We start from the raw sequence: 50,173 nt of genomic DNA, 5'->3' as shown, positions 1-50,173 counted from the left end.
CAGCCACTGGCGGGTGTCGGCATCGAGCGGCAGGTTGTCGACGCGCTCCTGCGCGTCGAGCAGGCGCCCGGCCTCGTTGTACGACAGCGTGACGAACTCGGGCCAGGCGCGCGACGGGTCTTCATCGTCGATGCGCCACATCACGAACCACACCGGCCCGCCGGAACTGAGGTTGAGGTAGTAGCCCTCGGCCTCGTCGGCGTGCAGGGTGACCTCGAAGCCCGGGTGCAGCGTGCGGGCGATGCGGCCGTCGTCGCGCAGCACCCGCGGCTCGGTGCCGAAGCTGCCGTCGTCGGGCACGATCTCGGCCAGCGCAAAGCGCCAGTCTTCCCAGGCGTTGGGTTGGCGCTGGCGCTCGAGCAGCACGGCGACGCGGATGGCGGGGCGGGGGTCCATGGAACCGGGGAGTCTAGCGAGCCGGGGCTGGCCACGTCGCCGTCAGGCCACCGCCAGCGGCCCGACCAGGGAAAGCCCTGAGGGCCGCGGACGCTACTCGCACTGCAGCACCACCGTCATCAGCGCCCCGCCGCCGCGCTGGTTGCCGGCGCGGATGTCGCCGCCGTAGCGCTCGACGATGCTGCGGCTGATCCACAGGCCCAGGCCGGTGCCGTCCTTCTTGCGGGTGACGAAGGGCTTGAACAGCTGGTCCATCAGTTCCTCGGGCAGGCCGGGGCCGGTGTCGGCCACGCTGATCTCGACGCTGCGCTCGCCCACGTCGCGGGTGCTGAGCGAGAGCACGCCGCCGTCGGGCATCGCGTGGATGGCGTTGACGATCAGGTTCACCAGCACCTGCTGCAGCTCGTTGCGATTGATCGACGGCCGGCGCCGCGCGGCGTACTCGCGCAGCACGCCGATGCGCGTCTTGGCCAGCAGGTGGCCGACGAGCACGCCGCAGTCGTCGATGACTCGGGCAGTGTCCACCTCCTCCACGTAGCCGGCAAAGTCGCTGGGTCGGGCAAACTGCAGCAACTGCGTCACGATCAGCCGCATGCGCTCGATCTGCTGGTCGACCAGCTTCAGCTCGGGCGCCACGCGGGCGGCGTCGGCGCCCAGCAGTTCGCGCACCAGGTCGAGGTTGCCCTGGATCACCGCGATCGGGTTGTTCACCTCGTGCGCGATGCTGGCGGTGAGCTGGCCCACCGCCGCCATCTTCTCGGTGCGCACCAGTTGCTGCTGCGCGGTCTCGAGCGCGCGGGTGCGCTCGGCCACCTTGGCGTCGAGCTCGGCATTCCCGCGCTGCAGCGCGCCGGTCTTGTCGTCGATGGCGTCGAGCAACTGGTCGAGGTGGCCGGCCAGTGCGCCGATCTCGTCGCCGCTGTCGACCGGGCCCACCCGGGCCTCGAGGTCGCCGTGTTCCACCTGCTGCATGGTCAGCGCCATGCGCTCCAGCGGTTGCGAGATGCCGCGCGCCCAGCGCGCCGAGGCCATGGCGGCCAGGATCATCACGCCGAAGAACGCCACACCGATGCCGGCCAGCACGCCGTATTTCATCCAGGTGAAGGGCTGTTCGAGGTAGCCGACGTAGAGCATGCCCACCCGGCGGCCGGCGCCATCGGCAATCGGCTCGTATCCCGACACATACCAGTCGCTGACGACGAAGGCGCGATCGAGCCAGGTGCGCCCGTCGCTGAGCACCGCATGGCGCACCGCCTGCGACACCCGCGTGCCGATGGCGCGCGCCTCGCCCGAGGCGCTGGCATCCGACGCGCGGCGCAGCCCGGACGGATCGGTGCCGAACAGCCGCACGTTGGTGGAGATGCGCACGTCGTCGAGGAACAGCGTGGCCGTGCCGCGGCTGCCGAAGGGCAGGCTGCCCTCGGGGTAGACGATCTCGTTGATGTGGTCGATGAAGCCGAGGTTGCGATTCAGCAGCATGCCGGCCTGCACGCGGGCGACGAGGGTGCCGTCGGCCGTGCGCACCGGCGCGTCGGCCACCACCACCATGGCGCGGTCCTCGTGGGTGCGCTCGGTGGGCAGGGCGTTGCGGGTGGGCACCAGCGGCACGGGCACCCGTTCGCGCAGCGCGGGCGACAGCAGGGCCTGCCCCGACGGCGCCAGCACCTCGACGGTGGCGCGCACACGGTCGCCGGGCCGGGGCGCCGGCAGCAGCGGCAGGGGGCCGGGCGCGGTGCTGAAGTCGCTGGCGATGGCCTGGCCGTCGACCGCGCGCAGGTGCACGAAATCCAGGCGCTCGCGCTGGCGAAAGGAGTCCAGCAGCGCCTGCAGCGCCTCGGGCGAGGCCCGGGCGGTCAGCGCCTCGTGCAGCGCATGCGAATCGGCCACGGCACTGGTGCCCGCGGCCACCTCGCCGAGCACCCGGTCGAAGTAGCCGTGGGCGATGGCCAGGTCGGCGCGCACCTTGGTGATGAGCAGCCGGTCGAGCGCCGCGTTGCCCCAGATGGCCAGCACCAGGCCGAGCAGCGGCAGCACCACCACCAGCGGCATCAGCACCATCGCCAGCAGCTTGGTGCGGATGGGCTGCCGCGCCAGCGCCTGGGGAAAGTTCAAGTTTGATTCCACTCGAGCACGCGGCGCTCCAGCGTGCGACGCGAGATGCCCAGCAGTTGCGCGGCGCGGGTCTTGTCGCCGCCCACGCTGTCGAGCACGGCCTGGATGTGCTGCTTCTCCATCGCGTGCAGGTCGGTGGGCGCCGGCGGCGGCGCGGGCCGGCCGTTGCCGCCGCTGCCCACCGCCATCCGGGCCAAGCCCTGGTACAGCGCCGACACGTTGAGCGCGCCGAGGATCAGCGAGCGCTCGATCAGGTTGCGCAGCTCGCGCACGTTGCCGGGCCAGTCGTACTGCTGCAGGTAGACCAGCTCGTCGGCATCGACCTCGATCGGCGGCACGCCCAGCTGCGGCGCCAGCGTGGCAACGAAGTGCTCCACCAGCTCGGCGATGTCTTCCTTGTGCGAACGCAGCGGGGGCAGGTTGATCTCGACCACCTGCAGCCGGTAGTACAGGTCCTTGCGGAAGCGGTCCGCCGCCACCTCGTCGGCCAGCCTGCGGTTGGTGGCGGCGACGATGCGCACGTCCACCGGGATCTGCTGCTCGCTGCCCACCGGGCGGATGCGGCGGTCTTCCAGCACGCGCAGCAGGGTGGCCTGCTGGGCCAGCGGCAGTTCGCCGATCTCGTCGAGGAACAGCGTGCCCCCCTGGGCATAGACGAACAGGCCGTCGCGCAGCTTGCGCGGACCGCTGTCGCCGGTGCCGGCCTGGGCCTGGCCGAACAGCTCGCTCTCGATCATCTCGGGCGACATCGTGGCGCAGTTCACCGGCACGAAGGGCCCGGCGGCGCGCGGGCTGTTGCGGTGCAGCGCGAGCGCGGCCAGTTCCTTGCCGGTGCCGGATTCGCCGCACAGCAGCACGGTGGAGCCGACACTGGCGACTCGCTGGATGGCCGCCTGCAGGCCCCTGATGGCGATGGACCGCCCGACCAACCCATCGGCCGGCGGCGTGCGCTGCGACAGCGTGCGCTTGAGCACCCAGTTCTCGCGCTTGAGCAGGGCACGCTCCAGGCCGTGCTGGATGGCGCTGAGGATCTGCGTGACGCGGAAGGGCTTGAGGATGAAGTCGCTGGCGCCGGCGCGCAGTGCCTCGATCGCGGTGTCCAGGTCGGCGAAGGCGGTGATCAGCACCACCTCGAAGCTGTTGCCGCGCTCGCGCAGTTCCTTCAGCCAGGCGATGCCGCTCTTGCCCGGCAGCGCGATGTCCAGCACCACCAGGTCGAAGCGGTGGCGGCGCACCAGTTCGTCGGCGTCCTCGGCCGATTCGGCGGCGAACACCTGCCCCACCCGCGGCTGCAGCGTCTTCTCGAGGAAGTTGCGCATGCCCGGCTCGTCGTCGACCACCAGCACCGACGCGAGCGGCCAGCGCTCGGACAGTTGGGCAGCGGTCACGGCATCGAGGGTCATGGCTCGGCCGATTGTAGGAACGCGGTCTCGACAGCACCGCGGCGACAACTTGTCACCCCGGCAGCGACAACTTGTCGCGCCAACCCCCGGATCCACCCGGATGGATTTCGGGTTTACTCTCACGCCCAATCAGGGGGTGACCTATGCATCCGAGTGCATGGGTCCTCACGCCAGGAGCCTTCGATGAGCACACCCAAGACGCCCCAACTTTCGCGCCGCCGCATGTTCGCCGGCGCCGGCACCGCCGGCGCGCTGGCCGCGGCAGCCGTGGCCTTGCCGATGGCGCGCCAGGCCGAACCGGAGGCCGCCGCCGAACCCCGGCCGGCGCCCGAACAGGGCGGCGGCTACCAGGTGACCGAGCACGTGCTGCAGTACTACCGCACCACCACGATCTGACCGCCCCCGGGGCCGCGCGTCGCCGCGCCGCCCCTGGGCAGCCCAGCCGTCGCCACGCGGCCTCCAGGCCCACGAACCCGATCCGCCACCACGCGCGCCGCGCCTGCGCTGGCCCATGACAGACAGGAGACCTCCCATGCTGCTCACCCGCAAATCCACCAAGCCCGGGGCCACGTCGTCCAGCCTCGTCGCCAGCCTGGCGCGCGGCGTCGCGCGGGCCGTGCCCACGATGGACCGCCGCGCCTTCCTGCGCCGCTCGGGCCTTGGCGTCGGTGCCGGCATCGCCACCTCGCAGCTGATGCTGGTGCGCAAGGCGCAGGCCGCCGACCCCGCCAAGGCGGCCGACGGCGCGCGCAAGGTCGAGGTCAAGCGCACGGTGTGCGGCCACTGCTCGGTGGGCTGCGCCATCGATGCGGTGGTCGAGAACGGCGTGTGGGTGCGCCAGGAGCCGGTGTTCGACTCCCCCATCAACCTGGGCGCCCACTGCGCCAAGGGCGCCGCGGTGCGCGAGAACGGCCACGGCGAGTTCCGCCTGAAGTACCCGATGAAGCTGGTCGACGGCAAGTACCAGCGCATCTCGTGGGACACGGCGCTGGACGAGATCAGCGCCCGCATGCTCGAGCTGCGCAAGCAGAGCGGCCCCGACTCGCTGTTCTTCGTCGGATCGAGCAAGCACAACAACGAGCAGGCCTACCTGATGCGCAAGTGGGTGTCGCTCTGGGGCACCAACAACACCGACCACCAGGCCCGCATCTGCCACTCCACCACCGTGGCCGGCGTGGCCAACACGTGGGGGTATGGCGCGATGACCAACTCCTACAACGACATGCAGAACGCCAAGGCGGCGATCTACATCGGCAGCAATGCCGCCGAGGCGCACCCGGTGTCGATGCTGCACATGCTGCACGCCAAGGAGAGCGGCTGCAAGATGATCGTGGTCGACCCGCGCTTCACCCGCACCGCGGCCAAGGCCGACGAGTACGTGCGCATCCGCTCGGGCACCGACATCCCCTTCCTGTTCGGCGTGATGCACCACATCTTCAAGAACGGCTGGGAAGACAAGAAGTACATCGAGGACCGCGTCTACGGCATGGACAAGGTGCGCGAGGAGTGCCTGTCCAAGTGGACACCCGACAAGGTGCAGGAGGCCTGCGGCGTCGATGAAGCCACCACCTTCAAGGTGGCCAAGATCCTGGCCGAGAACCGCCCCGGCACCATCGTCTGGTGCATGGGCCAGACCCAGCACACCATCGGCAACGCCATCGTGCGCGCCTCGTGCCTGCTGCAGCTGGCGCTGGGCAACGTCGGCAAGAGCGGCGGCGGCACCAACATCTTCCGCGGCCACGACAACGTGCAGGGCGCCACCGACGTGGGCCCGAACCCCGATTCGCTGCCCGGCTACTACGGCCTGGCCGAGGGCTCCTGGAAGCACTTCGCCAAGACCTGGGACGTCGACTTCGAGTGGATCAAGAAGCAGTACGCGCCCGGCATGATGACCAAGCCCGGCATGACCGTGTCGCGCTGGGTTGACGGGGTGCTCGAGAAGAACGACCTGATCGACCAGGAGAGCAACCTGCGCGGCCTGTTCTTCTGGGGCCACGCGCCCAACTCGCAGACCCGCGGTCTCGAGATGAAGAAGGCGATGGACAAGCTCGACCTGCTGGTCGTGATCGATCCCTTCCCGTCGGCCACCGCGGCGATGGCGGCCATGCCAGGCAAGGCCGAAGATCGCAACCCCAATCGTGCGGTCTACCTGCTGCCGGCCACCACGCAGTTCGAGACCACTGGCTCGTGCACCGCGTCGAACCGCTCGATCCAGTGGCGCGAGAAGGTCATGGAGCCGCTGTGGGAAAGCCGCACCGACCACATGATCATGTACCAGCTGGCACAGAAGCTGGGCTTCGACAAGGAACTGGTCAAGAACTACAAGATGGTGCAGGGCAAGGGCGGCATGGAGCCCGAGACCGAGTCCATCCTCCGCGAGATCAACAAGAGCGTCTGGACCATCGGCTACACCGGCCAGAGCCCCGAGCGGCTGAAGGCGCACATGCGCAACATGAACGTCTTCGACGTGAAGACGCTCAAGGCCAAGGGCGGCATCGACAAGGAAACCGGCTACAAGCTCGACGGCGACTACTTCGGCCTGCCCTGGCCGTGCTACGGCACGCCCGAGCTCAAGCACCCGGGCTCGCCCAACCTCTACGACACCTCCAAGCACGTGATGGACGGCGGCGGCAACTTCCGCGCCAATTTCGGTGTCGAGCGCGACGGCGTGTCGCTGCTGGCCGGCGATGGCTCGCACTCGGTGGGCGCCGACCTGACCATGGGCTACCCCGAGTTCGACCACCTGCTGCTGAAGAAGCTGGGCTGGTGGGACGACCTCACCGAGGCCGAGAAGAAGGCCGCCGAGGGCAAGAACTGGAAGACCGATCCGTCGGGCGGCATCATCCGCGTGACGATGAAGGAGCATGGCTGCCACCCCTTCGGCAATGCCAAGGCCCGGGCCGTGGTGTGGAACTTCCCCGACCCCGTGCCGCAGCACCGCGAGCCGCTGTACAGCACGCGGGCCGACATGGTCGCCAAGTACCCGACGCACGACGACAAGAAGGCCTTCTGGCGCCTGCCCACGCTCTACAAGAGCGTCCAGCAGCAGAACAAGGACATCGGCAAGACCTTCCCGCTGATCATGTCCAGCGGCCGGCTGGTCGAGTACGAAGGCGGCGGCGAGGAAACCCGCTCGAACCCCTGGCTGGCCGAACTGCAGCAGGAGATGTTCGTCGAGATCAACCCCAAGGCTGCCAACGACCGCGGCATCCGCAACGGCGACTACGTCTGGGTCAAGACCCCGCCGATGGCTGCGGTGCCCGACTTCAAGGGCCTGCGCGTCAAGGCGATGGTCACCGAGCGGGTGGACGCCGAGACGGTGTGGCTGCCCTTCCACTTCTCGGGCCGATGGGGCGGCGTCGACCTGGCGCCCTACTACCCGGACGGCGCCAAGCCGGTGGTCCGCGGCGAGGCCATCAACACCGCCACGACCTACGGCTACGACAGTGTCACGATGATGCAAGAGACCAAGACCACGGTCTGCCAGATCGAACGCGCCACGGCTTAAGGAGACACCGCAATGGCCCGAATGAAATTCATCTGCGACTCCGAGCGCTGCATCGAGTGCAACGGCTGCGTCACCGCCTGCAAGGCCGAACACGACGTGCCCTGGGGCGTGAACCGCCGCCGCGTCGTCACGCTGAACGATGGCGTGCCCGGCGAGAAGAGCATCTCGGTGGCGTGCATGCATTGCAGCGACGCCCCCTGCATGGCCGTGTGCCCGGTCGACTGCTTCTACCGCACCGACGAAGGCGTGGTGCTGCACGACAAGGACGTGTGCATCGGCTGCGGCTACTGCAGCTACGCCTGCCCCTTCGGCGCACCGCAGTTCCCCACCAACGGCACCTTCGGCCTGCGCGGCAAGATGGACAAGTGCACCTTCTGCGCCGGCGGCCCCGAGGCCAACGGCACCGAGGCCGAGTACGAGAAGTACGGCCGCAACCGCCTGGCGGAAGGCAAGCTGCCGGCTTGCGCCGAGATGTGCTCGACCAAGGCCTTGCTGGGCGGCGACGGCGACGTGGTGGCCGACATCTTCCGCACCCGGGTGCTCACCCGCGGCAAGGGCAGCGAGGTCTGGGGCTGGGGCACGGCCTACGGCAAGCCCGCCTCGGGCGGCGCGCAACCGAAGACGGAAGGCACCAAGTCATGAGAACCCCCCTCACCCTGTCGCTGCTGGCCCTGGGCCTGGCCCTGTCGGCCTGCGGCGAGAAGGCCCAGACCACCAGCGCGCGCAAGTCCGACGGCAAGGCCTGGGAAATGGCCCCCAACGGCTACGTGGCCGGCGGCTGGAAGGCCGGTGACCAGGCCAGCTGGGAACAGCAGATGCGCCAGCGTGCGCAGGCCCAGAACGAGTACACGCGCTCGGCCGCCCAGCCGAAGTGACCGCGCTGCCGCAGGAGCATGGCATGTCCCAGCTGATCTCGAGAATGCTGCGCCCGCTGGGCCTGGCCGCGGTGCTGTGGCTCGCGGCCGTGGCTGCGCAGGCCCAGTCGTCACCGCCGGCCGACGCCGCGGTGGCCGCACCCAACGGCCCGCCCGCGGGCTTCGTCGCACCGACCGATCCCAAGCCGGACGAGTCCAACGCCCAGCGCAGCAAGACCCAGCCCGGCAACAACGCGCCGTTCTGGCGCTCGGTGCGCGAGTCGGGCAACCGCGAAGGCGTCACCAACCTGCCGGGCGCTGAGAAGGGCACGCTGATCCAGCCCTTCCTGCAGTACCCCGGCTCGCGCTTCACCACCGCCGGCGAGGCCTGGCGCCAGGTGCGCAACCAGTGGATCCTGCCGTACGGCGGCGCCTTGCTGTTCATCACCGTGCTGGCGCTGGCCTTGTTCTACTGGCGCAAGGGCCCGCTGGGCCGCGACCACGCCGACACCGGCCGCATGATCGAGCGCTTCACCCCGCTCGAACGCGCCGCGCACTGGTCCAACGCGTCGGCCTTCGTCGTGCTGGCCGTCTCGGGCATCGTGATGGCCTTCGGCAAGTTCCTGCTGCTGCCTGTCATGGGCAGCACCTTGTTCGGCTGGCTCACCTACGCGTTGAAGACCGCGCACAACTTCGTCGGCCCGCTGTTCGCGGTGTCGCTGATCATCGTGGTCGTCACCTTCGTCAAGGACAACATCGCCAGCGCGTCCGATTTCGTCTGGCTGAGCAAGGGCGGCGGCATGCTGGGCGATGAAGAGATCCCCTCGCACCGCTTCAACGCGGCCGAGAAGGGCATCTTCTGGTGGGGCATGTGCATCCCCGGCCTGGTGTCCATCGGTTCGGGCCTGGTGTTGAACAACCTGATCCCGGGCGTCGGCGACCTTCGAGGCGACATGCAGATCGCCCACATGATCCACTCGGTGAGCGCCATCCTGCTGATCACCGCGCTGCTGGGCCACATCTACATGGGCACCATCGGCACACGCGGCGCCTACAAGGGCATGCGCACCGGCTATGTCAACGAAGGCTGGGCCAAAGAGCACCATGCGCTCTGGTACCAGGATGTCCAGGCCGGCAAGATCCCCGCCAAGCGCTCGGCCGAACCAGCGCCCGCGCTGGGCCCGGCCACACCGCAAGCCTGACGATCCACGAGGGACCCCTTCCATGAAACAAACCGCCCTGCTCGCCGCCCTGGCGCTGGCCGCCACCGGCGCCTTCGCCAAGCTCCCGCCGCCGTCCGATGAGGCCAAGGCCAAGGCCGCCGAGGCCGCCGCCAAGACAGCCCACGGCGGCAAGGTCGAGGCCTACAAGCTGTGCCTGAGCATGGACCGCGTGGCCGCCGGCTATGTGGCCCAGGCGAAGAAGTCCGGCAAGGAGCCGAAGCCCGCCACCGCGACACCGCCCTGTGCCGACCCTGGCGCCTTCGTCTACCCGCCGCCGGCCTCGGCGCCCACCGTCACCGCCGCCGCGACGCCGACGGCACCGGCCGCGGCGCCCGCACCGACGAAGAAGTAGGTCGGTCATCGCCACCCGCATCGACGCCAGCGCCCGCTCGACCCCCTCTGCCATGCCCGCCGACTCCACTGCCCCACAGGCCTTTGGCGTACCGCGCGAATGGGTGCCGGTGGTCGGCGCGCCGCGACTGACGCAGGCGTCGGTGTCGCTGCTGCGAGAAATCGCCATCGTCGACGAGTGCGGCGACCGCCGCAGCATCCACATCCCCGCCGAGCGCCCGCTCACGGTCTTCATCGACAAGCGCGAACTCGTCACCTTGATGACCCTGGGGGCCTCACCCGAACTGCTGGTGCTGGGCTACCTGTGCAACCAGCGGCTGATCTCGCGCGTCGGCGAGGTCGAGTCGATCACGGTGGACTGGGACGTCGGCGCCGCCGCGGTGCGCACGCACCAGGGAGTGACCGACCTCGAGGCCCGAACGGCCCGCCGCGTGGTCACCACCGGCTGCGGCCAGGGCACGGTGTTCGGCGACGTGATGGCCGACCTCGACACCCTGCGCCTGCCCGGCCCCGAGGTGGCCCGCATCCGCCAGGGCACGCTGCACGGCATGCTCGAGGTCATGCGCCAGCGCAACAGCATCCACCGCAAGGCGGGCTCGGTGCACGGCTGCGCCCTCTTCCGCGGCGCCGAGATGCTGATGTTTGTCGAGGACGTGGGCCGCCACAACGCCATCGACACCATCGCCGGCTGGATGGCGCTGCACGGCGTCGAGGGTGGCGACAAGACCTTCTACACCACCGGCCGGCTGACCAGCGAGATGGTCATGAAGTCGGCGCAGATGGGCGTGCCGATCATCGTCTCGCGCAATGGCGTCACGGCCATGGGCCACGAACTGGCCACGAAGCTGGGCATGACCCTCTTCGGCCGCGCCGCCAACCGGCACTTCCTCTGCTACACCGGCTTCGAGCGCTTCGACTCCGAACCCGAGCCGCAGCGCGCGCCGGTGCGCGTCGTCTCGGGCTGACGGCCGCCCGGCCAGGGGCCCTGCGCCGCGCCACGCGCGTCTCGCTCAGCCTGCCGGCAGCGGCGGTGACCATGGGACGCGCCCGCAGGGGCACGCCTAGAATCCCGGGTCCATTCCCCCGAAACGGTCGGCCATGACCCGCAAGCTCTTCGTCACCACCGCGCTGCCCTACGCCAACGGCCCGTTCCACATCGGCCACATCATGGAGTACATCCAGGCCGACACCTGGGTGCGGGCGCATCGCATGCGGGGTTCGGAGGTGCGTTTCGTCTGTGCCGACGACGCCCACGGCGCGGCGATCATGATCGCCGCCGAGAAGGCCGGCAAGACGCCGCAGCAGTTCGTCGCCGACATCGCCGCGGCGCGGCCGGCCTACCTGAACGGCTTCCACATCGCCTTCGACAACTGGCACTCGACCGACGGCGCCGAGAACCACGAACTGGCGCGCGACATCTACCTGGGTCTGCGCCGCAACGAGCTCATCGACGTGCGCTCGGTCGAGCAGTTCTTCGACCCGGTGAAGGGCATGTTCCTGGCCGACCGCTTCATCAAGGGCGAGTGCCCCAAGTGCGGCGCCAAGGACCAGTTCGGCGACTCGTGCGAGGTGTGCGGCGCGGTCTACTCGCCCACCGAGCTGAAGAACCCGTATTCGGCCCTGTCGGGCGCCACCCCCGAACTGCGCAGCAGCGAGCACTACTTCTTCCGCCTGTCCGACCCGCGCTGCGTGGCCTTCCTCGAGCAGTGGACGCAGGACGGCAAGCTGCAGCCCGAGGTGGCCAACAAGGTGCGCGAATGGTTCACGCAGGCCGCCGATGCCGACGGCGTGATGACCGGTGGCCTGGGCGACTGGGACATCAGCCGCGACGCGCCCTACTTCGGCATCGAGATCCCGGACGCGCCGGGCAAATACTTCTACGTCTGGCTCGACGCGCCCGTGGGCTACCTGGCGTCGCTGAAGAACCTGGCCGGCAAGCAGGGCTGGGACTACGACGCCTACATGGCCGACCCGGCGGTGGAGCAGGTGCACTTCATCGGCAAGGACATCATCTACTTCCACACGCTGTTCTGGCCGGCCATGCTGCATTTCAGCGGCCGCAAGGTGCCCAACAACGTGTTCGTGCACGGCTTCATCACCGTCAGCGGCGAGAAGATGAGCAAGAGCCGCGGCACCGGCATCAGCCCGATGAAGTACCTCGAGCTCGGCCTCGACCCCGAATGGCTGCGCTACTACATCGCTGCCAAGCTCAACGCCCGCGTCGAGGACATCGACTTCAACCCCGACGATTTCATCGCCCGCGTCAATTCAGACCTGGTGGGCAAGTACATCAACATCGCCAGCCGCGCGGCGGGCTTCCTCAGCAAGCGCTTCGGTGGCCACCTGTCGTCCGACCTGGGCGTGGAGGGCCGCGTGCTGCTCGATGGCCTGCGCGCCCATGGCGCCGCGGTGGAACAGCTGTACGAGGAGCGCGAGTTCGGCAAGGCGGTGCGAGAGATCATGCTGCTGGCCGACCGGGTGAACGAGTACGTCGACCAGCACAAGCCCTGGGAACTGGCCAAGGGCGCGGGCGACGACGCCGCCAAGTCGGCGGCGCTGCACGACGTGTGCTCGGTGTGCATCGAGGCCTTCCGCCTGCTCACCATCTACCTCAAGCCCATCCTGCCGGCGCTGGCCGCCAAGGTGGAGGGCTTCCTGCGCGTCGAGCCGATGCAGTTCGCCGACGCCGCGCGCGCGCTGGGCCACCACGTCATCGGCGACTACAAGCACCTGATGCAGCGCGTGGACGCGGCCAAGGTCGACGCGCTGTTCGAGCCGCCCGCCGAGGTGCGCGTGGTGCCCGGCGGCGAAGACCTGGCCCCCGAGATCGGCATCGACGACTTCACCAAGGTCGACCTGCGCATCGCGCTGATCGTCGACGCGGCCCATGTCGACGGCAGCGACAAGCTGCTGCGCCTGACGCTCGACGTCGGCGAAGGCCGGCTGCGCAACGTGTTCTCCGGCATCAAGAGCGCCTACGAGCCGGCCAGCCTGGTCGGAAAGCACACGGTGATGGTGGCCAACCTGGCGCCGCGCAAGATGAAGTTCGGCGTCAGCGAGGGCATGGTGCTCGCCGCCAGCCACGCCGACGGCAAGGCGAACCCCGGCATCTTCGTGCTCGAGCCGTGGCCGGGTGCGACGCCCGGCATGCGCGTGCGTTGAAGCGCCGAACGCTGCTGGGCGCCGCGGCGCCATGGGGCTTGGGCACGTCGATGCCGTGGGCCTTGGGCACCGCGGCGGCACAGCCCGCCCCGCCCGCTGCGATGCACTTCGTGGCGCTGGGCGACATGCCTTACGGCCTGGACGGCCGCGCGGGCCCGGCCTTCCGCCACCTGATCGACCTGGTCAACGCCGAGCGGCCGCCCTTCTCGATCCACGTCGGTGACTTCAAGGACGGGCTGACCGAGTGCACCGATGCGCTCTTCGACCGGGTGCACGCGTACTTCCAGCGCTTCGATGCCGCCCTCGTGCTGACCCCCGGCGACAACGACTGGACCGACTGCCAGCGCCATGGCGCCGACCCGCTGGAACGCCTGCAGGCCCTGCGGCAGCGCTTCTATGCCACGGCCCAGTCGATGGGCCGGCGGCCGATCGCGCTGCAGCGCCAGCCCGACACCATGCCGGCCTACGCGCCCTACCGCGAGAACCAGCGCTGGCGCCACGGCAGCGTGCTGTTCGCCACCTGCCACGTGATCGGCCCGCGCGACAACACCGAGGCCGCGTCGGGCGCCCTGCGGATGGAGCAGCGCCGACGTGAAGCGGCCAACGCCCAGTGGGTGCGGGACGCCTTCGTGCGCGCGGCGGCCGAGGGCGCCACCGCGCTGGTGCTGGCGATGCAGGCCGATGTGTTCCGCCCGCAGCGCCACCGCGACGAGCCGCGGGAGGTGCGCAAGGCCTTCCGCCCGCTGATCAGCGACACGCTGCTGCCGCTGGTGCAGGCCGCAAGGCTGCCGGTGCTGCTGGTCCATGGCGACAGCCACCACCTGATCGCCGACCGCCCCTTCCGCGACCGACAGGGCACGCCGATCGACCGCCTGTGGCGCCTGCAGGTGCCGGGGGATGGCCGCATGCACGCGGTGCGCGTGACCGTGGACGGGCGGGCCGCCGAGCCGTTCAGCTTCCAGCAGATCTGGAACCCGATGGCCCCCGACCCACGCTGACCGGCCCGCGCCGCGGCGCGCTGCCGGGCCACGACCCGCCGGGGCCGAGCGGGCGCTTCATGCGCTCGGCCGTGCGGCGCGTGGTCTGGAACGGCGGGACGCCGCGATCTGCCGAACGGCGACGCGCCCCCATGCGGGCGCCATTGACGCGTCAGGGTGGTGTCGGTCGGCAATGGCATCATGCGCTGCATGCGAGCTTGCATGCTGGCCGATCCTCGTGTGGCGCACATGTCGCGGCGCCGGCGCTTCATCGTCCGCATGCGCCACGGTGGACCACCGGGCAGTCCCGTCTGCCCCGACCGTCCCACCCCACGGAGCCCGCATGCCACTGCCCTTTCGAGTCCAACCCTTCCGGCCCAGACTGCTCGATGCCCTGAAGGGCTATGACAAGCGACGGCTCGGCGCCGACATCGGCGCCGGCATCACGGTCGGCATCGTGGCGCTGCCGCTGGCCATGGCCTTCGCCATCGCCTCGGGCGTCAAGCCCGAGCAGGGACTGTTCACCGCCATCATCGCCGGGCTGATCATCTCGGCGCTGGGCGGCTCGCACGTGCAGATCGGCGGGCCAGCGGGGGCGTTCATCGTCATCGTCTACGGCATCGTCGAGCGCTACGGCCTGGCCAACCTGCTGATCGCCACCTCGCTGGCCGGCGTGCTGCTGTTCCTGATGGGCTGGCTGCGGCTGGGCGCGCTGGTGCGCTACATCCCGGTGTCCATCGTCATCGGTTTCACCAACGGCATCGCGGTGCTGATCGGCCTGTCGCAGCTGAAGGACCTGCTCGGCCTGAAGGTCGACAAGATGCCGGCCGACTTCTTCAGCCAGATCGCGGTCATCGGCAATCACATCGCCACCACCAACCTCACCGCGCTGGGCATGGGGCTGGCCTGCCTGGCCATCGTGGTGCTGTGGCCCAAGTCGTACACCATGCCGCAGGGCCCTGTGGGCGTGCGCGGCCACCTGCGCCGCTGGGCGGCGCACCTGCCGGGCACCATCGTCGCGCTGGTGGCCGCCACGCTGGCCACGGTGGCGATGGGGCTGCCGGTGGAAACCATCGGCTCGCGCTTCGGCGGCATCCCGCAGTCGCTGCCGGGCTTTGCGCTGCCCGACTTCAGCTGGCAGAGCGCCAAGCTGCTGGTCATACCCACCATCACCATCGCGCTGCTCGGCGCCATCGAATCGCTGCTGTGCGCCCGGGTGGCCGACAACATGGCGCCCGACCTGCCACGCCACGACCCCAACCAGGAGCTGATGGCGCAGGGCGTGGCGAATGTCATCGCGCCACTGTTCGGCGGCATCCCGGCCACCGGCACCATCGCCCGCACCGTGACCAACGTGCGCGCCGGCGGCACCTCGCCCATCGCCGGCATCGTGCACGCGCTCACGCTGCTGGTCATCGTGCTGGTGGCCGCGCCGCTGGCCCTGCACGTGCCGCTGGCGGCGCTGGCCGGCATCCTGCTGTTCGTGGCCTGGAACATGGGCGAGTGGCGCGAGTTCGCCCGCCTCAAGCACTTCCTGCTGCCCTACCGCACGGTGCTGGTGGGCACATTCCTGCTCACCGTGATCTTCGACCTCACCGTGGCGGTCGAGGTGGGCCTGCTGCTGGCCTGCGGCTTCTTCATCTACCGGATGAGCCAGCTGTTCACCGTGCACCCGCACCAGGGCTCGCCGCTGCCCGAGGGCGTGGCGGCGTTCGAGCTGTTCGGCTCGCTGTTCTTCGGCGCCGTCGGCAAGATCGAGGCCTTGCCGGCCCAGTTGCCGGCCGGCACCCGCGCGGTGGTGCTCGAAATGCACCGGCTGATCTCGATCGACACGTCGGGCATCGACGCGATGCAGCAGCTCCACCGAACCCTCAAGCGCCAGGGCATCGCGCTGGTGCTGGCCAACGTGAACCCGCAGCCGATGGGCCTGATCCGCCGCTCGGGCTTCGAGTACGAACTCGGTGCCGAGCAGATCGTGCCGTCCGTGGGCGACGCGTTCCCGGCCACCGGCGGCGACGCGTCGGCAGAGGCCAGCGCGTCATCAGCGGCCCCCTGAACCCACCCGTCCGTGCGATCGACCCGGCCCTGTCAGGCTGCCGACACCCTGAAGGCGCCTAAAATGCGCGGTCGACCCTGATCCCCCCTGGAAACCCGCCATGCCGTTCTTCTGGAAGCCCTACACGTCGGACGTGACGTCCTTCATCGAAGAGCTCAAGGCCAAGAAGCCCACGCTCGAGGCCGAACAGCAGGCCGGCCGAGCCCTGCTCTGGGACAAGGCCATCGACCGCGACGCGCAGGCCGAGTACCGCGCCGCGAACGTGCCGCAGAAGCCCTACGTCTACTTCGGCCCGAGCAGCAAGTAAGGCCCGGGTCGTGTCGGAGTCGATCGCCAGCAACGGCGCGACCCTGCCCCCCGGTGGCCCCGACACCGACGCCCTGCCGGTCGACGGCATCGCCGTGGCACGCCTGTATGGCGAGCCGCTGTTCAAGATGCCGCAGGACCTGTACATCCCGCCGGATGCGCTGGAGGTCTTCCTCGAAGCCTTCGAAGGCCCTCTCGACCTGCTGCTGTACCTGATCCGTCGGCAGAACTTCAACATCCTCGACATCCCGCTGGCCGACGTGACGCGCCAGTACCTGGCCTACGTCGACCAGATCCGCAACCACAACCTCGAGCTGGCCAGCGAATACCTGCTGATGGCCGCGATGCTCATCGAGATCAAGTCGCGGATGCTGCTGCCGGCGCGAAAGGCCGACGACGGCGCCGAGCCCGAAGACCCGCGTGCCGAACTGGTGCGCCGCCTGCTCGAGTACGAGCAATTCAAGCTGGCCGCCGCGCGGCTCGATGCCCTGCCGGTGATCGGACGCGACTTCCTGCGGGCCGAGGTTACGATCGAGCAGAGCCTGCAGCCGCGCTTTCCCGATGTGGCGGTGGTCGACCTGCGCGACGCCTGGCTCGACATCCTCAAGCGCGCCAAGCTCAACCAGCACCACCGCATCAGCCGCGAGCAACTTTCGGTGCGCGAGCACATGAGCATCGTGCTGCGCCGGCTGCAGGGCCAGCGCTTCGTCGAGTTCCACGACCTGTTCGAGCCCACCCGCGGCCCGGCGGTGATGGTGGTCACCTTCATCGCGATGCTCGAACTGGCGCGCGAGCGCCTGCTCGAGGTGACGCAGGCCGAGGCCTTCGCGCCGATCTACGTGCGGCTGTCCTACCAGCCGTCCTGAGCGACCTTCGAGCCGGGCTGCGTCAGCCGGCCAGCGGCGCCACGGCGTCCACCACCACCAGCCCGACGCCACCGCGCAGGCGCTGCGCCCAGCGCCACACCGGGGCGTCGTTGGCCCGCGCGCCCGGGCCGGCGTCCAGCCGCTCCTGCAGCGCGCAGGGGCGCCAGGCCACCTGGCCCGGCGGCAGGTCGGGCGGCGACAGCGCACCCCACACCACCCGCAGGCGCAAGGGCGCGACGGGGGTCTCGACGCAGTCCAGCCGGTCGATGGTGAGCCAGCGTCGCCGACGGCGCACCACCGGCAGCACCCAGCCTACCGAGCCCAAGGGCTTGCCGCCGGCCACATCCGCCTGCAGGGCCGCCGCGTCGAGCTGCAGCCCGATCAGCGCCGCCGGCCCGGCCAGCCCGGGGCCGTACCAGGCGGCCCACTCGTCGGCAAAGCGCCGGGCCAGCGCAGCCGGTGTCAGCGGCTCGGCCTGGCGCCACACCACCGGCGGCGCATCGGTCGGGTCGTCGCGACCGCGCTCGAGGTCGAAGGCCAGCGTCGCGGGCATCAGGCGGGCCCTTGCGCCGCGCGCTCCTCAGGCGCCGCCGTGTCCGCCTGCGCGGGCGCGGCCGGCAGCGTCAGGCTGAACACCGACCCATGGCCCGGCACCGACCGAAGCACGAGCCCGGCACCCGACAGCGCGGCCAGGCGGCGCACGATCGCCAGGCCCAGTCCCAGCCCCTGGCGGCGCGGTGCCGAGGCGGTGCCCGGGCCCTCGGCCACCTGCACGAATTCGTCGAAGATGCGCGCCTGGTCGGCCGGCGCGATGCCGATGCCGCTGTCCCACACCTGCAGCAGCACCTGGTCGCCGCGCGGCCGTGCCGCCACCAGCACGCCGCCGTCGTGCGTGCAGCGCAGCGCATTGGCCATCAGGTTGCGCAGGATGCGCTCCACCAGCAGCGGGTCGGCATGCACGCGGCGGTGCCCGCCGCGCAGCACCAGCAGCAGGCCCTTCTCGAAGGCCACCGGCTCCATGTGCGGCCGCAGGCGCTGGTAGACCTCGTCCAGCGCAAAGTCGCACGGCCGCGGGTCGACGCCTCCGGCGTCGATGCGGGTGATGTCCAGCAGTTCGGTGAACAAGCGGTCGAGCGCCTCGACCGACTCGCCGACGCGCGCGACCAGCGGTGCCAGCGGCGCATCCCGGTTGGCCGTGCGCAGCGCCCCGGCGAACAGCGCCAGGGCATGCAGCGGCTGGCGCAGGTCGTGGCTGGCCGCGGCGAAGAAGCGGGTCTTGGCCTGGTTGGCCGCCTCGGCCTCCGCACGGGCGCGGTCGGCCTCGATGCGTGCGCCTTCGGCCTCGACGCGTGCGCCTTCGGCGGTGGCGCGGGCGCGGTCGGCAGCAGCGGTCTCGTCACGCAGCTCGGCGATCAGCTGGCGGGTGCGCGAGCGCAGCTGCAGCAGGTGGCGGAACGCGGTGTGGAAGTTGCGGCCCAGCAGCGCCGCAGTGACGAGGATCAGCGCCATCACCGTGGCCAGCCACAGGCCATTGGGATCGCCCTCGGCCAGCACCCGCGCGATCGCCGGCACGATGGCCAGCGCCAGGTAGGCCAGGTACACCCGCCCCTGTGTGGCCAGCGACGGGATCGAACCGACGCACAGGCCATTGACCACCAGCAGCAGCGCGGCGCGCTGTACCGCGTCGCCCGCGCCATAGAACTGCCACGCCGCGAAGCCCCACAAGGTGCCCGAAGCCAGGGCGCCGGCATTCCAGCGGCGGCGCCAGCGCTGGCTGGCCTGGTCGCCCAGTGGCGAGACCGCATCCGCGCGGCGGTGGGCCAGCGCCAGGCCGAGCCGCGCCAGCCACACCAGCGCGAAGGCCCCCAGCCAGCCGGTCACCTGGCCGGCGGCGGCCGTACCGGCGAACAGCCAGCCGACGATGCCGGCGCCCAGGCCATTGCCCAGCAGCGACGAGCCGGTATAGGCGTACAGGCCGCGCACCTGCTCGGCCCGCATCCCATCAGGCAAGGCGGGTCGGGCCGCCGCGCTGCGGAAGCCGCCGGGCGCGTCGACGCCGTCGGGGTCATCACGGCCGTCGAACGCGTCGCCCCGGCTCGCGACGGTGTCGCGCCCGCGCATCGATCCGTTGGCGCCGCGGGCCAGGACCATGGCCGTCAGGGCCGCGGCGGGGTAGGTGTCGGGGCCGCGCCGCCAGACTGGTTCATCTGGCTCACCGCCAGCACCGCCTGCGTGCGCGACGACACGCCCAGCGCGCGCAGCACCGCGGCCACGTGGTCCTTCACCGTCTCGACCGACAGCTTCAGCTCGCGGGCGATCAGCTTGTTGGGCAGGCCCTTGAGCAGCAGCGCCATCACGTCGGACTGGCGCGGCGTGAGGCCCAGCGATTCGACGCTGGCCGGGCGCTGGTGCACCTCGGCGCTGGCCAGTTCGGCGATCGAGGGCGTGGCGCCCGCGCCGGCCCGCAGTTCGCTGGCGGCGACAGGCCGCGACAGCATGCCCAGCATCGCGGGCGGAAGGTAGACACCGCCGGTCGTCACCATGGCCAGCGCGTCGACCAGCTCGCGGTTGGACGTGCGCTTGGGCACGAAGCCCATCGCGCCCATGTCGATGGCGCGGATCATGTCGCTGTGGCGCTCGGTGGCCGACACCACCACCACCGGCAGCAGCGGGTAGCGGCTGCGCAGGTCGGCCAGCACCTCGAAGCCGTCGGTGTCGCCCAGCGACAGGTCGAGCAGCACCAGGTCGAAGTCGTCCGCGGCCGCCAGCTCGGCGTTGGCGCGCCCGGCGTCGAGCACGCCAACCACCTCGATGCCGCGGTCCAGGCCGTGGATCACGGCGGTGAGCGCCGAAAGGATCAGGGGGTGGTCGTCGACCAGCAACACCTTCATCGCCATGCCTCGTTTGCCGCAACGGCTGACATGCTACCTGCGCGCACGGCCGGCCCGGGCCGGCGGCGCGGGCGCCATCGTCAGGTGAAGCGACGCGCCACGGTCTCGGCCACGCACACCGGCTTGTCGACGCCCTCGCGCTCGATCGTGACCTCGGTGATCAGCTGCGCACCGCCGTCGATCGGCTCGAAGGCCTTCAGGCGCAGGTGGCCGCGCAGGCGGCTGCCCGAGGGCACCGGGCCGGTGAAGCGCACGCGGTTCAGGCCGTAGTTGACGCTCATGCGCACGTCGTCGACGACCATCGCCGACTGCGCGAACTCGGGCACCAGCGACAACGTGAGGAAGCCGTGCGCGATGGTGGTGCCGAAAGGCCCAGCCGCGGCGCGTTCGGGGTCGACGTGGATCCACTGGTGATCGCCGGTGGCGCGGGCGAACAGGTCGATGCGCTCCTGGTCGACGGTGATCCAGTCGCTGGTGGCGAGGTGCTCGCCGACCTTGCCGCGCAGCGACTCGAGGGTGGCGAAGTGGGTGGTGGCGTGTGCAACGGGAGAGGGGGTCATTGGCCGAGCCATTCGAGGAGGGGTTGCCACTGCTGCAGGTCGCGCGCGACGCGGCCGGGGGCCACGTCCCACAGCGTCAGGCCGCGGGCGGCGAGGTGGACGTAGTTCTGCGTGTCGCGCAGGTCGGCCAGCCACGGCAGCGACAGCGTGGCGACGAATTCGTGCAGGTGGCCGGTGGCATGGGTGTGGTCCTTCACGCGCATGCCCACCAGGCCCATGGCCACCTTGTCGGCGCGCGCATGCGATCGCAGCGCCTGCACGAAGGCGTGGGTGGCCTGGATGTCGAACAGGCTGGGCTGCAGCGGCACCACCAGGCGGTCGGCGATCTTCAACGCGGCCTCGAAGGGCTTGCCGGTCAGGCCGGCCGGGGTGTCCAGCACCACGTGCGTGGTGCCCCTGGGCGGGCGCAGCACGCGCTCGTCCTCGATGTCCCAGCCACGGATGGCCGGCAACTGCGGCGGCCGCAGCGCCAGCCATTGGCGCGACGACTGCTGGCGGTCGATGTCGCCCAGCATGACCGCGTGGCCCTGCCGCGCCAGCCAGCCGGCCAGGTTGGTGGCCAACGTGCTCTTGCCGACACCGCCCTTGGGATTGGCGACCACGATGACCGGCATCTGCAGGCTCCGTCGAAAGAGGTGGATTTGCTGCGATATTACGAGAGCCGCCCGGCGCCCCGTCACCGGGCAAACCCACTGGACGGCCGCACCCCACCACCCACCCTTTGCCATGGCCCGCGTCCTCGTCCTCGTCGCCCACCCCGAGCTGGAGCATTCGCGCGTCGGCCGCGCACTGATGCAGGCCGCCGCCACCCTGCCCCCGGCCGACGTGGAGGTGCGCGACCTGTACGCCCGCTACCCCGACTACCTGGTCGACGTGGCGGCCGAGCAGGCCGCGCTCGAGGCGGCCCGGCTGGTGGTGTGGCTGCACCCGGTCCACTGGTACGGCATGCCGCCGCTGATGAAGCTGTGGCTCGACGAGGTGTTCCGCTTCGGCTGGGCCTACGGGCCCGGCGGCGACCGCCTGCGCGGGCGCGACCTGTGGCTGGTCACCTCCACCGGCGGGGCCGAGTCGTCCTACCGACCCGACGGCCACAACCGCTACTTCTTCGACGCCTTCCTGCCGCCCTACGAGCAGACGGCCGTGCTGGCCGGCCTGCGCTTCCTGCCGCCGCTGGTGATGCACGGTGCGCAGCGGGTGGACGACGCCGCGCTGGCCGCGCATGCGCAGGTGTTCGCCGACCGCCTGCGCACCTGGCCCGACTGGCCGGAGATGGCCGACCTCGCACCCTGCCCGACCTGCGAGGTGCCTGCGGATGCCCGCCCGGTCGACGACCCGGGCCCCCTGGCTGGAGGCACCTGAAATGAAACGACCCCAAGCTCACTGCGTTCGCGGCCCCCGAGGGGCGCGTCAGTCCCTTCGGGCGGCCGGGCGGAACTGACATGGAGCACACCGACTGGCTCGGCACCAGCCTGGTCTACCTGGCCGCCGCGGTGCTGGCCGTGCCGCTGGCGCGGCTGCTGGGCCTGGGCGCCATCATCGGCTACCTGGGCGCCGGCATCGCCATCGGGCCGTGGGGCCTGAAGCTCGTCACCGACCCACAAGCCATGCTGCACTTCGCCGAGTTCGGCGTGGTGCTGATGCTCTTCCTGGTGGGGCTTGAGCTCGAGCCGCGGCGCCTGTGGGCGCTGCGCCGGCCGATCTTCGGCTGGGGCAGCGTGCAGTTGCTGGGCAGCGCGGCCATCCTGCTGGGCGTGGGCATCGCCGCCGGGCTGCCCTGGCCGGTGGCGCTGGTGGCCGCGTTGGGCCTGGCCATGTCGTCCACCGCCATCGGCCTGGGCGTGCTGGCCGAGCGCAACCTGATGGCCACCAGCTCGGGCCAGAGCGTGTTGAGCGTGGCGCTGCTGCAGGACATCGCCGCGATCCCGATCCTGGCCCTGGTGCCGCTGCTGGCCACCGCCGACGCGCACGCGCAGGGCAATGGCTGGCTGGGCGCGGCCAAGGCGCTGGGCGTGATCGCCGCCATCGTGCTGGGTGGCCGCCTGCTGCTGCGCCCCGCGCTGCGCTGGATCGCCCGCAGCGACACGCCCGAGATCTTCACCGCCGCGTCGCTGCTGCTGGTGGTGGCCACGGCCGCGCTGATGCAGTCGGTGGGGCTGTCGATGGCGCTGGGCGCCTTCCTGGCCGGCGTGCTGCTGGCCGAGAGCGAATACCGCCGCGCACTTGAAACCGACCTGGCGCCGTTCAAGGGCCTGCTGCTGGGCTTGTTCTTCATCGCCGTGGGCATGAGCATCGACTTTGCCGTGGTGCTGCAGCGGCCGGGCCTGATCGCCGCGGTGGTGGCGGGCTTCCTGCTCGTCAAGGCCGCGGTGCTGTGGGGCATGGCGCGCGCGATGCCGCTGCCGCTGGTCGAGCGGCCGGTGTTCATCGTGCTGCTGGCGCAGGGCGGTGAATTCGGCTTCGTGGTCTTCCAGACCGGGCAGCAGGCCGGCGTGATCTCGGCGGCCACGGCCTCGTTCCTGGTGGCGGCGGTGGCACTATCGATGCTGGCCACGCCGCTGCTGCTGGTGGCGATGGACCGCTGGCTGGCGCCGCGCCTGGCCGCGCGCCGCGACGGCCCGGCGCCGCCCACATTGGCCGAGCCGCAGCAGGCGCCGGTGATCATCGCCGGCTTCGGCCGCTACGGCCAGGTGGTGGGCCGCCTGCTCAGCGCCAACGGCCTGTCGGCCACGGTGCTGGACCACTCGGCCGACCAGGTCGAGACGGTGCGCCGCTTCGGCTGGAAGGTGTTCTACGGCGACGCCACGCGGCTCGACCTGCTGCGCATGGCCGGGGCGGCCGAGGCCCGGGTGTTCGTGCTGGCCATCGACGACGTGGACCAGAGCGTGGCCGTGGCCCGCCTGGTGCGCGAGCACTTCCCGCAGCTGGTGGTGGTGGCCCGCGCGCGCAACGTCACCCACTACGCCCAGTTGCGGCAGGCCGGCGTGGCGCTGATCGAACGCGAGACGCTGGATTCCGCGCTGATGAGCGCGCGCAGCGTGCTCGAGGCGCTGGGCTGGCAGCCGCACACCGCGCGCAACCAGGCGCTGCGGTTCCGCCAGCACACGGTGGACATGATCGAGCGGATGGCGCCGCACCTGGGCGACGAGCAGAAGCTCATCGACGTGGCACGGCTGGGCCGACAGCAGCTGGAACAGGTGTGGGCCGAGGAGCGCGAGGCCGCCGCCCGCGAGCGGCGCCGCGGTCCTTGGCCCGCAGCGGCGCCGAACGGCCCGCCCGGCGACGAGCCCCCGCCTTGACGCCCGTGGGCACGGTCAAAGCGGCCGCAACCCGTCCCACAGCAGCTTGGTGCCGGTGATCAGCAGGCCGAGGTGGAAGATCCGGTAGAACATCGTCTGCGGGATCGACCGCACCAGGCGCACGCCGGCCCACACACCCACCGGGGCCAGCGGCGCCAGCACCGCCGAGGTGCCCATGTTCTGGCCGTCGATCAGGCCCAGCCAGGCGTAGGGCAGCCACTTGGCGGCGTTGACCGCCGCGAAGAACACCGCCATCGTCGCCGTGAAGCGCACCGGTGGCAACTTCAGGGGCAGCACGTAGAAGCCGATCGGCGGCCCGCCGGCGTGCGCGACGAAGCTGGTGAAGCCCGAGGTGGCGGCCAGCACCCGGCCCAACCAGCGCGCCGGCGGCGGTGCGTCGGCCCGCGGCGGCCGCAGCACGCGGATGGCCAGGAACATCAGCGTCAGCCCGCCCACCATCGCCGCCACGGTGCGCGCCGACAGCAGGCTGAACAGCGCGAAGCCGATCACCGTGCCCACGATGCCGGCGGGCAGCAGCAGCTTGAGCAGCGCCGCATCGCGCTCGCGCCACAGCGCCTTCAGGCCCAGCGCGTCCATGATGGCCAGCAGCGGCAGCAGGATGGCCGCGGCCTGCGGCACCGGCACGGCCAGCGCCATCAGCGGCACCGCCAGCGCGCCGAAGCCGGCGCCGAAGCCGCTCTTGCTCAGCCCCAGCATCAGCACCGCCGGCACGGCCACCGCATAGAAGCCCGGGTCGGTGACGATCATCGTGCCGGCCGGCGACAATGCCGCGGTTCCACCGTTCGATCGCAACGCCTGCGCATGCCTGGGCCTTCGGGTCGTGTCACGCCGCGATTGTCGTGCCCCACCCCGGCGTCAGCCCAGCTTCACGGCTGCAGCACCGCGAGCCACCCAACCGTCGCCATGTTCCAGCCCTCCCAGCACGATGTCCGCCGCTTCTTCTGCGAGGCCTGGCGCAAGCACCGCGACGGCCTGCCGCTGACACAGATGGAGGCGCTGGCCACGCCCTGGCTCGACCAGCACCCCGAATACCACGCCGACCTGTCCGACGTCGACGCCGCGCTGGCGGCCAGCTTCGCGGTGGAAGACGGCCGCACCAACCCCTTCCTGCACCTGTCGATGCACCTGTCGATCACCGAGCAGTGCGGCATCGACCAGCCCACCGGCATCCGCCAGGCGGTGGAACTGCTGGCCGCGCGGCGGCAATCGCTGCACGAGGCCCACCACGAGGTGATGGAGTGCCTGGGCGAGATGATCTGGGCGTCGCAGCGCAGCGGCCTGCCGCCCGACGGCCACGCCTATTTGGACGCCGTGCGCCGCCGCGCCACGCGCTGATCTGGCCAGGCCCGAGCGCCGCGCTAAGCCCTCGGGCGACGCATCACTTGCCGATCGTCACCCACTGCACGGTGACGAAGTTGTCAGCCCGGTGCGGCACGTCCACGTTGCTGCGCGCGGCCCAGGGGATCACCTGGCGGTGCAGCGGGATGGTGTGCACCTGCTCCTTCCATTCGGTGAGCGCGGCGCGGATGAGCTGTTCGCGCTTCTTCGGGTCGGTCTCGGCGCTGGACTGCGCGGCCAGCGCATCGAACTTGTCGTTGCGCACCTGGCTGTAGTTGTACAGGCCCACGCCCTTCTCGCCGCGGTTGCGCATCACCGGGGTGAACAGCGTCTCGGCGTCGGTGATGGCGCCGCCCCAGCCGTACATGAACAGGCTGGTGTCGAGCTTCTCGACCTTGGGGAAGTACAGCGTGCGCGGCATGGCGTTGACACGCAACTTGACCTTCAGCTGCGCCCACATCGAGGCCAGCGCGACGCAGATCTCCTCGTCGTTGACGTAGCGGTTGTTCGGGCAGTCGAGCGTCACCTCGAAGCCGTCGGCGTAGCCCGCGTCGGCCATCAGCTTGCGCGCGGCGGCCAGGTCGTAGGGCAGGCGGCGCTCGATCTCGGGGTCGTTGAACGAGGCCAGCGGCGACGGCGTCATGCTGCCGGTGGGCGCGCTCATGCCGTTCATCAGCTTGGTCTTCATCGTCTCGACGTCGATGGCCTGGTACAGCGCCTTGCGCACGCGCAGGTCCTTGAACGGGTTCCTGCCCTTGACGCTGCTGTACAGCAGTTCGTCCCGGCTCTGGTCCAGGCCGATGAAGACGATGCGGTTCTCGGGGCCGTCGAGCACCTTGATGCCGGCCACCGAGCGCAGCCGGGCCAGGTCGCGCGGCGCCGGGTCGTGCACAAAATCGATTTCGCCGGAAATCAAGGCCGCCAGGCGCGTGGCGTCGTTGGCGATCGGGGTGTAGACCACCTCCTGCACATTGCCCTCGTGCTGATTCCACCACGCGCCGTTGCGGCGATAGGTGGTCTTGATGCCGGGCGCGCGATTGACCAGGATGAACGGCCCCGTGCCGTTGGCGTTGAGCGAGGCGTGGGTCTCTTCCTTGTTCTTGTAGTCCAGCGGCTTGGTGACCCGGTGCTTCTCGCTCCAGGCCTTGTTCATGATGGACAGCAGCTCGATGTGCTGCAGGAATACCGGGTTGGCGCCGCGCAGCTGGAACTCCACCGTCAGCTCGTCCACCTTGCGCGGCTCGCCCACGGCATTGGCATAGGTGGAGAACTGCGAGGTGATCTCCTGCGCGCGCTTGACCGAGAACACCACGTCGTCGGCCGTGAACGGCGCGCCGTCGTGGAACTTCACGCCCGCGCGCAGCTTGAAGCGCCACAGCAGCGGCGACACCTGCTGCCACTCGGTGGCCAGCGCGGGCACGAGCTCGAGCTTGCGGTTGCGGGCCACCAGGCGCTCGTACACCTGCTGGTTCATGCTGTTGGTCAGGCCCTCGTTCTGCGAGTGAGGGTCCATGGTCTGCGGGTCGCCCTGGCTGGCCCAGCGGAAGGTCTGGGCGGGCGCCGCGGCGGCCATGGCCAGCGCAGCCACGGCGATGCACGTCTGCAGGACGCGTGGGATGGGGGTCATGGCGCGCATGGAACGGGTCAGGCCGGCTGGTAGCCTTCTTCGGCCAGCGCGGCGGCAAAGCGCTCGGCCGGCTGCTGCGAGTCGATGCGCACCTGGTGGGCCGGCAGGTCGATCTGGAGCTGGGCCGCGGCGTCGATGCGCTGCACGGTTTCGGTGACGGCGCGCACGCAGTGGCCGCAGGTCATCGTGGGCAGGGTGAACTCGATCATGGCGAAAGCCTCTGGGTTGGAGCAGCAGCCCGCAGTATCGGGCCTGTGCCGCCCGCCAGGCAATCGCAGGGCCGAGGCCGGCCCGCTCAGTGGCTGCGCGCCAGCACCTCGTCGCCGGCCCACAGCGAATCGAGCTGCGGGAAGTTCCACTTCGACGGCTGCTCGCGGTCGACGATGCGGTCGGCGCAGCCCGCCCGGCTGAGGTCCATCACCACCGGCGTGATGGGCAGCGACGAGCGGGTCGAGAAGAAGGCCTTGACGATCGGCGCGGTGAGTGCGGCGCCGTTCTGCTCCATCACCACGGCCAGCTTGCCCGACTCCAGCCGCACCAGCGAGCCGTTGGGGTAGATGCCCAGGCTGCGCACGAAGGCGCGGAAGGTGGCCTCGTCGAAGTGGCCCTTCCACGAGGCCATGCGGGCGATCGATTCGGCCGGGTCCCAGCCGGCCTTGTAGGGCCGGTTCGAGGTGATGGCGTCGTAGACATCGCACACCGCGCCCATGCGCGCCATCGGCGAGACGGCGTCGCCGGCCAGCTGGTGCGGGTAGCCCCGGCCGTCCATGCGCTCGTGGTGGTGCAGGCACACGTCGAGCGCCACCTCGCCGGTGCCATTGGCCTCCTGCAGCATCTCGTGGCCGCGCACCGGGTGCGTGCGGATGATGGCGAACTCGGCGTCGGTCAGCTTGCCCGGCTTGTTCAACACGTCCAGCGGCATCGCCGCCTTGCCCAGGTCGTGCAGCAGGCCGGCCAGGCCGGCCTCGCGGCAGCGCTCGTCGTCCAGGCCGAGCTGCCGGCTCAGCGCCACCATCAGCGCGCACACCGCCACCGAGTGCATGTAGCTGTAGTCGTCCTGCGTCTTCAGCCGTGCCAGGCTGACCAGTGCGCCCGGGTTGCGGAACACCGACGAGGCGATGTCGTCGACCAGCGGCAGGCAACGGTCGGCGTCCAGCGCCTTGCCCAGGCGGGCCTCGGCGAACATCGAGGTCACGGCCTCGCGCGAGCGGTTGCACAGTTCGGCGGCCTTGCGCAGCTCGGCGGCCATCGGCTGCGAGGCCGGCGGCAGCACCGATGGCGTCGCCGGGGCTGCGGGGTCGGCCACCGCGGCCGCAGTGGGCGACGACGACGCCACGTGGAAGGCCGATGGGCGGCGCGGCGCCGGCAGGTCGTCGACCACGGCCACGTCCAGGCCGCGGGCCACGTCGATCCAGCAGTCGCGCACCTTGCTCTCGCGCAGGCGCCGGAGGTCGTCCGCGTCGGTGAGCACGAAGCGCGTCTTCCAGAACGGGTGGTCGAGCCAGGCACCTTCCATGGCATGCAGGTGCATGCCCAGGCGCAGCGCCGAGACGGGGATCTTCTTCAGGGTGCTGTCGCGCTGGGCCATGGTTCACGGCTGATATCGGCCGATCGGGCCAGGCACTTGAACCGAACGCCCGGTGCAGAACGAAGAAACCGCTGCCGAGGCAGCGGTTTCACAGGGGCCCGGCCGGCGTCGCCGACGGGCCGGGGAGCGATCAGCGGCGGCCGGACTGCGGCACCACCTTCAGGTCGCCGGGCATCGCGGCGATGTAGGCCGCCACCTGCTTGAGTTCGCCGCTGGTGAAGGTGAGCTTCTTCTTGCCGCCCGACTCTTGCACGACCTGGCTGCGCATCGTGGCGTTGCTGCGCCCGACGTTCGGGTTGCCGTCGGTGTGGTAGGCCTTCAGGGCCACCTGCAGGTAGTCGGCATGCTGGCCGGCCAGCCGCGGGAAGGCGGGGTCGATCGGCGTACTGAAGTTGGCGCCGTGGCAGGCCACGCAGGCGGCCAGCCGATCCTTCAGGGCCTCGGGCGGTGCGGCCACGGTGGTGGCCGGCGCGGCGGCACCGGCGGCCTTGCCGTGCGATTCGTAGTAGGCGGCCAGATCGGCCATGTCCTGCTCGGTGAGCGAGGCCGCGATGCCACGCATGGTCGGGTGCTTGCGATCCCCCTTGGCGTAGGCCTGCAGCGAAGCGACGATGTACTTGCCGCCCTGGCCCGAGATCATCGGCACCTTGTGCACTTCGGGGAAGGTGGCCTGGTAGCCGACGATGCCGTGGCAGCCGATGCACATGGCGGCCTTGCTGGCCCCCCGGGCCGCGTCGCCGGGCTTGGCCTCCTGGGCCTGCGGCAGGGTGCAGATGCCGGACAGGGCCAGCAGCAGGGGAAGCGCTTTCTTGATCATTGCTCGGACGTGGGTTGCTGCGGTTGAGAGGCCAGAGCCGCGAAATGCCTACGGCATGTGCGTGCCGGCGCGTTTGCGGGCGATCAAAAGATTATAGGACCGACACTTATACTGACCCGCACCCGCAAGAACCCGCACGAACCCACCCGGCGCACCATGAAATTCCAAGGCACAGACAACTACGTCGCGACGCAAGACCTGATGCTCGCCGTCAACGCGGCGATCACGCTCAAGCGGCCCCTGCTGGTCAAGGGCGAGCCCGGCACCGGCAAGACCATGCTCGCCGAGGAAGTGGCCAGTGCGCTGGGCATGCCGCTGATGCAGTGGCACATCAAGAGCACCACCAAGGCCCAGCAGGGCCTGTACGAGTACGACGCGGTGAGCCGCCTGCGCGACAGCCAGCTCGGCGACGAGAAGGTCAAGGACATCCACAACTACATCGTGCGCGGCACGCTGTGGCAGGCCTTCACCACCGAGCAGCCGGTGGCGTTGCTGATCGACGAGATCGACAAGGCCGACATCGAGTTCCCGAACGACCTGCTGCGCGAACTCGACCGCATGGAGTTCTACGTCTACGAAACGCGCGAGCTGATCAAGGCGCGGCACCGGCCGGTGGTGTTCATCACCTCCAACAACGAGAAGGAACTGCCCGACGCCTTCCTGCGCCGCTGCTTCTTCCACTACATCAAGTTCCCCGACGCCGACACGATGAAGCGCATCGTCGACGTGCACTTTCCCGGCCTGAAGCAAGAGCTGCTCACCGCCGCGATGAAGACCTTCTACGACGTGCGCAACCTGCCCGGCCTGAAGAAGAAGCCCAGCACGTCCGAGCTGCTCGACTGGCTGAAGCTGCTGGTGGCCGAGGACATCCCGCTCGAGGCCCTGCAGAGCAAGGACGAGAAGGTCAGCGTGCCGCCGCTGGTGGGCGCGCTGCTGAAGAACGAGCAGGACGTGACCCTGTTCGAGAAACTCGTGTTCATGCAGCGGCACAACCGCTGATGCGCCCAATCACTGAGCCGCTCACGCTGGCCGGGCCGCAGGCGCGGCTGGTGCTACTGTCGTCCGACCACCACGATGCCCTGGTCGACGCGGTGCGCGACGGCGACCTGTGGCAGCTCTGGTACACGGCCATCCCGGCGCCCGAGCGCATGGCCGCCGAGATCGAGCGCCGCCTGGGCCTGCTGGCCAGCGGCTCGATGCTGCCCTTCACCGTGCTCGACGGCACGGGCAAGGTGGTCGGCATGACCACCTACATGAACATCGACGCCACCCACCAGCGCGTCGAGATCGGCTCCACCTGGTATGCGCGCAGCGCCCAGCGCACGCCGCTCAACACCCAGTGCAAGCGGCTGCTGCTGGCCCATGCCTTCGACACGCTCGAATGCATCGCGGTGGAGTTCCGCACCCACCGCTTCAACACCCAGAGCCGCCGCGCCATCGAGCGCCTGGGCGCGCAGCTCGATGGCATCCTGCGCAATCACCAGCGCGCGTCCAATGGCACGCTGCGCGACACGGCCGTGTACAGCATCACCGCCGACGAATGGCCCACCGTGCGGGCCCACCTAGATTTCCAGCTGTCGCGCGGCTGATTGCACGGCTCGGCGCACCACGTTTCCTCTGCGACCGCCTGCTGTCCGTCGCCGCCCCCTCTCACCGCCCCACCCCCTCGGAGCGAGCATGGCCCGCAAGAAGCCGATCGGCGTCGATGACCTGTGGCAGATGGAACGCGTGGGCGCCCCCAGCGTGTCGCCCGACGGCGCCCAGGCGGTGGTGGCGGTCAGCCGCTTCTCGATGGCCGAGAACAAGGCCTCGAGCACGCTGTGGCTGCTGTCCACCCTGGGCGGCCAACCGCGACCGTTGACGCACTGCGGCGACAAGGACGGCCAGCCGCGCTTCTCGCCGCAGGGCGACCGCATCGGCTTCGTCGCCCGCCGCGAGCAGCAGGGCCGCAAGGACGACGAGGCGCAGTTCTACGTCATCGCCCCCGATGGCGGCGAGGCCCAGCGCGTGGGCGAGGTGGCCACCGGCCTGGAGGCCTTCCATTGGGTGCCCGACGGCCAGCGCATCGTCTTCGTCTCCTGGGTGTGGCCCGGCCTGTCGGGCACGGCAGCGCAGGCCAAGGCGCTGAAGGCCCACAAGGACCGCAAGGACACCGGTTACGCCACCAGCGAGGCGCTGTACCGTTACTGGGACCACTTCGTGCCCATGGGCCGCGTGGCCCACCTGCACGTGATGGACATCTGCACGGGCAAGGTGCGCGACCTGTTCGACGGCAGCGGCTACGAGCTGCCGCGCCACGAGCCCGACGGCACCTGCTTCGACATTTCGCCCGACGGGCGCAAGGCGGTGTTCGCCTACGACCCGGCGCCCGAAAAGCGCGCGGACGCCCGATTCGCCCTGGCCGAGGTCGATCTGCGCAACGGCCGCATCACGCCGATCGTGCGCGACGACGACTGGAGCTTCACCGCACCGCGCTACAGCCCCGACGGCACCCGCGTGGCCTTCATCGCCAGCCACCAGGGCCGCACCCACACCGCGCCGGGCCACCTGGCCCTGTGGGAGCGCGGCAACGGCCACCTGCTGCTGAGCGCCGACTGGGACCAGGACGTGCATGGCCCGCTGGTCTGGCACGACGACGGCCAGTCCGTGCTGCTGGCGGCCGAGCGCCATGGGCGCCGCCCGCTGTGGCGCTTCGACCTGGCCACGCGAGCCGCCGAGGCGCTGAACGACGACGGCTGGGTGCAGGCCTGGGACAGCCGCTGCGGCACCACCGTGGTGGTCGCCGACGCGGCCGACCACCCGGCGCGGGTGCACGCCTGGCGCCTGGGCGAGGCGCCGCTGCGCATCGAACGCTTCAACGACAAGGTGATGGCCGGCCTGCGCCTGGGCCGCCACGAGGCCATCTGGGTGCGCGGCGCATTGGGCGAACGGGTGCAGGTGTGGCTGTTCTACCCGCCGGGCTTCGATGCGCGGCGCAAGTACCCGCTGCTGCAGGTGATCCACGGCGGGCCGCACACGTCCGTCGGCGACAACTGGCACTACCGCTGGAACAACGCGACCTTCGCGGCGCAGGGCTACGTGGTGGCGGTGGTCAATTACCACGGCTCGTCGGGCTTCGGCCACGCCTTCCTCGACAGCATCACCCACCGCTGGGGCGAGCTCGAGCTGCAGGACATCGAGGCCGTCACCACCGCGATGCTGCGCAAGCCCTTCATCGACCGGCGCCGCGTCTTCGCCACCGGCGGCAGCTACGGCGGCTTCATGGTGGCCTGGATGAACGGCCACGTGAAGCCCGGCCGCTATGCCGCCTATGTGTGCCACGCCGGCTGCTTCGACTGGACGGCGATGTTCGCCGACGACGCCTGGGCCTGGCATTCCAAGGAGCTGGGCGCCTGGTACTGGGACGACATGGCGCGCATCCACGCCCAGAGCCCGCACGCCTTCGCCGGCACCATGCACACGCCCACGCTGGTGATCCACGGCGCGCTCGACTACCGAGTGCCCGACGCGCAGGGCCTGGCCTACTACAACACGCTGAAGGCCCGCGGCGTCGACGCCCGCCTGCTGTGGTTCCCCGACGAGAACCACTGGATCCTCAAGCCGCGCAACAGCCGGCTCTGGTACGACGAATTTTTCGGCTGGCTGGCCCGGCACGACCCGGGCTCGCGGCGCTGAGGCGCTGCCGCGGCAGCGCACCGCCTCAGGCGAACGACGGCCGCCAGACGATGGTTCGGTTGCGGCCGCTGTGCTTGGCCTGGTAGAGCGCCTGGTCGGCCCGCTCCAGCAGGTGGCTCGGGCTCTCGTCCGGATCGTCGCCGTGCGCCAGCCCGACCGACACCGTCAGCCACACCGCATGCTGTCGCCAGGTGATGTGGCCGTCGGCGATGGCCAGCCGCAGCCGCTCGGCGGCCAGCCGTGCCGACGCAGCGTCGGTGTGCGGCAGCAGCACGCAGAACTCCTCGCCACCCAGGCGGCCCAGCACGTCGACATCGCGGGCCGAGGCATTGAGCACCTGCGCCACGTTGATCAGCACCGCGTCGCCGGCGGCATGGCCCAGCGTGTCGTTGACCGACTTGAAGTGGTCCACGTCGATGATCAGCACCGCGAAAGGCTCGCCGTAGCGCACCAGCATGCGGTGCCTGGCTTCGAGTTGCTGCATCAGCTCGGCGCGGTTGAACAGCCCGGTCAGCGCGTCGCGCTGCGACAGGTGGCGCAGGCGCGCCACCATGCGCAGCAGCACCACCGACGCCAGGCTGCCGTGCACCAGCAATGTCAGCACCAGCAGCACCAGCGCCAGCGCCACATGGAAGGGGCCCTCGGCCGGCAGCAAGCGGCCGGTGACGTCCGGCCAGACCAGCGCGGCCGTGAGCCGAAGCACCACCAGCGCAATGCAGGCCACCAGCGGCCACAGCACCGCGAAGGCCGTGGTGTCGCCGAACTCGCCGCGCAGCGCGTCCCAGGCCTGCGCCGCGGTGCGCGACATCAGCCACAGCACGGCCGTGCACATCACCACCACGCGCACCACGTCGGGGAACACCGCTGGCCAGCCGGCGCCCAGCGCCGCGGTCACCGCCAGCGGCATGGCCACCGCCAGCGCCTCGCCGTCGGCCGGCGGCAAGCGCAGGAACAGCAGCAGCCCGCGGCGCATGCACAGCAGGCTGATCACCGTGCCCAGGCTCGACAGGCCGATGGCGGCCGGCGTCGCCGGCGCGTTGGGCACGCCCAGCAGCACGCCCAGCGACAGTGCGCCGCCGAGCGAGAACGCCGCCCAGTGCGCCGCCGCCTGGCGCGGCACGTCCAGCCGCCACGCGGCCATCGCCCAGCCGCAGGCCAGCAGCAGCTCCAGCAGCATGAGCGTCCAAAGGGTAAGGGCCACGTTCCCCAGCATCGTCGTCTATTCGGCGCGCTGGCCGGTAACTTGAGCCGCGCGCCGGCACCCTGTCGGCGCTGCGGCTATGCTTCACGCCACGGCGGGCGCCGCCGCCCACCGACACTCCGCCCATCTGCCGGGACGACGCCCATGCTCATCAACTTCTTCTACACGCTGCGCGCGGCCAAGCTGCCGGTCTCCGTCAAGGAGTTCCTGACCCTGCTCGAAGCCATGAAGGCCGGCGTCATCGACACCTCGGTCGACCAGTTCTACTACCTGGCCCGCACCTCGCTGGTCAAGGACGAAGCGCACTTCGACAAGTTCGACCGGGCCTTCGGCGCCTACTTCAAGGGCGTGGAGATGCTGGCCGATTTCACCAAGGAAGTGCCGCTCGAGTGGCTGCGCAAGAACCTCGAGCTCGAGCTCAGCCCCGAGGAGAAGGCCAAGATCGAGAAGATGGGCTGGGACGAACTGATGGAAACGCTGAAGAAGCGCTTCGAGGAGCAGAAGGAACGCCACGAGGGCGGCAGCAAGTGGATCGGCACCGGCGGCACCAGCCCCTTCGGGGCCTACGGCGTCAACCCGCAGGGCATCCGCATCGGACAGGACAAGGGCCGCAACAAGAGTGCCGTCAAGGTGTGGGACCAGCGCGCCTACAAGGACTACGACGACACGCTCGAACTCGGCACCCGCAACATCAAGGTGGCCCTGCGTCGCCTGCGCCGCTTCGCCCGCGAAGGCGCCGCCGAAGAGCTGGACCTCGAGGACACCATCCACTGCACTGCCGCCAATGCCGGCATGCTCGACATCAAGCTGGTGCCCGAGCGGCACAACAAGGTCAAGGTGCTGCTGTTGATGGACGTGGGCGGCACGATGGACGAGCACATCCACCGCGTGGAAGAACTGTTCTCGGCCGCCAAGAACGAGTTCAAGCACCTCGAGTTCTACTACTTCCACAACTGCGTCTACGACTTCATGTGGAAGAACAACCGGCGCCGCTACAGCGAGAAGACACCCACCTGGGACATCATCCGCAAGTACAACAAGGACTACAAGCTCATCTTCGTCGGCGACGCCACGATGAGCCCCTACGAGATCCTGCAGCCCGGCGGCAGCGTCGAGTACAACAACGAAGAGCCCGGCGCCGAATGGCTCCAGCGCCTGACCAACGCCTTCCCCAAGTACGCCTGGATCAACCCCGAGCCGCAAGGCGTGTGGCAGTACCGGCAGAGCATCTCCGTCATCCAGCAGCTCACCAACCACCGCATGTACCCGCTCACCCTGGCCGGGCTCGAAGGCGCGATGCGGCTGCTGAGCAAGTGATCCTTCCCGACGTGCGGCGTGCCGCCGGCACGCTCGCGCTGGTGGTGGTGGCTCTGCTGGCCGGCGGCTGTTCCACGCTGTCGGAGCTGCCGCTGCCCGGGCTGTCGCGCCCGGCCGTCCCGCCCGGGGCCCTGCAGGTCGAGATCGACGCGCCGCCCGAGCTGAAGACCCTGCTGGCCCAGCACCTGGACCTGTCGCGCGCCATGCAGCTGCGCGACGACGAGGCGCTCGATGCCATCGAGGTGCAGCGGCTGCTGGTGGCGGCGCCCGCGCAGGCGCGCGACCTGCTGCGCACCGAGGGCTACTTCGAGCCCGAGATCACCGTGCAGCGCAGCCCCGGCACGCCGGTGCGCGCCACGCTGAAGGTGCGCACCGGCCCGCGGGTGCGCGTGCGGCAGGTGAGCGTGCGCGTCGAGGGCGAGATCGACGGCCGGGCGGCCGGCGGTGATGCCGCCGCGCAGAACACGCTCGGCCGGCTGCGCGCCGCCGGACCGCTGCGCGAGGGCGTGGCCTTCCGCAACCCCGACTGGGCCGAGACCAAGCGCCAGTGGCTGGCCACGCTGCGCGCCGCCGGCTACGCCGCGGCCACGCTGACGAGCAGCCGCGCCGACATCGACGAGGCCACCACCGCGGCCACGCTCGAGGTGGCGCTGGACAGCGGGCCACTGTTCCTGGCCGGCCCGCTGAACGTGGAAGGCCTGCAGCGACACGACCTGGCGACGGTGCAGCACCTGGCCGGCTTCAGTGCCGGCACGCCGCTGACCGAGGTGCTGCTGCTCGACTACCAGGACCGATTGCAGAAGGCCGGCCTGTTCGAGGCCGTGTCGGTGGCCTTCGACCCGACGCAGGGGCCGGCGGCGGCACCGGTCACCGTGCGCCTGCACGAGCTGCCGCTGCAGCAGGCCGTGGCCGGCGCCGGCATCAGCACCGACAACGGCCCCCGCCTGTCGCTCGAGCACACCCACCGCCGCCCCTTCGACTGGGCCGTCACCTCGTACAACAAGCTCGAATGGGGCCGCGACGCCCAGCGCTGGGGCGGTGATTTCCTCACCCACCCCGGTGCCGGCTTCACCCGCTGGCTGCTGGGCGTGCAGATCGAACGCGAGCGCAGCGACACCGACGTGGTGCTGTCGCAGCGCCTGCGCGCCGGCCGCACGCGCGACACCAAGTCCATCGAGCGGCTGGAGTTCGCCGAACTGCTGCGCTCGCGCCAGATCACCCGTGACGGCGTGGTGATCGACGCGATGGCCGCCAGCGCCAACCTGCACCTGGTGCTGCGGCGGCTGGACAGCGTGCTGCTGCCCACCCGCGGCTACAGCCTGTCGCTGCAACTGGGCGCCGGCCAGGCGCGCAGCACGCAGGCCGACAGCGGGCCGTTCACCCGGGTGCAGGCACGTCTGACCGGCTACCTGCCGCTGGGCGACCAGTGGTATGCCAAGGCCCGGGTCGAGGCCGGCCAGATCGTCAAGCGCGATTCGGTCGTGGTGCCCGACGCACTGGGCTTCCGCGCCGGCGGCGACGAGTCGGTGCGCGGCTACGGCTACCGCACCCTGACGCCCACCGTCGGCGGCAGCGTCGTCAGCGGCAACGCGGTGCTCACCGCCAGCGCCGAACTGGCGCGGCCCATCTGGGCATCGATGCCGTCGGTGTGGGGCGCGGTGTTCGTGGACGCCGGGCGCGCCGTCGACCGCTGGCAGGACTACAAGCCCGCCCTCGGCTACGGCGTGGGCGTGCGCTGGCGCAGCCCCATCGGCCCGGTGCGGGCCGACGTGGCCTGGGCCGACGAGTTGCGCAAGGCCCGCCTGCACCTGACCGTGGGCGTGACCTTTTGACCCGGGATGCGCGAGTGACCGACACCCCGCCGCCCGCCGCAGCCCCGGTCGAGGCCGCCCCCGCGCCACCGACGCCGCCGCGCCGCTCGTGGCTGCGCCGCACCGCGCTGGGCGGCTTGGCGCTGCTGGTCGCCGTCGGCCTGCTGCTGGGCGGCGTGGCGTACTGGGCCTGGCGCAGCGAGCCGACCTGGCCCTGGCTGCTGCAGCAGGCGCCCGGCCTGCAGGCCAGCGGCGTGCGCGGCACGCTGGCCGGCGGCGACCTGCACATCGACCAGCTCGACTGGGCCCTGCCCGGCAACGCCGGCCGGCTGCAGATCGACGGGCTGGAACTGCGCGGCCTGTCGCTGCGGCTGCAGCCTCGACCGGGCGTGTGGGGCGCACTGACCGTGGCCCAGGCCCGGGCCCGCGCCGTGCGCTACCGCAGCCCGGCCGCGTCCACCACACCCGCGGCGGCGCCAGCCAGCCTGCGGATGCCGCTCGACCTGCTGGTGCAGTCGCTCGCGGTGGCCACGGTGCAGGTCGACGATCTGCCGCCGGTGCGCGGGCTGTCCGCCACCCTGGAACTGGGGGCGAACCAGGGGGCCCTGCACCGCGTCGAGCGCCTGCAGGCCGAGGTGGAGCGGGTCAGTGTCTCCGGCAACCTGGCCGTGGGCACCGACGCCCCGCTGGCCACCATGGCGCGCCTGCAGTTGGCCGCCACCGGCGGCACGCCCTGGCAGGGCACGCTGCAGGCCGACGGCCCGCTGGCGCAGCTGGCGGTGCAGGCCGCGCTGACCGGCCAGATCCCGGGCACCACCGCGGCTTCCGCGCCGGCCACCGCCGGAAAGGCGTCGCCCGACGCCCCGCTGTCGTTGCAGGCCCGCGCCCAGGTGCACCCCTGGGTGGCGTGGCCGCTGGCCGCGCTGCAACTGGAGGTGCAGGGTTTCGACCTGGCCAGCCTGTCGGACCGCTGGCCGACCACGGCCATCGACGGCCGGGCCGCCATCGATTCCAAGGGCATGGACCTGCCCGCCGAGGCCCAGGTGGACCTCGCCAACCGCCGCCCCGGCCGGCTCGACGAGGGCCGGCTGCCGGTGCGCAGCCTGGCGTTGACAGCCACCGCCGTGCCCAACCGCCCCGGCCATGTCGACTTCAAGCGCCTCGACCTGCAACTGGCCGATGCCCAGGGGCCGGCCGGCCGGGCCGGCGGCAGCGGCCAGTGGCGCGGCGGCGCGGGCAGTGACGGCACCCTCGGCCTCAGCCTGCAGCTCACCGACCTGCAACCCGCCCGGCTGGACGCCCGCGCCGCCGCACTGAGCGTGTCGGGGCCGCTCACCTTGCGTGCCAGCGGCCTGCAGCCACCGGCGGGCCAGCCCCTGCAGCCCCAGCTCACCGTGACGGGCGTGCTCGACGGCCGCGCGCTCGACGGCAGCGGCACACCGGTGCGGCTGGACCTGGACGCCGACGCCAGCGCCGACCGCGTGCTGCTGCGCCGTGCGTTGGCCAGCGCTGGCGCCGCACTTGCCCGGCTGGCCGGCCAGGCCGATCGCGAGGGCGCGGCCTGGCACCTGTCGGGCAGTGGCCAGCTCGAAGGTTTCGACCCGCGCCCCTGGTGGCGCGGCAGCGAAGGCTCGGCCTGGCGTCGCGGCCCGCACCGCATCGATGCCAGCCTGAGCGCCGACCTGCGCTGGCGCGGCGCACCGCCCGAGGCACGCCGCGGCCAGCCCGAGGCCTGGCTGGCCGCGCTCGACGGCAGCGCCGACCTCACGTTGGCACCCAGCGTCGTCGCCGGCGTGCCCTTGTCCGGCGAGGCCCGCCTGGGCAGCCAGGGCCAGGGCGCCACGCTGCGGGCCGCGCTGCTGTCGGGCGGCAACCGGGTGGCCCTGGACGGCCGCCGCGACGGCGTCGGCCAGGCCGACCACTGGCAGCTCGACGTCAAGGCCCCGGCACTCGATGCCCTGGCGCCGCTGGCGCGGGTGGTGGCCGAGTGGGCCCCGTCCGCCACCCGGTGGCTGCCCTCGGCCGGTCGCTTCGAGGCCGACACCACTGTCAACGGCCGCTGGCCCGACCTGCGCAGCAGCGGCCGTCTGCAGGCCCGCGACCTGCGCAGCGCCGCCGCGCGCCTGGCCTCTGCCGACGCCCGCTGGAGCACCGGCGCCGGGGCCGACCCCGCGCTGTCGCTCGACCTCACGCTGGCCGGCCTGGATGCTGCCGGCCAGCGCGCCGACCGCCTGGAGGCGCAGGCCAGCGGCACCCTGGCGCAGCACCAGTTGCGCTGGCGCTTGGACAGCCCCGTGCGCCCGCCGGCCTGGACCGAGAACCTGCTCGGCCCCGCCGGCGTCGGCACGCGGATGGACGGGCAGGCACGCGGGCAATGGTCGACCGACGCCGGCGGCCACCGCTGGCAGTGGCAGGGCCTGACGCTCAGCGGCGGCGCGCGCGACGCCCGGGGCGCCAGCCGTGCCTGGCTGCAGGCACAGGACCTGGCCGGCGAACTGCGGCTCGACCCTACGGGCCGGCCCATGTCGGTGGTGCTGGAGCCCGGGCGCCTGCAGTTGCTGGGCACCCGGCTGGGCCCGGCGTCCACCACCTCAGTCAGCGCCGCTGTCACGCCCGTGGCCGTGCCGAAGCCGGCCGGCGCCGCGGCCTCCGGCGCCGCCGCCACCGGGCCCGAGGGCGTCGGCCTGACCGCACTGCGCTGGCGCCAGGCCGAATGGAAGGCCGGCGGTGCCAACGGCCACCTGCTGCTCGCGGCCGAGCTGGAGGCGCTCGACGTGGCGCCGCTGCTGCGTCGCCTGCAGCCCGACGTCGGCTGGGGCGGCGACCTGTCGCTGGCCGGGCGCATCGACATCCGTCGCAACGAGCGCTTCGATGCCGAGGTGGTGCTCGAACGCGCCGGCGGCGACCTGCGCATCACCGACGAGCTGGGCGCGGTGCAGGCGCTGGGCCTGACCGAGCTTCGCCTGGCGCTCACCGCGCACGACGGCCTGTGGCAGTTTGCCCAGGGCCTGGCCGGCGCGCAGATCGGCCAGATGGCCGGCGCCCAGGTCATCCGCACCCAGCCCACGCAGGTCTGGCCGCCGGCCGCCGCGCCGCTGCAGGGCGTCGTCGACGCCCGGGTCGACCAGCTCGGCGCCTGGGGCCTGTGGGTGCCGCCCGGCTGGCGGCTGGCCGGCAGCCTGCACACCCGTGCCGACGTCGGCGGCACCGTGGCCGCGCCCGAGCTCAGCGGCCGCATGCAGGGGCAGGACCTGAGCCTTCGCAACGTGCTGCAGGGCATCCACCTCAGCGAAGGCGTGCTCGACATCACCCTGGCCGGCGACCGCGCCCGCGTCGACCGCTTCAGCTTCAAGGGCGGCGAAGGCGGCCGGCTCGACCTCACCGGTGACGCCACCCTGGGCGCCAACCCGTCGGCCCGGCTCAGCCTGGTGGCCGACAAGTTCCGCGTGCTGGGCCGCATCGACCGGCGCGTGGTGGCCAGCGGCCAGGCCGACGTGCGGCTGGACCGGCTGGCGCTGCAGGTGGATGGCCGCGTGCGGCTCGACGAAGGCCTGTTCGACCTGAGCCAGGGCGACGCGCCGACGCTGGACGACGACGTGCAGGTGCACCGCCGCGGCACGACCATCGACGCCGCCGGCAGCGCCGCCCCGAACGGCGCACCGGGCGCGCTGGAAGAACGCCCGGCACCGGCCGCGCTGCCGGCACCGCTGCGCAACGCCAAGGTGCAGCTGGCCATCGACCTGGGCGACCGCCTGCGCGTGCGCGGCCGCGGGCTGGACACCGGGCTGAAGGGCGAACTGCGCGTCACCAGCCCCGGCGGCCGGCTGGCGCTGGACGGCACCGTGCGCGCCACCGGGGGCACCTACGCCGCCTATGGCCAGAAGCTCGAGATCACCCGCGGCGACGTCATCTTCTCGGGCGCGGCCAACAACCCGCGCCTGGACGTGCTGGCGGTGCGGCCCAACCTCGACGTGGTGGTGGGCGTGGCGGTGGCCGGCACGGCGCAGCAGCCGCGCATCCGCCTGGTCAGCGAACCCGAGATGGCCGAGATGGACAAGCTGTCGTGGCTGGTGCTAGGCCGCAGCCCCGACGGCCTGGGCCGCACCGACACCGCGCTGCTGCAGCGCGCCGCCATCGCGCTGCTGGCCGGCGAGGGCAAGGCGCCCACCGACGAGCTGCTGGGCAGGCTGGGCCTGACGGATTTCTCGGTGCGCCAGACCGAGGGCGACGTGCGCGAGACGATCGTGACGCTCGGCAAGCAGCTGTCGCGCCGCTGGTACGTCGGCTACGAGCGCGGCCTGAACGCCACCACCGGCACCTGGCAGCTGATCTACCGCATCGCCCAGCGCTTCACGCTGCGGGCACAGTCGGGCGAGGAGACCTCGCTCGACCTGATCTGGTCCTGGCGCTGGAACTGACGCGGCCCCGGTCGGCCATGCCAAAATGGCTGGCTCCGCCGCCGTAGTTCAATGGATAGAACGAGCGCCTCCTAAGCGCTAGATGCAGGTTCGATTCCTGCCGGGGGCGCCAGGCCAGCGCCCGCCCGCGGTCCCACCTCAGTCCGCCCTCACCCGCGCCTCCAGCAGCCGCACGATCGGCTCCAGCAGGGCGTCGTCGGGCCGACGCTCGGCGCGGGCGTGCAGGTCGACATACTCGGCGGCCACCGCGGCCATCAGGTCGCCATGCCGATCGGGTGCCACCAGGAAGGCCGGTCGCAAGGTGATCACGGCCTCGTGGGCCAGCGACAGGGCCTCGGCGGCGCCCGAGGCCTCGGCGGTCTGGATCGCCAACACCACCAGGGCCTTGGTCAGCGGCTGCCGGTGGGCCTCGGGATGGCGCACGAACAGGTCGCGCAGCAGATCCAACCCTTCCTCGCCGGTGCGCAATGCGGCCTCGTGCTGTGCACCGGCCGAGGGCCCACCGTCGCGCGCGGCCCCCTCGGCCAGGCGTTGGCCGAGTTGCACCAGCGCGGCGGCCAGCGCGGGGGCGTGCACCGACTGCCCCTTGGCCACCAGGTGGCGGTAGCGGCCCACCGATTCCTGCGCCGCCGACAGGGCCTCGTCGGGCCGGCCGGTGGCACCTAGCACGTTGGCCAGGTTGCCCAGGGCGCCGGCGAGTTCGGCCGCAAAGGCCTCGGGCCACTGTGCCGCCAGCTCGCGGTACAGCGTGACGGCCTCCAGCGCTGCGGCCGCCGCCGGCTCGAAGGCGCCGAGCGCTCCCTGCAGGGCGGCCAGGTTGCCCAGCGCGCAGGCCAGGTCGGGCCGCACCGCCTCGGGCCGCCGGGCCACCTGTTCGCGGCGCAGCGCCACCGCCTCCTGCACGGCCGACAGCGCCTCCTCGGGCCGGCCCGCGCCCGACAGCGCCGTGGCCAGATCGTTCAGTGCCGAGGCCAGTGCCGGCTGCACCAGTTCCGGCAGGTCGTCGGCCAAGGTCCGGTACAGCGCCACGGCTTCCTGGGCGATCGGGCAGGCCGCGTCGGGCCGGTGCAGATCGACCAGGCCGTTGGCCAGTTGCACCAGGGCGGTGGCCAGGTGCGGGCGGTACAGCTCGGGCTGGCGCTCGACCAACGCGCGAAAGGTGGCCACAGCCTCCTGCGCCGCCCGCCGGGCGGGCTCGGCCTGGCCCATGCGGGCCATCTTGGCGGCCAGGCTGCACAGCGACAAGGCCAGGTCTGGAGACTGCGGCCGAGCGACGGCTCGGCGCCACTGGGCCCCACCCGCCGGCGCCAGCCACAGGCGGTACAGGTCGACGGCGTCCTGCACCGCCAGCAGCGCCGCTCCATGGCGCCCGATGGCCGCGAGGCGGTTGGACAGGGTGTTCATCGCCATCGCCAGGTCGGGCCGGTGCGTCGACGGGTCTTCGGCATCGAGCCCGCGGTACAGCGAGACGGCCTCCTGCGCCGCGCGCAGGGCCGCGTCGCGCCGCCCCAGGTCGCCCAGCATCGTGGCCTGGTTGTTCAGCGCCATGGCCAGGTCGGACCGGCTCTCGTTCGGCTGTTCGGCGGCCAAGGCCCGGAACAGCGCCAGCGCCTCCGCCACGGCGCGCAGCGCCGGCTCGCACTGGCCGAGCTGGCTGAGGTGGTTGGCCAGGTTGTTCAGGGCCACCGCCCGCACGGCGCGGTAGCGGCGGGCACGCTCGGCATCGGGCACGCGCAGCAGTTCGGCGGCCTCTTCGGCCAGCGGCAGCGCCTGGGCATGGCGGCCCAGGTCGCCGAGCAGGTTGGCCAGGTCGGTCAGCGCGCCGGCCAGGGCACGGCGGCGTTTGTCGGGACTCCAGCGCGCCCAGGCCCGGGCCGCGTCGAGGCGGCGCTGCGCGGCACGCAGCTCATCGTCCGGCGCGGCGGCGCCCGGCGACAGGCGCCCTGGCCCACCGGGCGCGCGCGGACCATCCCGCACAGCGCCCTCGGCGGCTGCATCATCCTGGCCTGTGACCACCGGCTTGTCGCGCATGCCTGCTCCCTGGCGCGCGATGATAGGTGCTGCGGCTGCCGCACCCGCCGCGACATCCGACCGCAACGAACACCGATTCGAGGGGCGGGCATCACATCGGCTTCACACGCTTGGAGGGGCCCGCCTTTATACTGGATTTATCTCGACGAACCTCAGGCCCCATCGGGGCAAGGCAGGGCAACATGAGCGGTAAATTCAAGGTGGCTGGGCTGTTGGCACTGGGTGCCGTGGCCGGCGCATTGACCACGATGCAGTTGCAGGCCTATGCCCGCAGCTCGCTGTCCCCGCTGCCCCTCGAAGAGCTGCAGCAGCTCGCGGCCGTGTTCGGCATGGTCAAGAGCGACTATGTCGAGCCGGTGGACGAGAAGAAACTCATCTCCGACGCCATCTCCGGCATGGTGTCGGGCCTCGACCCGCACTCGGTCTACTTCGACAAGAAGACCTTCAAGGAATTCCGCGAGGGCACCACCGGCCGTTTCGTCGGCGTGGGCATCGAAATCGGTATGGAAGACGGCCTGGTCAAGGTGGTCTCGCCGATCGAGGGCTCGCCCGCCTTCCGCGCCGGCCTGAAGTCCGGCGACCTGATCACCAAGATCGACGACACCATGGTCAAGGGCCTGACCATGGACCAGGCCGTCAAGAAGATGCGCGGCGAGCCGGCCACCAAGGTCATGCTCACCGTCTTCCGCAAGGACGAGAACCGCAGCTTCCCGGTGACCATCGTGCGCGAGGAGATCCGCGTGCAGAGCGTGCGCGCCAAGGTCATCGAGCCCGGTTACGCCTGGCTGCGCGTGAGCCAGTTCCAGGACCGCACGATCGACGACTTCGCCCGCAAGCTCGAAGACATCTACAAGCAGGAGCCCAACCTCAAGGGCCTGGTGCTCGACCTGCGCAACGACCCGGGCGGCCTGCTCGAAGGCGCCGTGGCGCTGTCGGCGGCCTTCCTGCCGGCCGACGTGCCGGTGGTCTCCACCAACGGCCAGCTGGCCGATTCGAAGTCGGTCTACAAGGCCTCGTCCGAGTACTACGTGCGCCGTGGCGCCGACCCCCTGAAGCGCCTGCCCGCGGCCCTGAAGACGGTGCCGCTGGTGGTGCTGGTGAACGAAGGCTCGGCCTCGGCCAGCGAGATCGTGGCCGGCGCGCTGCAGGACCACAAGCGCGCCACCATCATGGGCGCGCAAACCTTCGGCAAGGGCTCGGTGCAGACCGTGCGCCAGCTGTCTCCAGACACCGCGCTGAAGATCACCACCGCCCGCTACTACACGCCCAGCGGCCGCTCGATCCAGGCCAAGGGCATCGTGCCCGACCTGTGGCTCGACGAAACCGCCGAGGGCAACGTGTTCGCCGCGCTGCGCATGCGCGAGGCCGATCTCGAGAAGCACCTCGTCAACGGCAAGGAAGGCAAGGACGCCGAAAAAGACCCGGTGCGCGAGAAGGCCCGCGAGGAAGCCAAGAAGAAGCTCGAAGACCAGATGGCCAAGAGCAAGGAACCGCCCAAGCCGCTGCCCGAGTTCGGCAGCAATGAAGACTTCCCGCTGACCCAGGCCCTGAACCAGCTGAAGGGCAAGCCGGTGGTCGTGAGCAAATCGCAGACCGAGCGCAAGGCCGAACTGGCCGCCGACAAGCAGTAAGTCCTCGAGATCCGCCCCCGGGAAAGCCCGCCCTGGCGGGCTTTTTTGCGCCCGCCGGTCGTATGCTCCTGGCCATGAACGACGACCAATTGCTGCGCTATTCGCGCCACGTGCTGCTGGACGAGATCGGCGTGGAGGGCCAGATGCGCCTGCTCGCGGCGCATGCGCTGGTGATCGGTGCCGGCGGCCTGGGCTCGCCGGTGGCGCTGTACCTGGGCACCGCCGGGGTCGGCCGCATCACGCTGGTCGACCACGACACGGTGGACGTGACCAACCTGCAGCGCCAGATCGCCCACAACCTGTCGCGGGTGGGCCAGCCCAAGGCCGAATCGGCGCGCCAGACCATCGCCGCCATCAACCCCGAGGTACAGGTGGTGCCGGTGGTGCACCGGGCCGACGCCGCCTGGCTGGACGAGGCCGTGGCCGCCGCCGACGTGGTGATCGACTGCTCCGACAACTTCCAGACGCGCCAGGCCGTCAACCTGGCCTGCGTGCGGCACCGCAAGCCACTGGTCTCGGGCGCGGCCATCGGCTTCGACGGCCAGGTGTCGGTGTACGACACGCGCGGGGCCGACCTGCCCTGCTACGCGTGCATCTTCCCGCCCGAGGCCACCTTCGAAGAGGTGCGCTGCGCCACCATGGGCGTGTTCGCGCCGCTGGTGGGCATCATCGGCACGGTGCAGGCCGCCGAGGCGCTGAAGCTGATGGCCGGCGTCGGCCGCTCGCTGGCCGGGCGGCTGCAGATGCTGGACGCGCGCAGCATGGAATGGACCGAGATCCGCATGGCCCGGCAGCCCGCCTGCCCGGTGTGCGCGGGCCTGCGCGGCTGAGGTCCGAGCGCCCCGGGCCGGCGGGCCGACAGGCCCGTCGGCGGACTTGGTGCGGGGCGTCGTGCAGGGCGTGGGGCGATCCCATCGCCGCCCGTTGTCCTCGGTCAATGCGTGATGCACGACCGCGCCTGGGCCCTTGCCAGACCCGGCTGGGAAGCCGATAAGTCAGAGACAAGTGTTCAGGTTTCCCTCGATGGGGGGGCGCGCACGCGCCCGCAAGACAAGGCAGGAGTGGTCGATTTCTCGTCCCTGATGGGCATGGTTGCCGTGCAGTTGCTGATCTACGCGGCAGGCCTGGGGCTGTGCAGCCTGCTGCTGCGCCAGCAGCGCGCGGCCATGGCCCATTGGGCCGCGTTCCTGCTGCTGCAGGGGGTTGGGTTCGTGCTGCTGACGCACCGCAGCGACGCCCGCACCTGGTGGGCCTTCGTCGGCAGCGGCCTGTGCTTCACCGGCGGCTTCGTGACGCTGCGGCGCGGCCTGCTGGTGTTCGTCGGCCTGCCGACCCGCGACCGCGAGCAGGCCATCGGCTGGGGGCTGACCGCTGCGTTGATGGTCGCGCTGGGCCCCCAGGTCGACCAGGCGTCCTGGCGCGTGATCCTGAGCTACGGCTTCGCGGTGTGGGCCATCGGTCGGGCGGCGGCGGATTGCGTGGGACCGCTGAAGCGCGAGTTCGGCCGCCTGCCGTTCTGGATGCTCAGCGTGCCGGCATCGCTGCTGGTGCTGATGTCGTCCGAGCGCGTGATCCGGCAGGCGCTGAACATGAACCACCCGATCGAACTGCACAGCCTCACCGACGGCAGCGGCGCGGTGATCTACGGCTACCTGATCGGTGCCTCGATGTTCTGCTTCACCTTCACCGGCCTGCTGGTGACGCGGCTGGTGAAGTCGCTGCACCACACCTCGCAGACCGACCCGTTGACCGGCCTGTTGAACCGTCGCGCCATGGAAGCCCAGCTGCTGAACGAACTGCGCCGCAGCCGCCGCAGCGGCAGCGCCTTCGCCGTGGTGTCGCTGGACCTGGACCACTTCAAGCGCGTGAACGACCTGCACGGCCACCCGGCCGGCGACCTGGTGCTGATCGAGACCGGGCAGCGGCTGCTGCGCGCTGCCCGGTCCACCGACACCGTGGCCCGAACCGGCGGCGAGGAGTTCATCGTGCTGATGCCGGAGGTCACCGCCGGCGGTGCCCGCGAGGCCGCCGAGCGCCTGCGGCAAAGCATCGGCGAGACCCGCTTCGAGATCGATGTCGAGGGCCGCACGCACGCGGTGCGGATGACGGTGAGCGTCGGCGTGGCCATGGCCCTGCCGGGCGAGGACGACCCTCGTCCGCTGATGCAGCGCGTGGACAAGGCGCTGTACCGCGCCAAGTCGGAGGGGCGCGACCGGGTGGCCGAATGGGTGACCACCGAGGCGGAGTCGGCCGCGAACCAGCCCATGGAATCGACCACTCGCCCGGCCCCGCCGCCTTGACCCACGACAACCTGGACGCACCGATCGATCGATAGCATGCGCACCATCTCACGAGATGGACGACACGATGCGCACGAGGTTCCTGCAACACCTGGTCATGGCAGCGGCCGCCACCCTGGCTGGCACGGCGTCGGCCGAGACGCTGTTCGGCGTGGGCGCCGTCGGGTCACTGGTCAAGCTCGACACCACGCGGCCGGGCGCCGCGCTCACGGTGGTGGCCAACAACTTCCTGCCGGACAGCTCGATCACCTTCGGCCCCGATGGCTTCCTCTATGGGTTCGATCTGTCGTCGCGGGTGCAGCGCCTCGACCTGGCCACCGGCGAACGGCGCCTGATCTCCGGGCTCTTCGCCCCCACCGGCGACATCACCTTCGGGCCCGACGGGCGGCTCTATGGGCTGACCTCAGCGAACACGATCCTCAGCCTGGACATCGCGAGCCAGCAGACCACACTGGTGGCCAGCAACATCGCTGCCCGAGGCGACCTGCGCTTCGGCCCCGACGGCAGGCTGTACACGACGGACACCGCCTTCGACCTCGTGCGGCTCACCCGAGCCGGCCAGGCGTGGACCCGCCAGTCCATCGAACGGCACATGGGCACCAGCGGCGGGCTGACCTTCGCGCCGGACGGATCACTCTACGCCATCGACGACCGGTCATTGCTGATCACCTTCAACCCGCGGACTGGCTTCCTGGACCGATTGAACTTTCCGGTCCAATGGGGCAGCGGCGACCTCCAGATCGGGTCGGACGGCCTGATCTACGGCTTCGACCTGAGCGGCCGGGTGCAGCGCATGAACCTGACCACCGGGGCCCGATCGATCATCGGCTCCGGCATGTCCGGCAACGCGGATCTGGCCTTCCAGCCCAGCGCGCCCGTCCCCGAGCCAGCGTCCGCCCTGCTGCTGTTGCTGGGATTGCCGGCCCTCGCCTGGCGCCACCTGCGCCGGTCCAAGGCCGATGCCGAACCGGGGCGGCCGATCCGTTGACCACCGATCGGCGCCGGAACACCTGGCTCTGAACCGCAGCGTTCGCCTGTTCGAGCCGCGGGTGGGCGAACCCCGGTCAGCGGCCCGGCGCCCTCACCGCCCCCGGGCAAACGCTCCCTCGCCCTGCACCGCCGGCAGCCATGCCGGCGGGTGCCATGGGCGCCCCTCGCGGGCCATCAGCGCGCGCAGATGGCGCAGGCGTGCCAGCCCCACCGTGCCCAGGTGCTGCGCCACCGCCGCGCGGTCGGGCCACAGCGCCAGGCCGTCGGACCACAGCGCGCGGCCGGCCAGGAAGCCGGCGGCGCCGGCGCGGGCCGCGTGGCGCACCACGCGCTCGAAGGCCTCGGCCGAGGCGCCGGCCGACAGCATCACCCAGGGCCGGCCGCCACAGGACGCGTTCAATGCGCGGTAGGTGTGCTGGCAGGTGTCGCCGCCCGGACCGTCGGGGTCGGGCACCTGCTCGGCGGGCATCGGGCTCTCGAGCTTGAACAGATCGACCTGGTAGCGTGCGTGGGCAAAGGCCTCCACGCTCTGCAGCACCTCGTCGGCGCGCTTGGCGGTGTCTTCGCGGTAGGCATCGGCGTCGTCACCGGCCAGCGGGTACAGCAGCAGTTCCAGCACGAAGGGCGTGTCGCAGCGCGCGCAGTCCTCGCCCACCTGCTGCACGAAGGCCTGCTGGTGCTCGCGCACGGCGGCCGAGGCGCGCGGGTGGTACCAGGCCAGCAGCTTGACGGCGTCGCCACCGAGCGCGCGGATCTTCTCGACCGACCAGTCGGCGATGGCCGACGAGCGTCGGTCGACGGTGGTGCGGTGGTCTTCCAGCGTCATCACCAGGCCGGCGGCCGGGTTCAACAGGTCGGCGGCGGCAGGGTAGCCCCAGTTGGGGTCGACCAGCATGGCGCTGGCCTGGCCGGCGAAGGCCGCCGCCAGCGCGCGCTTGGCGGCCACCACCTCGTCGAAGGGCACCGCCTCGGGCGCGATGCCGTGGGCGCGCGCCAGCGTGGCGAAGATCGGCGGCCGCTGGTCGATGGCCACCATCGAAAAGAAGCCCTGCGCGTCGGCCAGGCGGCGCAGGCGCCAGCGCTTGCCGGCGGTGGCGACAGCGTTCGGCGGGCCGTCGTGGGGCGTCGGCAAGGGGGCGGGGGTCGGCGCAGTCGCCGTGGTCGCCGTCGAAGGGCTCATCGGTGGGTCTCCATCCATCGGTTCAGGCCGGCGCGGTCGGGCAGGCTGCCCCGGCAAGCCAGCGCGGCGGCGGCCATGGCGCGGCGCAGCGCGGCCTCGGGCGGCAGGCCCTCGGCCAGGGACAGCAGCAGCGCGCCGTGCATCACGTCGCCCGCACCGTTGGTGTCGGTGGCCTGCACGGGGAAGGCCGGCAGGTGCTGTTCGTGGCCATCGGGGCGCCGCCACAGCGCGCCTTCGGCGCCCAGCGTGACGACCAGTTCGGCGCCG

At 71.2% G+C, this 50,173-nt stretch carries 42 protein-coding genes and 1 tRNA gene; 26 read left to right on the top strand and 17 right to left on the bottom strand.

Translation table 11 applies throughout. The features are described from left to right. The 3 genes from EOINJALH_RS05295 to EOINJALH_RS05285 all read right to left on the bottom strand — a co-directional run. Window positions 1-396: DUF3305 domain-containing protein (locus EOINJALH_RS05295; protein ID WP_088279266.1), on the bottom strand; the 396-nt coding region annotated here is incomplete at its 3' end. Window positions 397-489: 93 nt separating this feature from the next. Beyond that, window positions 490-2,508, bottom strand: coding sequence for a cache domain-containing protein (locus EOINJALH_RS05290; RefSeq protein ID WP_234413664.1), 2,019 nt, complete (start codon window positions 2,506-2,508; stop codon window positions 490-492). Next, window positions 2,505-3,911 (bottom strand): sigma-54 dependent transcriptional regulator, encoded by a 1,407-nt coding sequence (locus tag EOINJALH_RS05285; RefSeq protein ID WP_088279265.1) that lies wholly within the window; start codon window positions 3,909-3,911, stop codon window positions 2,505-2,507. Before EOINJALH_RS05285 ends, EOINJALH_RS05290 begins: the two co-directional genes overlap by 4 nt. A gap of 183 nt (window positions 3,912-4,094) precedes the next feature. Here EOINJALH_RS05285 and EOINJALH_RS05280 point away from each other — a divergent pair, with 183 nt between their 5' ends. The 12 genes from EOINJALH_RS05280 to EOINJALH_RS05225 all read left to right on the top strand — a co-directional run bounded on the left by EOINJALH_RS05280 (window position 4,095) and on the right by EOINJALH_RS05225 (window position 17,214). Further along, window positions 4,095-4,307 (top strand): formate dehydrogenase, encoded by a 213-nt coding sequence (locus EOINJALH_RS05280; RefSeq protein ID WP_088279264.1) that lies wholly within the window; start codon window positions 4,095-4,097, stop codon window positions 4,305-4,307. A gap of 136 nt (window positions 4,308-4,443) precedes the next feature. Continuing rightward, on the top strand, window positions 4,444-7,419 hold the full coding sequence (locus EOINJALH_RS05275; RefSeq protein WP_088279263.1) for a formate dehydrogenase subunit alpha: 2,976 nt from the start codon (window positions 4,444-4,446) through the stop codon (window positions 7,417-7,419). A 12-nt stretch (window positions 7,420-7,431) separates the two neighbouring features. Then, the gene (gene fdh3B, locus EOINJALH_RS05270) at window positions 7,432-8,061 is read left to right on the top strand and encodes a formate dehydrogenase FDH3 subunit beta (protein ID WP_088279262.1); all 630 of its coding nucleotides are present in this window, start codon (window positions 7,432-7,434) and stop codon (window positions 8,059-8,061) included. Beyond that, window positions 8,058-8,294: a hypothetical protein gene (locus tag EOINJALH_RS05265; protein WP_088279261.1), complete on the top strand. Its 237-nt coding sequence runs from the start codon at window positions 8,058-8,060 to the stop codon at window positions 8,292-8,294. The genes fdh3B and EOINJALH_RS05265 overlap by 4 nt, the downstream gene beginning before the upstream one ends. A 23-nt stretch (window positions 8,295-8,317) precedes the next feature. Beyond that, the gene (locus EOINJALH_RS05260; protein WP_088279275.1) at window positions 8,318-9,475 is read left to right on the top strand and encodes a formate dehydrogenase subunit gamma; all 1,158 of its coding nucleotides are present in this window, start codon (window positions 8,318-8,320) and stop codon (window positions 9,473-9,475) included. Between the two features lie 22 nt (window positions 9,476-9,497). After that, on the top strand, window positions 9,498-9,848 hold the full coding sequence (locus EOINJALH_RS05255; protein WP_088279260.1) for a hypothetical protein: 351 nt from the start codon (window positions 9,498-9,500) through the stop codon (window positions 9,846-9,848). Window positions 9,849-9,900: 52 nt separating this feature from the next. Continuing rightward, the gene (locus tag EOINJALH_RS05250; RefSeq protein ID WP_088279259.1) at window positions 9,901-10,812 is read left to right on the top strand and encodes a formate dehydrogenase accessory sulfurtransferase FdhD; all 912 of its coding nucleotides are present in this window, start codon (window positions 9,901-9,903) and stop codon (window positions 10,810-10,812) included. Window positions 10,813-10,945: 133 nt separating this feature from the next. After that, complete coding sequence (metG, locus tag EOINJALH_RS05245) at window positions 10,946-13,009, top strand: methionine--tRNA ligase (protein WP_088279258.1); 2,064 nt, start codon at window positions 10,946-10,948, stop codon at window positions 13,007-13,009. After that, complete coding sequence (locus tag EOINJALH_RS05240) at window positions 13,006-14,007, top strand: hypothetical protein (protein WP_144289870.1); 1,002 nt, start codon at window positions 13,006-13,008, stop codon at window positions 14,005-14,007. Before metG ends, EOINJALH_RS05240 begins: the two co-directional genes overlap by 4 nt. Window positions 14,008-14,329: 322 nt before the next feature. After that, a complete protein-coding gene (locus EOINJALH_RS05235) occupies window positions 14,330-16,042 on the top strand; it encodes a SulP family inorganic anion transporter (protein ID WP_088279256.1) in 1,713 nt (570 codons plus the stop codon). Window positions 16,043-16,142: 100 nt separating this feature from the next. Beyond that, on the top strand, window positions 16,143-16,349 hold the full coding sequence (locus tag EOINJALH_RS05230) for a DUF3460 family protein (RefSeq protein WP_088279255.1): 207 nt from the start codon (window positions 16,143-16,145) through the stop codon (window positions 16,347-16,349). Window positions 16,350-16,371: 22 nt separating this feature from the next. Further along, window positions 16,372-17,214, top strand: coding sequence for a segregation and condensation protein A (locus EOINJALH_RS05225; RefSeq protein ID WP_404872734.1), 843 nt, complete (start codon window positions 16,372-16,374; stop codon window positions 17,212-17,214). Between the two features lie 22 nt (window positions 17,215-17,236). On the opposite strand, the gene EOINJALH_RS31600 is transcribed toward EOINJALH_RS05225, so the two are convergent. The 5 genes from EOINJALH_RS31600 to EOINJALH_RS05200 form a co-directional block, all read right to left on the bottom strand. Then, a complete protein-coding gene (locus EOINJALH_RS31600; protein WP_088279254.1) occupies window positions 17,237-17,767 on the bottom strand; it encodes a hypothetical protein in 531 nt (176 codons plus the stop codon). Then, window positions 17,767-19,365 (bottom strand): HAMP domain-containing sensor histidine kinase, encoded by a 1,599-nt coding sequence (locus tag EOINJALH_RS32545; protein ID WP_234413663.1) that lies wholly within the window; start codon window positions 19,363-19,365, stop codon window positions 17,767-17,769. Before EOINJALH_RS32545 ends, EOINJALH_RS31600 begins: the two co-directional genes overlap by 1 nt. A gap of 5 nt (window positions 19,366-19,370) precedes the next feature. Then, the gene (locus tag EOINJALH_RS05210) at window positions 19,371-20,105 is read right to left on the bottom strand and encodes a response regulator transcription factor (RefSeq protein WP_088279272.1); all 735 of its coding nucleotides are present in this window, start codon (window positions 20,103-20,105) and stop codon (window positions 19,371-19,373) included. Window positions 20,106-20,185: 80 nt separating this feature from the next. After that, a complete protein-coding gene (locus EOINJALH_RS05205) occupies window positions 20,186-20,665 on the bottom strand; it encodes a MaoC family dehydratase (protein ID WP_088279253.1) in 480 nt (159 codons plus the stop codon). Then, window positions 20,662-21,279 (bottom strand): ParA family protein, encoded by a 618-nt coding sequence (locus EOINJALH_RS05200; protein ID WP_088279252.1) that lies wholly within the window; start codon window positions 21,277-21,279, stop codon window positions 20,662-20,664. Before EOINJALH_RS05200 ends, EOINJALH_RS05205 begins: the two co-directional genes overlap by 4 nt. A 112-nt stretch (window positions 21,280-21,391) precedes the next feature. On the opposite strand from EOINJALH_RS05200, the gene EOINJALH_RS05195 reads away from it, so the two are divergent. Continuing rightward, complete coding sequence (locus tag EOINJALH_RS05195; RefSeq protein WP_088279251.1) at window positions 21,392-22,024, top strand: NAD(P)H-dependent oxidoreductase; 633 nt, start codon at window positions 21,392-21,394, stop codon at window positions 22,022-22,024. An 80-nt stretch (window positions 22,025-22,104) separates the two neighbouring features. Further along, entirely contained in the window at window positions 22,105-23,961 is a 1,857-nt protein-coding gene (gene kefC / locus EOINJALH_RS05190; RefSeq protein WP_088279250.1) for a glutathione-regulated potassium-efflux system protein KefC, read from the top strand. 15 nt (window positions 23,962-23,976) lie between these two features. On the opposite strand, the gene EOINJALH_RS05185 is transcribed toward kefC, so the two are convergent. Next, the gene (locus tag EOINJALH_RS05185) at window positions 23,977-24,729 is read right to left on the bottom strand and encodes a sulfite exporter TauE/SafE family protein (protein WP_088279271.1); all 753 of its coding nucleotides are present in this window, start codon (window positions 24,727-24,729) and stop codon (window positions 23,977-23,979) included. Between the two features lie 156 nt (window positions 24,730-24,885). Between EOINJALH_RS05185 and EOINJALH_RS05180 the strand changes: the two genes are divergently transcribed. Further along, window positions 24,886-25,317: a DUF1841 family protein gene (locus EOINJALH_RS05180; protein WP_088279249.1), complete on the top strand. Its 432-nt coding sequence runs from the start codon at window positions 24,886-24,888 to the stop codon at window positions 25,315-25,317. 43 nt (window positions 25,318-25,360) lie between these two features. Here the strand turns inward: EOINJALH_RS05180 and EOINJALH_RS05175 are convergent, their stop codons facing one another. The 4 genes from EOINJALH_RS05175 to EOINJALH_RS05160 form a co-directional block, all read right to left on the bottom strand. Continuing rightward, on the bottom strand, window positions 25,361-26,947 hold the full coding sequence (locus EOINJALH_RS05175; RefSeq protein WP_088279270.1) for an ABC transporter substrate-binding protein: 1,587 nt from the start codon (window positions 26,945-26,947) through the stop codon (window positions 25,361-25,363). Between the two features lie 17 nt (window positions 26,948-26,964). Further along, a complete protein-coding gene (locus EOINJALH_RS05170; RefSeq protein ID WP_088279248.1) occupies window positions 26,965-27,156 on the bottom strand; it encodes a heavy-metal-associated domain-containing protein in 192 nt (63 codons plus the stop codon). A gap of 86 nt (window positions 27,157-27,242) precedes the next feature. After that, a complete protein-coding gene (locus EOINJALH_RS05165; RefSeq protein WP_088279247.1) occupies window positions 27,243-28,535 on the bottom strand; it encodes an HD-GYP domain-containing protein in 1,293 nt (430 codons plus the stop codon). A gap of 130 nt (window positions 28,536-28,665) precedes the next feature. Then, complete coding sequence (locus tag EOINJALH_RS05160; protein WP_404872733.1) at window positions 28,666-29,349, bottom strand: c-type cytochrome; 684 nt, start codon at window positions 29,347-29,349, stop codon at window positions 28,666-28,668. A gap of 159 nt (window positions 29,350-29,508) precedes the next feature. On the opposite strand from EOINJALH_RS05160, the gene EOINJALH_RS05155 reads away from it, so the two are divergent. The 3 genes from EOINJALH_RS05155 to EOINJALH_RS05145 all read left to right on the top strand — a co-directional run bounded on the left by EOINJALH_RS05155 (window position 29,509) and on the right by EOINJALH_RS05145 (window position 33,027). Beyond that, a complete protein-coding gene (locus tag EOINJALH_RS05155) occupies window positions 29,509-30,351 on the top strand; it encodes a MoxR family ATPase (RefSeq protein ID WP_088279245.1) in 843 nt (280 codons plus the stop codon). Beyond that, window positions 30,351-30,941, top strand: a complete 591-nt coding sequence (locus EOINJALH_RS05150; protein ID WP_088279244.1) for a GNAT family N-acetyltransferase — start codon at window positions 30,351-30,353, stop codon at window positions 30,939-30,941. The genes EOINJALH_RS05155 and EOINJALH_RS05150 overlap by 1 nt, the downstream gene beginning before the upstream one ends. 88 nt (window positions 30,942-31,029) lie before the next feature. Then, the gene (locus EOINJALH_RS05145) at window positions 31,030-33,027 is read left to right on the top strand and encodes a S9 family peptidase (RefSeq protein WP_088279243.1); all 1,998 of its coding nucleotides are present in this window, start codon (window positions 31,030-31,032) and stop codon (window positions 33,025-33,027) included. Window positions 33,028-33,052: 25 nt separating this feature from the next. Here the strand turns inward: EOINJALH_RS05145 and EOINJALH_RS05140 are convergent, their stop codons facing one another. After that, window positions 33,053-34,228 carry a GGDEF domain-containing protein gene (locus EOINJALH_RS05140; RefSeq protein ID WP_144289869.1) on the bottom strand — a complete coding sequence of 392 codons (1,176 nt, stop codon included), beginning with the start codon at window positions 34,226-34,228 and terminating at the stop codon, window positions 33,053-33,055. A gap of 144 nt (window positions 34,229-34,372) precedes the next feature. Between EOINJALH_RS05140 and EOINJALH_RS05135 the strand changes: the two genes are divergently transcribed. The 4 genes from EOINJALH_RS05135 to EOINJALH_RS05120 all read left to right on the top strand — a co-directional run bounded on the left by EOINJALH_RS05135 (window position 34,373) and on the right by EOINJALH_RS05120 (window position 41,886). Then, window positions 34,373-35,545 carry a VWA domain-containing protein gene (locus tag EOINJALH_RS05135; protein ID WP_088279241.1) on the top strand — a complete coding sequence of 391 codons (1,173 nt, stop codon included), beginning with the start codon at window positions 34,373-34,375 and terminating at the stop codon, window positions 35,543-35,545. Further along, window positions 35,542-37,377 carry an autotransporter assembly complex family protein gene (locus EOINJALH_RS05130; RefSeq protein ID WP_088279240.1) on the top strand — a complete coding sequence of 612 codons (1,836 nt, stop codon included), beginning with the start codon at window positions 35,542-35,544 and terminating at the stop codon, window positions 37,375-37,377. The genes EOINJALH_RS05135 and EOINJALH_RS05130 overlap by 4 nt, the downstream gene beginning before the upstream one ends. A gap of 14 nt (window positions 37,378-37,391) precedes the next feature. Beyond that, on the top strand, window positions 37,392-41,774 hold the full coding sequence (locus EOINJALH_RS32125) for a translocation/assembly module TamB domain-containing protein (protein WP_234413662.1): 4,383 nt from the start codon (window positions 37,392-37,394) through the stop codon (window positions 41,772-41,774). A 37-nt stretch (window positions 41,775-41,811) separates the two neighbouring features. Further along, window positions 41,812-41,886, top strand: a tRNA-Arg gene (locus EOINJALH_RS05120). A gap of 26 nt (window positions 41,887-41,912) precedes the next feature. On the opposite strand, the gene EOINJALH_RS05115 is transcribed toward EOINJALH_RS05120, so the two are convergent. Continuing rightward, window positions 41,913-43,805 (bottom strand): tetratricopeptide repeat protein, encoded by a 1,893-nt coding sequence (locus tag EOINJALH_RS05115; protein ID WP_088279239.1) that lies wholly within the window; start codon window positions 43,803-43,805, stop codon window positions 41,913-41,915. A gap of 182 nt (window positions 43,806-43,987) precedes the next feature. Here EOINJALH_RS05115 and EOINJALH_RS05110 point away from each other — a divergent pair, with 182 nt between their 5' ends. From EOINJALH_RS05110 to EOINJALH_RS05095, 4 genes are all read left to right on the top strand, one after another. Next, window positions 43,988-45,436: a S41 family peptidase gene (locus tag EOINJALH_RS05110; protein ID WP_088279238.1), complete on the top strand. Its 1,449-nt coding sequence runs from the start codon at window positions 43,988-43,990 to the stop codon at window positions 45,434-45,436. Between the two features lie 74 nt (window positions 45,437-45,510). After that, entirely contained in the window at window positions 45,511-46,266 is a 756-nt protein-coding gene (locus EOINJALH_RS05105) for a molybdopterin-synthase adenylyltransferase MoeB (RefSeq protein WP_088279268.1), read from the top strand. Between the two features lie 231 nt (window positions 46,267-46,497). Continuing rightward, window positions 46,498-47,736, top strand: coding sequence for a diguanylate cyclase (locus EOINJALH_RS05100; RefSeq protein WP_158219661.1), 1,239 nt, complete (start codon window positions 46,498-46,500; stop codon window positions 47,734-47,736). Window positions 47,737-47,803: 67 nt separating this feature from the next. Next, entirely contained in the window at window positions 47,804-48,724 is a 921-nt protein-coding gene (locus tag EOINJALH_RS05095; RefSeq protein ID WP_158219660.1) for a PEP-CTERM sorting domain-containing protein, read from the top strand. Window positions 48,725-48,817: 93 nt separating this feature from the next. Here EOINJALH_RS05095 and EOINJALH_RS05090 read toward each other — a convergent pair whose 3' ends face one another. Together EOINJALH_RS05090 and EOINJALH_RS05085 are read right to left on the bottom strand one after the other, a co-directional pair. After that, window positions 48,818-49,858 carry a tagatose 1,6-diphosphate aldolase gene (locus tag EOINJALH_RS05090; protein WP_158219659.1) on the bottom strand — a complete coding sequence of 347 codons (1,041 nt, stop codon included), beginning with the start codon at window positions 49,856-49,858 and terminating at the stop codon, window positions 48,818-48,820. Between the two features lie 44 nt (window positions 49,859-49,902). Continuing rightward, window positions 49,903-50,173, bottom strand: a 271-nt coding sequence (locus EOINJALH_RS05085) for a PfkB family carbohydrate kinase (protein WP_310732269.1), incomplete at its 5' end; no start/stop codon positions are given.

The organism is Ideonella sp. A 288 (genome assembly GCF_002198735.1).
Taxonomy (GTDB): domain Bacteria; phylum Pseudomonadota; class Gammaproteobacteria; order Burkholderiales; family Burkholderiaceae_C; genus Pseudaquabacterium.
Note: the sequence above shows the minus strand (reverse complement) of the source record. Positions and strands in the feature narration are given on the sequence as shown.

Coding starts and splice junctions, on each gene's coding strand:
- EOINJALH_RS05285 (WP_088279265.1), bottom strand. CDS start 3,911: ATGACCCTCGATGCCGTGACCGCTGCCCAACTGTCCGAGCGCTGGCCG.
- EOINJALH_RS05280 (WP_088279264.1), top strand. CDS start 4,095: ATGAGCACACCCAAGACGCCCCAACTTTCGCGCCGCCGCATGTTCGCC.
- EOINJALH_RS05275 (WP_088279263.1), top strand. CDS start 4,444: ATGCTGCTCACCCGCAAATCCACCAAGCCCGGGGCCACGTCGTCCAGC.
- fdh3B (WP_088279262.1), top strand. CDS start 7,432: ATGGCCCGAATGAAATTCATCTGCGACTCCGAGCGCTGCATCGAGTGC.
- EOINJALH_RS05265 (WP_088279261.1), top strand. CDS start 8,058: ATGAGAACCCCCCTCACCCTGTCGCTGCTGGCCCTGGGCCTGGCCCTG.
- EOINJALH_RS05260 (WP_088279275.1), top strand. CDS start 8,318: ATGTCCCAGCTGATCTCGAGAATGCTGCGCCCGCTGGGCCTGGCCGCG.
- EOINJALH_RS05255 (WP_088279260.1), top strand. CDS start 9,498: ATGAAACAAACCGCCCTGCTCGCCGCCCTGGCGCTGGCCGCCACCGGC.
- EOINJALH_RS05250 (WP_088279259.1), top strand. CDS start 9,901: ATGCCCGCCGACTCCACTGCCCCACAGGCCTTTGGCGTACCGCGCGAA.
- metG (WP_088279258.1), top strand. CDS start 10,946: ATGACCCGCAAGCTCTTCGTCACCACCGCGCTGCCCTACGCCAACGGC.
- EOINJALH_RS05235 (WP_088279256.1), top strand. CDS start 14,330: ATGCCACTGCCCTTTCGAGTCCAACCCTTCCGGCCCAGACTGCTCGAT.
- EOINJALH_RS05230 (WP_088279255.1), top strand. CDS start 16,143: ATGCCGTTCTTCTGGAAGCCCTACACGTCGGACGTGACGTCCTTCATC.
- EOINJALH_RS31600 (WP_088279254.1), bottom strand. CDS start 17,767: ATGCCCGCGACGCTGGCCTTCGACCTCGAGCGCGGTCGCGACGACCCG.
- EOINJALH_RS32545 (WP_234413663.1), bottom strand. CDS start 19,365: ATGGTCCTGGCCCGCGGCGCCAACGGATCGATGCGCGGGCGCGACACC.
- EOINJALH_RS05210 (WP_088279272.1), bottom strand. CDS start 20,105: ATGAAGGTGTTGCTGGTCGACGACCACCCCCTGATCCTTTCGGCGCTC.
- EOINJALH_RS05205 (WP_088279253.1), bottom strand. CDS start 20,665: ATGACCCCCTCTCCCGTTGCACACGCCACCACCCACTTCGCCACCCTC.
- EOINJALH_RS05200 (WP_088279252.1), bottom strand. CDS start 21,279: ATGCCGGTCATCGTGGTCGCCAATCCCAAGGGCGGTGTCGGCAAGAGC.
- EOINJALH_RS05195 (WP_088279251.1), top strand. CDS start 21,392: ATGGCCCGCGTCCTCGTCCTCGTCGCCCACCCCGAGCTGGAGCATTCG.
- kefC (WP_088279250.1), top strand. CDS start 22,105: ATGGAGCACACCGACTGGCTCGGCACCAGCCTGGTCTACCTGGCCGCC.
- EOINJALH_RS05185 (WP_088279271.1), bottom strand. CDS start 24,729: ATGATCGTCACCGACCCGGGCTTCTATGCGGTGGCCGTGCCGGCGGTG.
- EOINJALH_RS05180 (WP_088279249.1), top strand. CDS start 24,886: ATGTTCCAGCCCTCCCAGCACGATGTCCGCCGCTTCTTCTGCGAGGCC.
- EOINJALH_RS05175 (WP_088279270.1), bottom strand. CDS start 26,947: ATGACCCCCATCCCACGCGTCCTGCAGACGTGCATCGCCGTGGCTGCG.
- EOINJALH_RS05170 (WP_088279248.1), bottom strand. CDS start 27,156: ATGATCGAGTTCACCCTGCCCACGATGACCTGCGGCCACTGCGTGCGC.
- EOINJALH_RS05165 (WP_088279247.1), bottom strand. CDS start 28,535: ATGGCCCAGCGCGACAGCACCCTGAAGAAGATCCCCGTCTCGGCGCTG.
- EOINJALH_RS05155 (WP_088279245.1), top strand. CDS start 29,509: ATGAAATTCCAAGGCACAGACAACTACGTCGCGACGCAAGACCTGATG.
- EOINJALH_RS05150 (WP_088279244.1), top strand. CDS start 30,351: ATGCGCCCAATCACTGAGCCGCTCACGCTGGCCGGGCCGCAGGCGCGG.
- EOINJALH_RS05145 (WP_088279243.1), top strand. CDS start 31,030: ATGGCCCGCAAGAAGCCGATCGGCGTCGATGACCTGTGGCAGATGGAA.
- EOINJALH_RS05135 (WP_088279241.1), top strand. CDS start 34,373: ATGCTCATCAACTTCTTCTACACGCTGCGCGCGGCCAAGCTGCCGGTC.
- EOINJALH_RS05115 (WP_088279239.1), bottom strand. CDS start 43,805: ATGCGCGACAAGCCGGTGGTCACAGGCCAGGATGATGCAGCCGCCGAG.
- EOINJALH_RS05110 (WP_088279238.1), top strand. CDS start 43,988: ATGAGCGGTAAATTCAAGGTGGCTGGGCTGTTGGCACTGGGTGCCGTG.
- EOINJALH_RS05105 (WP_088279268.1), top strand. CDS start 45,511: ATGAACGACGACCAATTGCTGCGCTATTCGCGCCACGTGCTGCTGGAC.
- EOINJALH_RS05095 (WP_158219660.1), top strand. CDS start 47,804: ATGCGCACGAGGTTCCTGCAACACCTGGTCATGGCAGCGGCCGCCACC.